The following is a 57,671-nucleotide window of genomic DNA, read 5'->3' as shown; positions in this document are numbered from 1 at the left end:
CGACGTGACCGTAAAACGAAATGATCAATTGACCTTGGACGAGGTACAAGCTTTTGATGAAATTGTGCTCTCTCCAGGCCCTGGAATCCCGGATGAAGCAGGTTTGCTCAAGGATATCATCAAAACCTATGCTCCAACGAAACGGATTTTAGGGGTCTGTTTGGGTCAACAGGCCATTGGGGAAGTCTTTGGGGGCACTTTGGTTAATTTGGATCAGGTATACCATGGAATTGCCACCCAAATTACGGTGACCAATCCAGGTGTTTTGTTCCAAAACATGCCAGAGCAAATCCAAGTGGGACGCTACCATTCTTGGGTGGTGCATCCCGATTTACCCGAAAGCCTGGAAGCCACCTCCGTGGACGAAAATGGGCAAATCATGTCTTTAAGGCATAAAACATACGATGTAACGGCAGTGCAGTTTCACCCAGAATCTGTGTTGACTCCGGAAGGAAAACAAATGCTAAAAAATTGGCTTAACGGCTAGTTTAATGACATTCCCGTGAAAACGGGAATCCGAATTAAATATGAAATAGATTCCGCATCAAGTGCGGAATGACAACAGGAAATAAAATGAAAGCAACTTTAAATCGATTAATAAACCACGAAATCCTTCCGAAGGAAGACGCCAAGCAGATTTTGGTCAACATTGCCAAAGGGGATTACAATACTTCCCAGATTGCGGCCTTTTTAACCGTTTATATGATGCGAAGCATCACCATAGAGGAGTTGGAAGGTTTTAGGGATGCACTCCTGGAATTATGCTTGGCAGTGGATTTGGCGGAATACAATCCCATTGATCTCTGCGGAACGGGAGGTGACGGAAAAGACACTTTCAATATTTCCACCCTTGCCTCTTTTGTAACAGCAGGTGCGGGAGTAAAAGTAACCAAGCATGGCAATTACGGGGTTTCTTCCAAGTGCGGAAGTAGCAACGTAATGGAGTTTTTGGGTATCAAGTTCAGTAATGAGGCTGATTTTCTAAGAAAATCTATTGATGAGGCTGGAATTTGCGTGCTGCATGCTCCCTTGTTTCACCCAGCTATGAAAAATGTGGCGCCCATCCGAAGGGAATTGGCCGTAAAAACCTTTTTCAACATGTTGGGGCCCATGGTGAACCCTGCTTTCCCAAAAAACCAAATGGTAGGTGTGTTTAATCTAGAGTTGGCCCGAATGTATGGGTATCTATATCAGAACACCGATAAGAATTTCACTGTGCTGCATGCACTGGATGGATATGACGAAATCTCCTTGACTGGAGCAACCAAAACCATTTCCAATGACTCGGAAGGCATGTTGGCTCCTGCCGATTTTGGGGTTGACAAAATTTCCCAGGATCAAATTACGGGAGGGGACGATATCGCTGAATCGGCCCAAATTTTTCTGGATGTTCTAAATGGAAAAGGAACCGAAGCCCAAAATAATGTGGTCTGTGCCAATGCTGGGGTAGCCATAGCCACGGTAGAACAGCTTTCTCCAAAAGAGGGGTTTGAAAAAGCCAAGGAGTCGCTCTTAAGCGGAAAAGGATTAGTAGCATTGAAGAAGTTACAAGAACTAAGCAAGAATTAAGAAAGCAAATCAACATAAACTGATTACTGATTACTGATTACTGATTACTGATTACTGATTACTAAATGAATATTCTAGACAAAATAGTAGCCGATAAACGCAAGGAAGTGGATTTGAAAAAATCCTTGATTCCATCCGCGCAGTTGGAACAATCTGTTCTCATGGAACGGAGCACAATTTCGCTGGCCCATGTGCTCAAAAACAGTGCTACTGGCATTATTGCGGAGCACAAAAGGCGTTCCCCTTCAAAATCAGTGATTAACCAAGGTTTAAACGTTCAGGATGTAGCCGTTGGATATGAACAAGCTGGAGTATGTGGTATGTCCGTTTTAACCGATGGCAAATACTTTGGCGGTTCTTTGGATGACTTGTTATTGGCGCGATCATCGACCTCTTTGCCTCTTTTGCGAAAAGAGTTCATCATTGATGAATATCAGTTACTGGAGGCCAGGGCCCATGGTGCAGATGTGATTTTGCTCATTGCTGCCATTCTAACAAGGGATGAAATCAAACAGCTGTCAGAAACGGCCAAAAGTTTAGGCTTGGATGTGCTCTTGGAAGTCCATAATGAAGAAGAGCTGCAAAAATCACTCATGCCAAGTTTGGATATGTTGGGGGTTAACAATCGTAACCTAAAGACTTTTGAGGTGAGTTTGGATACCAGCAAGACTTTGTCCAAACTCATTCCCAATGATTTTGTAAAGGTTTCCGAGAGTGGTATAAGTTCTATAGAAGCCATCAAGGATTTGAAACAATACGGATATGAAGGCTTCTTGATTGGCGAAAACTTTATGAAAACCAACAATCCTGGAGAACATGCCACAGCATTTATAAAAGCCCTTGAATCATGAAATTGAAAGTTTGCGGCATGAATCATAATCCACTGGAAGTGGCCCAATTGCAGCCCGATTATCTGGGTTTTATCTTTTGGGAACCCTCTCCCCGCTATTTTCAAGGCGAAATATCCGAGCTACCAGAAACCATTAAAAAAATTGGAGTGTTTGTGGATGCTGAAATTGAAGACGTTTTGGAAAAAGTTGAAACGTTTTGTTTGGATGGCGTTCAACTCCATGGCAATGAGAGTCCAAAATACTGTCAGGAACTTCGTCATGCTGAACTTCCTGCCCGTCCGGCTGGTGGGGATTCAGGATTTCAATCCAATGGGATTCCCAAACAAGTTCGGAATGACTCGTTGAGTATTATCAAAGTTTTCTCCATCAAAGACTCTTTTGATTTTTCCATTTTGAAACCCTATGAGGAAGTCTGTGATTTCTTTTTATTTGATACCAAAGGAAAACTCCCTGGAGGAAATGGATATGCCTTTGATTGGTCCATTCTTAAAGAATACCCTTCTACAAAACCTTACTTTTTAAGTGGAGGAATAGGATTGGAATCCATGGAAAATCTAAAGGGGTTTTTGGGAAGTCCTGCCTCAAAATATTGCCATGCGATAGATGTTAATAGCAAATTTGAAATAGAACCTGGTCTTAAAAACATTGTACAACTAGAAGAGTTTAAAAAAGATTTGTTATTCCGTACTTGATGCGGAATCCATTGTAAATCAAAGTCAAACTTAAAAAGATTCCTGCTAGGGTAGGAATGACAAAAAAATATGAGTTACCACGTCAACGAAAAAGGATACTATGGGGAATTTGGGGGAGCATACATCCCGGAAATGCTCTATCCCAATACCGAAGAACTGCGTCAGAATTATCTCGAAATCATGGCGGACCCTTCCTTTAAGGAAGAGTTTCACCAATTGCTCAAGGATTATGTGGGCAGACCCACTCCGCTGTATTTGGCCGAGCGCTTATCACATAAGTACAACACCAAGATATACTTAAAGCGAGAAGACCTTAACCATACCGGAGCCCATAAGGTGAACAACACCATTGGTCAGATTTTAATGGCCAAAAAATTGGGCAAAAACAGGATAATTGCCGAAACAGGAGCAGGTCAGCATGGAGTAGCCACTGCAACAGTTTGTGCCCTTATGGGAATTGAATGCGTGGTATATATGGGTGAAGTGGACATAGCACGTCAAGCCCCAAATGTAGCCCGGATGAAGATGCTTGGAGCAGAGGTAAGGCCTGCCTTATCGGGGAGCCGAACGTTGAAGGATGCCACCAATGAGGCCATTAGGGATTGGATCAATAATCCAGTGGATACCCATTACATTATTGGCTCGGTCGTGGGGCCTCATCCCTATCCAGATATGGTTGCCCGATTCCAATCCGTGATTTCTGAGGAAATCAAAACCCAACTCTTGGAAAAAGAGGGTACGGAAAACCCAGATTATGTGGTGGCCTGCGTTGGCGGAGGCAGTAATGCCGCTGGTGCCTACTATCATTTTTTGGATACACCTGAAGTGGGCATCATTGCTGTGGAGGCCGCCGGAAAGGGAATTCATTCTGGAGAAAGCGCCGCAACTTCGGCCTTGGGCAAGGTTGGAATTATCCATGGGAGTAAAACGTTATTGATGCAAACTCCAGATGGACAAATCACGGAGCCCTATTCCATTTCCGCCGGTTTGGATTACCCTGGGGTTGGTCCCTTGCATGCCCATTTGTTCAAATCGGGAAGAGGAGAGTTCATTTCCATTACCGATGATGAGGCCATGACTGCCGGCTTGACGCTTTGCCAATTGGAAGGCATTATCCCAGCCATTGAATCTTCACATGGATTGGCCATTTTGGAGCAACGAAAATTCAAACCGGACGATATTGTGGTCATGAATCTTTCTGGGCGTGGGGACAAAGACCTTCAGAATTACATCGATTATTTTAAATTATGATTTAATGTCATTCCTGCGAACGCAGGAGTCCAAAATATTATAAAGCTTTTAAAAACTGAAATCAACTAATTAATGGATTCCTCATCAAGTGTGGAATGACTATAAGAAGATATGAAAGACAATCGAATACAAACCAAGCTTCAGGAAGATAAAAAACTGCTCTCCATTTATTTTACGGCTGGATATCCAAATATCAATGATACGGTCCAGATTATCCAAGATTTAGAAGAAAATGGGGTGGATATGATTGAAATAGGACTTCCCTTTAGCGATCCTTTGGCGGATGGCCCTACAATTCAAGCTAGCTCAACCCAAGCGCTGAATAATGGAATGACAACAGACTTACTTTTTGAGCAGCTCCAAGATATTCGCAAAACCGTTTCCATTCCATTGATCATTATGGGGTATTTTAATCCGGTTTTTCAATACGGGGTGGAGGCATTCTGTAAAAGGTGTCAAGAGATAGGGATAGATGGGCTTATTTTGCCCGACTTGCCCTTGGATGTCTATCAGGAAGAGTACGAGGCCATTTTTAAAAAATATGGACTGATCAATGTGTATTTGATCACTCCCCAGACCAGTGAAGAACGTATCCGCCAAATAGACGACGCCTCGGATGGGTTTATCTACATGGTAAGTTCCGCGAGCACCACGGGAACCAAGGATGGCTTTGGCAACGAACAACAAGCTTACTTTGACCGAATCGCATCCATGGAACTACAAAATCCCCAAATTGTGGGCTTTGGGATAAGCAACCAAGAAACATTTAAACAGGCTACCCAGCATGCCAAGGGAGCAATTATAGGTTCCGCGTTTATAAAACACTTGGCCAAAAATGGGCCTCAAAAAATAGATGGGTTTGTTAGTGGAATTCGCTAACTTCGATGTTCATTTAACCCTATCTGAAATATGAGAAAACTGGCTTGTTTTTTTACCCTTTTGCTGTCCATTTCATCTTATTCACAAGAAGCAGCTGCGGTAAAGTCGCAAGTGGCACATGCCATTCAGGAGCTAAGGGATTTTATTGCTATTCCCAATGATGCCTTGAACGCTGATGATATTGACGACAACATTATTTGGCTCAAAAGAAAATTTGGTGAGCGTGGTTTCAATACTGCGGTCCTGGACACGGAGAACCTACCCCTCTTCTTTGCAGCAATGCCCATGGAAGATAACAAGCCAACCTTGCTGATCTATATGCATTTTGATGGTCAGTCCGTTGAGCCCAGCAAATGGAACCAGCCCAATCCGTATCAAACCGTGCTTAAAAAACCGGTAGCTGATGGCTTTGAAACAGTTTCGTTTGATGCTTTGAATGATGATATTGATTACGATTGGCGCTTGTTTGGACGTTCCACTTCGGATGACAAAGGACCTATAGTAATGTTCCTGAACGCCATTGATCTCTTGAAAAAGGATGGAAAGGAAATTCCTTTTAACCTAAAGGTTATTTTGGATGGGGAAGAAGAAAAGAGCAGCAAACCCCTACCCCAGGCGGTCAAGCAATACCGCGAGTTACTGGAGGCTGATTTTCTTGTAATTGCGGATGGCCCAATCCATGCTTCGGGGAAACCCACGGTGGTCTATGGTTGCCGAGGCATAACCACAATGACCCTAACGACCTACGGTCCCATTAAGCCCCAACATAGTGGACATTATGGCAATTATGCCCCAAATCCAGGATTTCAACTGGCACAGTTACTAGCTGGAATGAAAGATACCGATGGAAGGGTAACCATTCCTGGATACTATGATGGAATTGTTTTGGACGACAACATTACCGAAGTTCTTAAAAGTGTTCCGGATAGTGATGCGGAAATAGCCGAAAAATTACAGTTTAAGACCTCCGAAAAAGTGGGTGGATATTATCAGGAAGCTTTGCAATACCCTTCGTTGAACATCAGGGGTCTTGGCTCTGGATGGGTGGGTCCCAAAAGAAGGACCATAGTCCCGGAAAGTGCCACAGCCGAACTGGATTTGCGTTTGGTTCCCGAAAGTGATGGCAATCGTCTTAAAAAACTGGTCAGGGATTATATCACCAATCAGGGGTACCATGTTTTGGACCATGTTCCCTCAAAATTGGAGCGCATGCGTTATGATAAAATCGTTACAGTGGAGGAAGGTAATGTAACGGCGGCCTTCCGCACGAATTTGGACAATAAATACGGTTCTTTTTTGGTAGAGACCTTGAAAAATACGTTTAACCAAGAGGTGGTTCGGTTCCGAATTATGGGAGGTACTGTTCCCATTTCACCTTTTGTCAATGAGCTAAAAATTCCCGCCTTTATAGTTCCCTTGGTTAATCCAGATAATAATCAGCACAGTCCTAACGAAAATCTGAAAATTGGGCAATTGGCGTATGGAATTAAAGCTTTATACACTATTTTGAGTTCCCACCAAACTAATTAAGAGGGAATCCCGTTTCTTTTAAAATAAAAGTACCGTTTGCGCTTATTTCCTTTATCTTTCTCCAAGCAAAAATTAACAATAAATCCCTTTCAAACTTAATCATTATTTATGCTAAAGAATTTCCAAATTATCAATCTTGTCTGTATTTCCTGTGCCTTACTGCTAAGCTGCTCAAAAGACGAAAACAACCCTTTTGGAAATGACCCATTTTACAACAATGTATTTAAGGAGGCTGATGAAAACAAACTATATGGAATTTGGGCAATTCATGAGGCAGAATTTGATGGTGCAGTCATTCCAATACCAATAAACCACGAATCTTGTGGCCGGGATTTTTCAATTTATAAGGATGATAATTCCGTTACTGATTACATCATACAAGATAGTGATTGCAATGTTCAACAGTTTAGAGCTTCTTGGAGTTTGGAAGCTGGCATTTTAACCCAAACTACATCTTCGGGTCAGTCGCAGGAATTGGTTATAATAGAACTCACAGACAACTCACTATCCTTCCGGGCCAAGATTGACGTCACCGAAGATGGGGAACCAGATATAGTGGTGATCAATGCTCGTAGACATACCCCTGTAGAAAGTAATTTTTACAACTATTCCTTTTTTGCCGTTGATGCTCTTGAGGAGAATCCAATAGAACTCTCTTGGGGATCTTATAATGGAATATATGAATTTGACAGGTACGAAATTTACCGAAGTGTAACAGATTGCACTAAAGCCAATATGGCTTTAATTCATACTATTGATGACAGTGAGACAACTACTTTTATTGATGAAAATCCTCCAGCCGATGAAGATATATGTTATTTTTTAAAGATTTATAGCGTTAATGGACTTATCGAGGAAACTTTTGTGCAGACGGTGACAACCGAATTCATAAGGCCGGTAAATGTTTACCAAAATCCAATAACGGTAACTGACCACTCGATTGAATTAAGCTGGGAAACCTATGTTGGGCACTATTTTAGCCACTACGAAATAACGGTTTCCAATTATTTTGAATCCAGTGGTTACGGGCTTGAAGAACAAATAGTAGCCACCATACCGGATATGGCAACCACCAGTTGGACGGATGAAAATCCTCCATACTTTAAAAACCCTGCCTATACGATACGAGCAGTGAATATCTTTGGAAATAAAAGTAGGGTTTTCAACAACGTTACCACTAGTTCAAGGGAGGCGGATTTCAAAAGACCAGAAATTATGGAATTGGATTATGTTTATTCGTCAATACCTCATCCCAATGAATCCTCAGTTTATCTGCTTGCAAAAGATGGGGATTATAGCGAACGTAAAATCTACAAATTTGCTTATGATAACAATTCCATAGTTGCCATTGCTAATACCAGTTTAAACACCACGGCTACAGAGGGAATAAAACTTTTCAATGACAATGGCACAATTGAAATTGCGGCACAATCAGGTTCCAGAGAAATAGAAATTTATGATGGAAATTCTTTACAGTCCAAATTTACGGAGACCTTGACCGAGGTTTTTCCCATGAGCGATTTTGCTCAACTGGATTTTGAATTTTATGCATTCTGTGATTCAAAAAATGTTTATGTCTATTCAAGAAACAATACTTCCTTTACCTTGGTAGATCAAGCTCCCCACTTCAGCGATCCAATTATTGGAGCGGAAATAAAACTGCTTACAACGGGAAACAATACGTTTATTGCTGGCTATATTGAAAGTAATAACAGTATTACCTTTCAGATAGATTCCAACGGCTTCATAATAGATTCAAGTATGGTGAATCTTCCATTGCAAATTGATTACCAGCATAATACAGTTTTCAACTCCAGTAGCAATCTAATTGTCAACTTTGAAAACAAAAATGTTTACTCGGCCAATTCTTTATCCATAGTAGACCAGTTCTCAGAGCCCTATTTTCCTCACAACCTAAGCTCAAATGGACAGGAAGTATTTGGTTCAAACAACAATCCCGAATGGTCAATTGATGAAAACTCACCACATGAAAAAAGAGCTATTATTCACAATTTGGAAAACAATTCCAATACGGAAATACAAACTCTAGGTTATCCCCTGTTTGTTTTCGAAAACCACTTAGGGGAAATTTTAAGTATTTCCGCTGGAACAAAAAGAGAATCCTTATTCCGTAGCTCTCCAAAAAAGAATCTTTTCATCGAAAAGTTGGAACGCTAAGGGGGTAAAACAATTCTATGAACGTTTAATGGAACCCACCTCATGAAAACTTTTATCCACTAAATGTGGTCTTTTATCGATAAACAAATACAGCATTATGTGCTAAAATCCAGAGAACCATGATTTTATCCCACTAGAACTGTAGTATATCCTCTATATTTCGAGAATAGTTACATGGGCCTTAATTTTGAATTATTAGAGGCCTATTTATGCAATATACTACCCTTGTCATAGATGATTCTTCCATTCAGCGTTTGGCCACGACCATTTTGGTCAAAAACCATCCGCAACTGAAATTGGTGGGTTCATTCCAAAATCCTTTTTGCGGAATTAGGGCCGTATATGAAAAGAAGGTAGATATTGTTTTCCTCGATGTCCTCATGGATCATGTGGAAGCTTTTGAACTTCTGGACAATATTGAAATCAACGCTTCCATTATCCTAAACTCCACCTGGTCCAATTTTGCAGTCAAGGCCTTTGAATACGGCGTAGATGATTTTTTAATGAAACCTATGCCCAAAAAGAGGTTTGAAAAAGCCGTTCAAAAAGCAATTGCCCAAATTGAACTGGGCAAAAGAACATTACCGCCCACTTACAAGCTTTCGGAAGTAATGTCCACGTTTAAATAAAGAATCCGCCACTTCCCATTTAAGATTCAAAAAAAGGTCGGTATTGCATGACCCTAAAGTCCATGGTATTGAAATCTGGGTTTTGCGACTTCATGTCCTTATACGTTCGCAAGCTCCCCACTGCCCTATTGGCAGCCCCAGAGGGTGCAGTTAGGGAAACGGTTCTAACCAGTTTTGTCTTCTTCTTTGATCCCGATGGGACGGGAAGCATCAATTCATGTATTCTAGGAACTTCATCCGAAACTACTTGCAGTGACAACCCCTGTTCCCTCAGTTGCTTCCTGAAAAAATACTCTGGCCCGTTTTTGCTATTTCCGCCCATAAAAAGTACCGTTTTAAGATTCGGATAGTCCCTTAGATAGCCTACCAAATCCCGAAGTTGTACATTCTGCATCCCTAAATCCGAAGCATCCACCTTTTGTCGCTCTGCACTTGCCACTATATCACATACCCCTATTTGCTGTTCCAAAAGGAATTTTTTGCGCTGTTCTGTGGCTTCAGGAGTGGTTTCAAACTTAAGATTTAAACCAAAAATGCGATCCAAAATGGGCCAAAGCATGCCATTGCGACTCCCATAACAGAAATCAACATCATCCGGTTTCAGTTCTCCTGTGGTAAAACGAGGAGGTGGAAGCGTTCCCACAATAACCTTAGTGGCTTCTGGAAACAAAAAGGGTTCGTAGGGATGGGTGTGCAAAAACATTATTGAAGTGCCTGTAGTTCCTCTCTTATTATTTTAATTAGATGTCGGTTTTGTCTAAAGTTGGGTTTGGACATATTTTCGAATTCCGAGACCATTTCTTTATATAGCTCCTTTGCATCTTCCAGTTTTCCCTGTCGCTGCAAAAAACGGGCAAGCTCCAGTCGTTCCGAAAAATTGGAATAGGGCGCATCAAAAGTCCGCAACACTTCCTCTGCCGCTTGGATTTTTCCCATTTTCTCCAGTGTTAAGGCATAGAGGAATGATGCCTTGGATTTTCGAAACTTGGGATTGTCCAAAATCTTTTCAGCGCAAACTACCACCTCCTCCTGATTGGAGTTGTGATACTGTGCTTCCAACAGTTTTGAAATCACGTAAAAATCTTTGGAAAAAACGTCTTTCAAGGAAGATTCGTAATGCGAAATTGCTTCAGGGTAAAGTCCTTCCTCCAAATAGGCATCTGCCAAGGCCACTCGATTCTCAAAGGTTTCGGAAAATTTCAGTTTCTTTTCCAAATCCGTGATTTTTTTTGAAGGATTAATTGCGGTTACCAAACTTTCCTGGACCTTTTCAATATCCCGTTTTTGAAACACATTGGTGAAGAGGTAGAGAATACATCCTATCACGGGAAGAAAAATGATGGCAAAAATCCAATAGTAATTATTTCTATTGGTATAACAGTGGTAGACACAAAATCCCTGGAGAGCAATTATGGCGTAGTAGTACATTGCCTAAAAATAAAAAGTAATAGGCAAATACCAAGCTTGACCAAGGCATTTTCATCCGCTCAAAAGCACCTCTTTAAAAATCAGTAAGTTGGCGTTTTAAGCCGAGTTTCTACTCGCATTAATGTTTCCGTAAAGGGAACGCGTAACGATTTTCTCGTACAGCTCCTGATATTCGGAATTTTTGGTGATGTGGTACAGGGCATTTTGTTGTATTACCAGTAGTGGCAATACAATTTGTTCCCTAATCTTGACCGATTCACGTGATACTTCCTCATCCTCCATCAGAATCTTTTGACCGGAAATCTGTAACAACATCTTCTTGGACAATAAAAATTCGTCATGTAGGATGTTCCAAAATTCGCCGAACTGCGCATCTTCCGCCATATAGCTGGTCAAATCAAAATTGGTCTTGGCCAAAGACATCATACTGTTGTGCATCAAAGCCCTAAAGAATGGCACGTCTTGATACAATTTTTTGACCTCATCCAATTTTCCTTGGTCCTTCAAATTTTGAATGGCCGTTCCAATCCCAAAATACCCTGGGACATTTTGCTTCAACTGGCTCCAGGAACCTACGAAGGAAATCGCCCTCAAATCCGATAGGGTCAATTGCTTTTTACTTCCCCGTTTTCCGGGACGGCTTCCAATATTGGCCTTGGTGTAAAATTTCAAGGTGCTCCTATGCTCCAAATACGGAATAAACTTTTCATGTTGCTTAAGGGCATTGTACTTATCGAAGCTCATTTCCGAAAGCATCCCAATCAGTTTTCGCTGCTCTGAAGAAATTACATGTTCCTTGCCATAGAGATCATTGCTCAGTCCAGCAGTAAGCAACTGCTCGGAATTGTGCATAAACTGTTCCTTGGTACCATAGGTACTGGTAATGGTCTGCCCTTGGATGGTCATCTGGATTTCATGGTTGGCCACATCGTTGGTCTGGGCAGCATAAAATCGGTGTGTCTTACCACCTCCCCTTGCAGGTGGTCCTCCCCTACCGTCAAAGAAGATAGCTTTTATCTCATTTCTTTTACAGACCTTACTCAAGGTTTCCTTGGTTCTTAAGATGTACCAATTGGCTTTAAGATAGCCTCCATCCTTGGTCCCATCTGAGAAGCCTAACATTATTGTGTGCTTGTTGTTCCTGCGCTCCAAATGGGCCCTATAAATTGGCGTATCAAAAAAGGTTTGCATAACCTCTTCGGAGGCTTCCATACCCTTCATGGTTTCAAAGAGTGGAATAATATCAAATGTAATTTCCTCAGCTTTCCAACCACACCATCTGAAAAGTCCAAATACAAAGAAAACGGAATAAATGTCTTCCGAATTACTGATGATATACCTATTGCAGCCTTCCTCCCCATTGCTTAGCTGAATTTCTTTCAACTGCCCAATATTGGTCAAAGTGTCTCTAACAATATCTTCTTCGTAATCCGAAGGATCTAGTTTTAAATCCTTTTCCAACAACCAATGCACCAATTCTTCCTGGCTCAATTCATCCAAGGATTCTTTGATTGCCCCTTGCTGCTTAAGGATGGTCTCCACCGTTAAATAATGCTTGCTATGATCTTGGCGGATGTCCAAGGTGGCAAAATGGGTTTTGAAAATATGCACTTTGTTGATAAACCTATCCAATTCTTTCAAATACAGCCCATGGTGGTTGGCCTCCAATTTTTCGCGGATGGCGTCCAATCGTTCCATGATCTCAGGATAGCTGATAATGGATTTGGCGTCAAACATGGCCTTGTAAAGTCTTCCGCTCAAGGTGAGTAAATCCTCTTGGATACTTTTAAAGGTCAATTTCTTCCGAAGCGCCTTCAATTCGTTATAGTAGCACTTCATCAAGGTGAGCCTCAGCTCGTCCGCTACCTTTCTGGTAATATCCGCGGTAACAAATGGGTTGCCATCCCGATCGCCTCCTGGCCAAAATCCAAGCTTGATGATATTATAGTTGGCAAAATCCTCGTCCCTAATATTGCTTTTGATGTATTCGAACAACTCGCCAATGGCGTCGTAATACGTATTTCTTAAAATATATATGATGTTCTTGGCTTCATCCAAAGGGGTAGGCTTCTTGGAATTTACCAAAGAGGTCAAGCCCAATTGTTGCAAGGTCAAATCAATATCGTCGATTTTATCCTTATCAATCAACTTTCTGAGTTCTGCTATAATATCCAATACCGCTGGGGTATAGAATTGCGTAGGGTGTGCCGTAAGTACAAATCTTGCACTAAAACTGGAAAGGTTTTTGGCAATTTTGTCCCAGTTTTTGGTCTGGTTCACCAACTCAAAATAATCCTTTACCGAAAGGGAATTGGTATATTCCTGAAGCTTTGGAAATGCTGAATCCTCCACACTATCGTAAAGCACCACTTGGCGTTCCACGTACTGAATGATCTTGAACATAAAATCCAAACGTTCCCGCTCATCCTTTATATCCATGAAATTGGTGAAAAAGGTCTCCAATATTTCCTGGGGTTGTTTCCCTGCCCTTAGACCCAGTTCGCACTGGTCCAATAACAAGGGAATCAACATTCCAACATTTTCTATATCCCTATACGGTAAGCTCAAGAACAAACTATTGTACACGTTGAACTTGTTGGTCACCGATTTTCTAAATTCTTCCAGACGTCTTGAATGCTGCATGGATCAAATGGTATGGTTAATGTTTTGCCGAAGGGCTAAGATCGTGATAAATGCTGAATGAGCACTCAAAATTTATGCACATCACAATTTAATACAGGCGCCCCACAAACTTAACAGCTCAAATTGGCATCTGTGTAAAGTCAAAGTTGCGCCTAGGTTATCCAGCCAATAATTTATCGGATGAAGACGGGTTCGTTTTCCTTTAGCGTATGCTCTGCACTAAAAATGTAGCCATCGTAGTTAAATCCCTTGATGTCCTCCAAAGTTTTGGCATCCTTGTCCAAAATGTACCTCACCATGGAACCTCTGGCTTTTTTGGCAAAAAAGCTTATGACTTTCAGCTTATCATTTTTCCAATCCTTAAAAATTGGGGTAATCACAGGAACTTTGAGTGTTTTGGGGTCAATGGCACCAAAGTACTCATTGCTGGCAAGATTAATAAAGAGTTCCCCATCTTCCAATTCCTCATTAAGGTGTGGTGTAAGCTGTTTTTGCCAGAATTCGTACAAGTTCTTTTTACGTGCCACTTTTAGCTGGGTGCCCATTTCCAACCGATACGGTTGAATTAAATCCAAAGGTTTTAAGATGCCATATAGACCCGAAAGAATACGCAGGGTATCTTGAAGTTGCTCCAATTTGGATTCGGGAATGGTATAGGCATCCAAGCCTTGGTATACATCCCCATTGAAAGAATATACCGCCGGTCTGGCATTTTCAGATGTAAATGGTGTTGAAAAATCTTGGTTTCGCTGCCAATTCAATTCGGCCAGCTTATCCGAAATGGACATCAGTTTGGAAAGTGCCCTTGGTTTTTTCTTTACCAAGACGGCATTCAATTTTTGGGATTGCTCCAAAAACTGTGGTTGACTATATTTTGAGGTCGGTAACGCTGTTTCAAAGTCAAGTGATTTAGCAGGCGAGATGACGATTTTCATAACTTTTGATTTTTGTAAAAATAATGAGGAAATCGGATTTTGGAAACAGCTTTCCAAAGGTCTTTTCAATCCTTGGATTGAATAAGCTTATGATTCACTATGTTTGGCATAGTTCCTCCACTTTTCAATGCAGAGGGTCATATCTTCTGGCAATTCAGAATCAAATCTCATAAACTCACCACTTACTGGATGTTCAAAACCCAAGGTTTTGGCATGCAAGGCCTGTCTTGGAAGAATCTTAAAGGCATTTTCCACAAACTGTTTGTACTTGGTAAAGGTGGTTCCCTTCAGTATTTTATCTCCGCCATAGCGCTCGTCATTAAACAAGGTATGGCCAATATATTTCATATGCACCCGAATCTGATGGGTCCTTCCTGTTTCCAGTTTGCATGAAATCAAGGTCACATAGCCCAATCGCTCTATCACCTTATAATGGGTCACCGCATCCTTCCCTTGATCGCCTTCCTGGAAGACCATCATCTGTAAGCGATTTTTCGGATTTCTGGCGATATGACCTTCCACAATACCCTCATCATCTGTGACATTTCCCCATACCAATGCCAAATACTCCCGCTCGCTGCTCTTATCAAAAAACTGCTTGGCCAAATGTGTCATGGCCTGCTCCGTTTTGGCAATCACCAAAAGACCTGAAGTGTCCTTATCTATTCGATGCACAAGCCCGGGACGTTCAGAACTGTTCTTTGGAAGATGGTCAAAATGATGTACCAGGGCATTGATCAGGGTTCCCGAATAATTTCCATGTCCGGGGTGCACCACCATGCCCGCTGGCTTATTTACCACCAGTAGGGAATCATCCTCATAAACAATATCAAGTGGAATGTCTTCAGGAGTCAACAGAAATTCATAAGGTGGATGTTCAAACATCACCTTCACCTCATCCCCTGCCTTAACCTTGTAGTTCTGTTTTACGATGGCATCGTTGACCCAAATATGCCCTTGCTTGGCGGCTTGTTGAATTTTGTTTCGGGTGGCATTTTCAATGAAGTTCATCAAGAACTTGTCCACACGCAAAGGTTCTTGACCCTTGAAAGCAACAAACTTATGGTGTTCAAAGAGTTCTTCCTGTGATAATTCAGGATTTTCGGGAGTATCCATGCCTATTGCGATTCTGCCTGCACCCTGGCACTACCTGGAATGGTACCATTGCCACAAATCAGTTCTATCTTGGAGGTTTTGGGCAATTTATCCCCGGGTTTAACGTGTTTCCCCTTATGCCTCATTCGATACACCATGTCCCTTCCAAGCTCATCTATATAGGTAACCCGCTGTACCTCCAAGCCTACGGCCTGTAGCATGGTTCTTGCATTGCGTTGGGTAACCTGGATAATATCTGGAACCGATACTTTTTTATAGCCTGAAGGGTTAACGGTAAAGTATATTTTACGATTGGCTTTTACCTTATTTCCTGCTGGGGGATCCTGTTCCAAAATGGAAAATCGGGGAAAATCAGGGTTATAGTTGGAGGAATCCAATACTTGATAACGCAAGCCTGCATCTTCAACGGCATCGCGCATCTCCATAACCGACATTCTTGAGAAATCCGGCACCTCCACAAACTCACCATGATTAGTGGAACTTTTGAGCCACTGCAAGGTGATAAACACCAATAGCACACCCACCACCACAGCAAGGCCCAATTGGATAAAAAATGTTTTACTTTTTAAAAAGCTCAAAAAATGTTTCATCTACTTTTCCTTAACTGAACAAATATAGGAAAGCCAGTCATTTTTCTTTACTTTGGCCTTGCCATATTCGATAAGCCGATGAAAAAAAACATTGCCATCATTATGGGTGGTTACTCCAGCGAGTACGAAATCTCCATTAAAAGCGGCAAGGTGGTCCAAAAGTTTTTGGACAGCTCCAAGTACAATGCATTTCCCATCAAAATTACCCAAGAACGCTGGGTTTATGTGGACGGTAACAACACGGAGATTCCCGTGGATAAATCGGATTTTACCATTTCACCCCATGGGGATAAAATTCATTTTGACTGTGTGTTCAACGCCATACACGGAACTCCTGGAGAAGATGGATTGCTTCAGGCTTATTTTGAATTGCTGGGCCTACCGCACACTTCGTGCAATCACTATCAAGCCGCACTTACCTTTAACAAAAGAGATCTGTTGAGTGCATTAAAACCCTATGGTGTTCCCTGTGCCACCTCCTATTTTTTGAACGAAGGAGATACCATTGATACGGCCCAAATTGTTAAAAAAGTAGGATTGCCCTGTTTTGTAAAGGCCAATAGGGCCGGGAGTAGTTATGGTATCAGCAAGGTGTACAAACAGGAGGAAATAAAATTAGCCATTGACAAAGCTTTCACTGAGGACAGCGAGATTATCATCGAGTCCTTTTTGGAAGGAACAGAAGTTTCAGTAGGTGTGATCACCTATCAAGGTAAGGTTACTGTACTTCCAATTACGGAAATCGTTTCTGAAAACGATTTTTTTGATTACGAGGCCAAATATTTGGGAAAATCCCAAGAAATAACCCCAGCCCGTATTTCCGAAATACAGCAAAACAAGGTAACCCAACTGGCAGAATTCATATACAAAACTTTAAGACTAAAGGGCTATACCCGAAGTGAGTTTATCTTTATTGGGGACGAACCTTATTTGTTGGAAGTGAATACCACCCCTGGATTAACGGAAGAAAGCATACTTCCCCAGCAGGCCAATACCGCAGGGATAAGTTTGGAGCAACTATTTAGCAGTGCCATAGAAGAAGCTTTACGATAGAAATTCAGTATTTTTAACCAAACCAAAAATCATGAGACGCGCTATTTTCCCAGGTTCATTTGACCCACTTACCCTTGGTCACTATGATATTATCCAAAGAGGGATTACGCTGTTTGATGAGTTGTTGATCGCCATAGGGATCAATGCAGATAAAAAGTACATGTTCTCCCTTGAGGAAAGAACCCGATTTATTTCCGAAGCTTTTAAGTACGAGCCCAAAATAAAGGTGGTTACCTATGAAGGTCTCACGGTAGATTTTTGCAAACAGGTAGATGCAGATTTTATCTTACGGGGACTCCGTAATCCGGCCGATTTTGAGTTTGAGAAAGCTATTGCCCATACCAACCGTCAGCTTTCAGAGATTGAAACTGTTTTTTTATTGACCTCTTCCGGCAAATCGTATATCAGCTCTTCCATAGTACGGGATGTAATCAGGAATGGAGGGGATTATACCGGATTGGTGCCCGACACGGTACGGGTTGGTTTGAAATAGTTGCATTTACCAAAGTGCTGGACTTCCCACCGAATCCAGCTTACTTCCCGCCTAGCGCTTGATGCCATTCGTCGAAGAAACCACATTTTTTTGTTGATTCACAACAAATACTACGGGAGCAGCCCCAATACTTATATTTTAGTAAGAAAATTCGTATAAAACTAACCCAAATCTTCCCCCGAAATTTGAAAACCACCGAAACCCTACATCATCAGTATGTATTAAAACAGCTGCCCAAGGCAACCGCTTTGGTCAACAAAAACTCCATTTTAGTCGATGCCTCGGATACTTGGCATGCCATTTTTGATGACTTCCAAGGCCCTGACAAAGAAATCAAGCTCTGGTACCAAAATCATCTGGAAATAGATGCAGTAAGCTTTAAGAAGTGTATTGCTGCTCCTTCAGGAGGGTCGTTTCGACATAAAAAACTAGTGAACGGCCAAGAATATTGGTATGAAAGCACCTGCACCCCATGGTTTGACGAAGATGAAAACCATCTGGGCACCATTATTCAGACTGATGACATTTCACAGCTGGTTGAAAAAGAGCAGGAACTGGAACGAATCACTACCCTATTGAAGACCAAATCTGAAGTGGCCAAAGTAGGGAGTTGGGAATATAATCTGGAAACCGAGGAACTCCATTGGTGCGAGGAAACCCAAAAAATACATGAGGTTCAGGCTGATTATCAACCCACCGTAACGGAAGCCATCGCATTCTATAAACAGGGATATAGCAGAAATCGGATTTCCATGCTTTTTCACAAAGCGTTGGAAAATGGCACCCCATTCCACGAGAAATTGACCATCATTACAAAAAATGGCAGAGAACGCTGGGTAGCCGCAGCAGGCAAAGCCATTCGGAAAAATGGGGAAATCCACAAAATATTCGGAACCTTTCAGGACATTGACGAACAAATGATGGCAGACAAAAAAATCAGGGAAAGTGAACAATTACTCACCACCCTGATAGATAACTTGCCCATTAATGTGTTTGTAAAGGACAAGGACTCCAGAAAAATATTGGTCAACAAAGCGGAATGTGACTATTTGGGCACCACTCCCGATACCCTTTTGGGCAAAACTGATTTTGACCTTTATGATGAGGCCGTGGCCCAAATTTCAAGGGATGAGGACTTGGAAGTCATGCGGACCCAAGAACCTATGATTGGCAGGGAGACCATCAACGTTAGAAAAGATGGCACCACTACCAATTTCCTGACCTCCAAAATCCCCTTGTTGGATTTAAAAGGGAAGGCCTATGGGCTTATAGGTATGAGCATGGATATTACACATATCAAACAGAAGGAAGACCAACTCCATAACTTGATCAATGTTACGGCAATTCAAAACAAAAAGCTCATCAATTTTGCCCACATTGTCTCCCATAATCTAAGGTCCCATACGGCCAACTTCTCCATGCTGTTGGATTTCCTTATTCGGGAATCGGATGAAAAAGAAAAACAACGGATCATGAAAATGTTGTTCCACGCCTCTGACAATCTCTTGGACACCTTGGAAAACCTTAATGAGGTTGTGGATATCAGCACCAATGTCAATTTGGACAAAAAATCCTTGAACCTTAGTGAGCACATTACCAAAATGCAGCAAAATCTTTCCGCCTTTTTGGAAGAAAACCAGGTGGAATTTGAAAACCATGTTCCAGATGACCTGATGGTGTCCAGCGTACCTGCATATTTGGAAAGCATTTTACTTAATCTTGTCACCAATGCAGTTAAGTATCACCATCCTGAGAGGCGCCCAGTTGTTGAATTAAGAGCCCTAAAACAAGATAAAAATGTAATGTTCAGCGTTACCGACAATGGACTGGGTATAGACCTAAACAGATACGGAGACAAGATTTTTGGGATGTACAAGACCTTTCACAACAACAAGGATGCCAGGGGATTGGGACTGTACATCATAAAAAATCAAATCGAGGCTATGGACGGTAGCATTTCCGTTACTAGTGAAGTGGATAAGGGTTCTACATTCAACGTGTATTTCAATGAAGAAACTGAATAGCATCTATATCATTGATGATGACCCCATCACTGTTTTTGGTTTAAGAAAAATGTTGAAGACCATAACTATATGCAAGGACATCACGGATTTTGAAAATGGAAGATTGGCCCTGGAAGCCTTAAAAAAGCGAATTGAGCTCAAAATACCCTGCCCAGAGGTTATCTTTTTGGACATAAACATGCCCATTATGGATGGTTGGGAATTTTTGGAAGAACTGGTATCCTTGAACATTCCAGAGAAAATAATCATCAATGTAATTACCTCATCCATAGACCCCATTGATTATAAACGGTGGAACGATTTTAGATTGAACTGCTGGCATTATCTCAATTTTAAGAATAAACCGCTCTATAAATTGGAAGCCACAGACTTGAGTAGGGTGCATTTGGCCTCATGAGCATAATATTCCTTATTTTTAAGGCTCTGTAATGGGGAATTCCATGCAAGCTTTATACAAAACCAAATCCAACTATAAGCTCTTTGCTTTCATATCAGCTTTGATGCTTTTTATTTCTTGTGAGACAATTACACAGGATACAACTGCCTCGTATGAAACTCATTATGAGGTATCTGATGGTACGGAAACGGCCACCTACCAGCAAACCATCGATTTTTATATCAGATTGGCCAAGGACTTTCCGGAAATCAATATACAGACCATTGGCGAAACCGATAGCGGTTATCCGCTTCACTTGGTTACTTTCAATCCTGATGGCGACTTCAATTTTGAACATATTAGGGCGGATAAGGCCATAATCCTGATCAACAACGGTATTCACCCAGGCGAAAGCGATGGAATTGATGCCACGATGATGCTTTTTAGGGATTTGGCCACCAACCAATTGAAACACCCAAAAAATGTCATATTGGCCACCATCCCCATCTATAATATTGGCGGGGCACTCTATAGAAATTCCAATACCCGGGCCAACCAAAATGGTCCAGAAGCATACGGTTTTAGGGGGAATGCCAAGAACTACGACCTCAACAGGGATTTTGTTAAAATGGATACCAAAAATGCCAAAACCTTTACTCAAATTTTCCATTTGGTAAAACCTGATGTATTTATTGACAACCATGTGAGCAATGGAGCGGACTATCAATATGTCCTAACACACTTGTTTACCCAACACAACAAATTAGGGGGCAAACTGGGTGAATATCTCCATCAGGAACTGCAACCAAAACTCGAAAAATCCCTACACGAAAAGGAATGGGATATAACTCCCTATGTGAACGTATTCAATCGCCCTCCTGAATTGGGATTTTCCCAATTTATGGATCACCCTCGATATTCCACAGGTTATACCACCTTGTGGAATACGTTGGGAATGATGGTGGAAACCCACATGCTAAAACCGTACAAGCAACGGGTGGAAGGCACCTACGCCCTAATGGAAAGTATGGTTGACATTGCGGAGAAGGATTATAAGACCATCAAAAAATTGCGAAAACAGACCGAAGAACAAAATATGGCCCTTGAAGCCTACCATTTGAACTGGCAGGTGGACGGCTCCCAAAACTCGACCCTCCAATTCATGGGTTTTGAAGCGGAGCAAATAGATAGTGAGGTCACTGGATTGCTAAGATTAAGATATAATAGGGAAAAGCCATTTACGAAGGAAACTGTCTATCACAATTACTTTGTACCCATGGATACCATAACTGTACCTGCTGGCTATGTGATTCCCCAAAGTTGGAAGAACGTGCTGGAGCGATTGGATGCCAATCAGATACAGTACACGGAAGTTACTGAAGACATGGAATTGCTTTTGGAAACTTATACAATTTCCGACTATGACACCAGGAACAATCCTTACGAAGGGCATTATCTACATTATAATACCCGAGTTGAAAAACGTTTGGATAATATAGCGCTTAGGGAAGGTGATCTTATTGTACCCACCCATCAAATGGGGGCAAGATATTTATTGGAAACGCTGGAGCCACAGGCAGCCGATTCCTTTTTCAACTGGAATTTCTTTGATACGGTACTTCAACAAAAAGAAGGGTTTTCCCCATACGTTTTTGAGGATGTGGCTTTGGATATGCTCAAGAAAGATTCTGTGCTTCGCAAGAACTTCTTGACCAAAAAGGAATTGGATGAAGAATTCGCCCAGAATTGGTACGCTCAGTTGGATTGGGTGTATCAACGTTCCAAATATCGAGAGAAGCCCTATCTAAGGTATCCCATTTTTAGAATAGCCAAGGGTAGTAAAGCGGCAACACTTATTCCGAAGGAATAAACCAATCCTTGAATAGGATTTTGATATTGTGATAAGAGTTTTCCAATGCTTTCTTCGTTTTTTTGGCCCCTTTCCATTTTACCTTTAAAATGCCTTCAGCCTCCTGGCCCACCAACTTCCCAGTATAGGTGGTGCTCATTCTAAACCAGTGCACCTGCTTTAAACGGTATTCCCCATTTCTTTTGAAGACATGGTAAGTGGTTCTCAAAAACTTCTCGATAACCAAATCCTTTACTCCTGTTTCCTCCTCTACTTCCCGGATTGCGGCCTTTTCTATGGATTCTCCTTTGTCCACCTTTCCTTTGGGTAAATCCCACTTGCCATTTCTAAAAATAAAAAGCACCTTGTCCTTTGCATTCGTAACAAAACCACCCCCAGCTACTACCACGGGTATTTTATGCATAAAAACATCCAGGATTTTTTCTTCGTCTGGGTGGTAAATGTAAGCTTCCTTGAGTCTGCCTTTGGACAAGGAATCTATGGCCATTAATATAGAATCGCCATCGAGCGAAAAGAGATTTCCATTGGTGTTGTCCTGGCGCTCATTTGTTAAAATCAGTGGGGACTCATTAACAAAAACTTTATACATTTGCGCAATGGTTTTAAACAAGGATACTGCTAAAAAAACAGCCGAGCTTCTGCTGCAAATTAATGCAATTAAGTTGGAACCAGAAAATCCATTCACATGGGCTTCTGGTTGGAAATCCCCCATCTACTGTGACAATAGAGTAATGCTTTCCTATCCTGAAATCAGGGATTTTGTTCGTAAGGAAATGGCCAAACAGGTTGAGGAATTGTATGGTAAACCCGATGTCATTGCCGGGGTTGCCACCGGAGCCATTGGGATTGGGATTTTGGTTGCGGATGCCCTTGGACTTCCTTTTGTGTATGTACGTCCAGAACCCAAATCGCATGGAAGACAAAACCAGGTAGAGGGTCATCTAGAGGCAGGTCAATCTGTGGTGGTCATAGAAGATTTGATCAGTACCGGAAAAAGTAGCCTTAATGCCGTACGGGCCTTGCGTTCCCAACAAGTTGATGTTAAAGGAATGATTGCTGTTTTTACCTATGGATTTTCCTTGGCGGATGCCAATTTTGCCGAAGAGAAGCTAAACTTGCACACCTTGTCGGATTATGCCCATTTAATTGAGCAAGCTTCCGAAACCAATTATATTGAAGAATCACAAATGCAAACCTTATTGCAGTGGAAGTCCAATCCACAGCAATGGAAATAACCTCATATTATGCACGTTGAAGTAGCTAAAAAGAAAGTGGGCAAAAGTGCCCAGGAAGTTTTCGAGTTTTTGACCGATGTTAAAAACTTTGAAACCTTGATGCCTGACAATATTGACAAATTTGAGGTACTGGATGAAAAAACCTTCCGATTTGCCTTGAAAGGAATGCCCGAAATTGTGATGCGCCTAAAAGAGCAACAACCCCATGACAAAGTAGTCTTAGGTGCGGCAAGTGACAAATTGCCCTTTACCCTCACTGGAAACATTGAATCCTTAGGTGATTCGGAAAGTGAAGTGGGTCTTAGTTTTGAAGGGGAATTCAATGCCATGATGGCAATGATGATCAAGGCCCCTATCACCAATTTCATGGAAACGCTTTCTGCCAATATGGATAGAATATAGGTCAGGAGAGCAGGGCAACTTCTTTTAGGCCGTATTCCCTAAAGATGTGGTCCTCCAATTCCAGCACTAATTTCCCCTGATGGGAAACACCTCGGATAAAGCCCATAAAGACCTCCCCTTGTTCATCTTTAAAGGTGGATGGTTTGTCTTTTCGAAAGAGCTTTTTTGCATACTGCGGGAGCAGTTCCGTGATGGTCTTGTTTTCAATATCGTGTAATTGAAACTTAAGTCGGGCGAGCAACTTGTGAAGTAATTCTTCCAACTCCAAGCTATGACCCAAAATAGATTTTAAGGAGGCTACCTTTCCTAGGTTGTCAAACTCCGTTTGATTCACGTTGAGACCTATTCCTATAATTGAATTTTGAATGACCTGCCCTTTTAGGACATTTTCTATCAAAATCCCGCAAATTTTGTCCGAACCTGACATAATGTCGTTGGGCCATTTTACCTTTAAATTAGGAATGTTCAGCTTGTCCAACGTGTCATAAATGGCAAGGGAAACCCCAATATTGATCTTGAACTGCTGCCCTGCCGGCAATGCCTCAAACTTCTTCAACACACTAAACGTAAGGTTTTTACCAGGTTTAGACTGCCAGCTGGTTCCCATTTGACCCCTTCCCTTCTCTTGGGCACGGGTAACTACACAGGTGTAATCTTCCAGGTTTTTGGCACGGGCCATGGATCTTAAATACAAATTTGTGGAGTCCGTGGCATCAAGTTTGATTATTTGTGAGTGTTCTCCCAATGTGGTGCGTCCAAGGTTATGTTAAAATCTAGGGCTAAGAAAACAAAAAAAATATAACTTTGTAGAAACTAAAATTTTTGAATGCAGAAAACGAAAGCTAGCGCAGATGAACTGATTGCCTTAATTTTACATGGAATTGAAGAAGTGAAGGGAGTAGATATAAATCTCCTCGATTTAAGGGAAATTGAAAATACAGTTTGTGACTACTTTATAATCTGCAATGGTACTTCCAACACGCATGTAAATGCAATTGTTTCCTCTATCCAAAAAACTGTCAGCAAAGCCATCCAAGATAAACCTTGGCATGTTGAGGGTTCGGAAAATGCAGAGTGGGTCCTAATGGACTATGTAAACGTTGTGGTACATGTATTTCAGAAACATATTAGGGAATTCTACGACATAGAAGGACTTTGGGGAGATGCCAAGGTCACCATGGTGGAGAGCAGCTATAATTCTTAAAAAAATGGCAAAAGAAAACAATTCGAATACCCCTAAGAAACCTCGTTTTAGTTCCTGGTGGATTTATGGTGTGGTCATTGCATTGATCATTGGATTTCAGTTTTTTGGCGGAAACAGTTTCTCCAGTACTGAAAAAACCACAACCTCCGAACTTCAGGAATACCTAAGAAACGGGGATATTTCAGAAATTCTGATCATCACCAATGCCAGGCAGGCCAAGGTGTTCCTTACGGAAGAAGCCCTTCAAAAGGATGTACATCGTAATGTAGCCGACAGGCCCTTTAATTTTTCCACAGGAAAAATTCCACAGTATATCTTGGATTATGGTGATCTGCAAAACTTTGAGGACGAGATAAAGAGCATCAAAAAAGAAAACAACCTCGATACCATTGTCGATTTCGATACCGAATCCAATGTGTTGGGTGAACTGTTGCTTTCCTTGCTTCCGTTTGCGCTTATTATAGGAATATGGATTTACCTCATGCGAAGGATGTCCGGTGGTGCTGGTGGAGGTGCTGGAGGACAGATTTTCAACATTGGAAAATCCAAGGCAAAACTGTTTGACGAAAAAACAGATACGCGTACTTCTTTTAAAGATGTGGCTGGACTTGAAGGAGCCAAGGAAGAGGTTCAGGAGATTGTGGAATTCCTTAAAAACCCTGACAAATACACCTCTTTGGGAGGTAAGATTCCAAAGGGAGCGCTCTTGGTAGGCCCTCCTGGAACAGGTAAGACGCTCTTGGCCAAGGCCGTAGCTGGTGAAGCCAAAGTTCCGTTCTTTTCCCTATCTGGTTCTGATTTTGTGGAGATGTTCGTAGGTGTGGGAGCTTCCCGTGTTCGTGACCTCTTTAAACAAGCCAAGGATAAATCCCCCGCCATCATTTTTATTGATGAAATTGACGCCATCGGACGTGCTAGGGGTAAAAATAACTTCACTGGTTCCAACGATGAAAGGGAAAACACCCTAAACCAGCTTTTGACCGAAATGGATGGTTTTGGCACCAATACCAATGTTATTGTGTTGGCGGCCACCAACAGGGCTGATGTTTTGGACAAGGCCTTGATGCGTGCCGGACGTTTTGACCGTCAGATTTATGTAGACCTTCCCGATTTAAGAGAGCGCAAGGAGATTTTTGAAGTCCATTTGCGTCCCATTAAGACAGCAGAAACCCTGGATTTGGACTTTTTGGCCAAGCAGACCCCAGGATTTTCTGGAGCTGATATCGCCAATGTCTGTAACGAAGCAGCCTTGATTGCTGCCCGTAAAGAGAAAAAAGCGGTGAACAAACAGGATTTCTTGGATGCGGTTGACCGTATTGTGGGTGGACTGGAGAAGAAGAACAAAATTATAACCCCGGAAGAGAAAAAGACCATCGCGTTCCACGAAGCTGGACACGCTACTGTAAGCTGGATGCTGGAACATGCCGCTCCGCTAGTGAAAGTTACCATTGTACCCAGGGGTCAATCCTTGGGAGCAGCTTGGTACTTGCCCGAAGAGCGACTGATTGTTCGTCCAGAGCAAATGTTGGATGAAATGTGTGCCACCATGGGTGGTAGGGCCGCTGAAAAAGTGGTGTTCAACAAGATTTCCACTGGAGCCCTCAGTGATTTGGAGAAAGTGACCAAACAAGCCAGGGCCATGGTTACCATTTATGGACTTAACGATCAACTGGGTAATATCACCTATTACGATTCCTCAGGACAGAACGAATACGGATTCACCAAGCCCTATAGCGAGGAAACCGCACAAAAAATTGACGAAGAGATTTCAAAAATCATAGAAGAGCAGTACAACAGGGCCATTAATTTGTTGAATGAAAATAAGGACAAATTAACGGAGCTTGCAGAAAGGCTCTTGGAAAAAGAGGTTATCTTTAAGGACGACTTGGAAAAGATTTTTGGAAAGAGACCTTTTGAAAAGGAAGAAGAGGAGCTGGAAACTGCTGAGTAAATTTTAGGGCACAGGGATAATTATTTCCCAAGTACTTGTATTTTTGAAACCGTAAATGGGAGTTTTTGATAAACTTTTTGGTGGTGGAAAAAAGGTTTCCAAGGAAACCCTGGAAACTCGTGGGGAGCACATGCCCGACCTTAAAATTCCCGTTGACGAAAAATTTACCATCTACTTCAAGAAAAATGGCGGAAAATTCATCTATTGCGAGGATGATATGGAAATTTCCCAAGCCCTTCAAAATATCATCTCTGAAAACAACTGGCAGCAACATTTTTTCTATACCCTGGATCCTCGACTGGAAAGTAGGTTTGCCTCGGAAAAAATCGGATTTACCCAAAACAGAAAGGAAAGTGATATTTTCTTTACCACTTGCGAACATTTAGTGGCGCACAATGGTTCCATTTTGGTATGCTCCAATCAAATCAGGGAAAAAAAATTGGATGAACTCCCGTCCAACCTCATTGTCTTTGCAACTACCAGTCAATTGGTGGATTCCATAAGCGAAGCTTTGAAAGTCATCAAGGAAAAATATAAAAAGAACATTCCAAACAATATCACCACCCTAAAACACTTCCAACCCACTCCAGAGAACAAAAATGATTTTCTTTCCTACGGAAGTGCCTCAAAAAATGTATATCTTTTGCTGCTAGAAGACTACTGATTACATGAAAGAAATTCTTAGGCGTGGCATAACAGGGGTTATTTATGTGGTACTCCTCATGGGAACCGTTTTTTTAAGCTCCGATGCCTTTGATTTCCTTTTTATGGTCTTTGGATTGGCCTGTCTGTACGAATTTAAAAGAATCGTACATCTAAAAAACTACTACGTATATGTGGCCTATCTAGCGCTTTGGTGGGCCTTTATTTACTTTGTCACGGACAAATTGATCATCACAGGCTTGATGCTACTGACCATTACTGTGAACCTGGCCCTTCTGGTCTTTCTCTTTTCCAAAAAGTCCAAAACCTTTAACACCGCCCAAAAATTTATCATTGCGGTACTCTATCTTGGGGGTGGTTGCATTTTTCTAACCATGATTCCCTATAAACAAAATAGTTTCTCCCAATTTCTGATTGTAGGCATTTTTATTTTGATATGGGTAAACGATACTTTTGCTTATTTGGTGGGTAGAAGTATTGGCAGAACCAAACTTTATCCGTCAGTTTCTCCAAAAAAAACTGTGGAAGGTTCCATAGGAGGTTTTATTTTTGCATTGTTAGCAGCATACTTCCTGGCAAAATATGAGCCTAGTTTGACGCTCATGCAGTGGATGGTTTTAGCCACTGTGATTGTAATAGCTGGAAGTTTGGGGGATTTATTGGAATCCAAATTTAAACGAATTGCCCAAGTTAAGGACAGTGGGGCCATATTGCCCGGCCACGGTGGTATTTGGGATCGTTTGGATAGCTTGGTATTTGCCGCACCCTTCGCGTATTTGACACTTAATATATTTTCATATGTTTCATAGAGAAGGCCAAAAAATAATTACTATCACCTTTTTTCTGGTTGTTGCCATAATCCTTGCAGCCCAGTTTTACGTGTCATTGGAATGGCTACGATTTGGAATCCAGATAGGTGGGCTTGTGCTATTGATTTTGGTCTTGCAATTCTTTAGAAACCCAAAAAGACCCGTAACACCCAATTTTGACGAGATTTTGGCCCCTGTGGATGGTAAAGTGGTTGTTATTGAAGAAGTGGACGAACCCGAATATTTTAAGGGAAAACGCAAGCAAGTTTCCATATTTATGTCGCCCGTGAACGTGCATGTAACTCGATATGCTGCCAGTGGCACCGTAACCTATTCCCAATATCACCCTGGAAAATACTTGGTGGCATGGCACCCTAAATCCAGCACCGAAAACGAACGTACCACCGTGGTTTTGCATACTCCAAAGTTTGGAGAGATTGGGTATCGCCAAATAGCTGGGGCCTTGGCACGTCGTATTGTGAATTATGCGGAAGAAGGAGAACAAGTGACCCAAGGGCAAGATGCTGGATTTATCAAGTTTGGCTCTAGAGTGGATTTATTGCTACCCTTGGATTGTGATATCACCGTTAAGCTGAACCAAAAAGTTGTAGGCGCCAAAACATGCATTGCATCGCTAAGAAAGCAGGATGACTGATGAGGAATTACATAAGCAATTTGAAGAGGCTGTGGCTTTTGTAAACAGCTATACCGAACCCATGCCTGCCGATTTGCTCCTAAAGCTGTACGCCTATTATAAAATAGCCAATAAGAATTTCAGCAATCCTGGAAGTAAAACCCCTTTGATCAATGCTTTTAAGGCCAATGCCCTGATCCAAGCACAAAATATTGGTGCGGATGAAGCCATGCGCAACTACATCGAGCTTGTGAACAATGAGCTAAGGGAAAACTAGTCATGCATCTCCACTACCCTGGTTTTTGAAATAGTGTCATGCCATCCTATGGCATCTTTTCCCAAAAAAGAAAATGCTTCAAAAGGAATAATGCGGCAGAAACTACGTATCAAGATGTCATTAAAAGTAGGTTTTTCACCATTTTCCAAAACCACTTTGGTCTTGGTAAAGAACTTCCCAATAGATCTGCCTGTAAATCCCTCAAAAAAGGTGTAGTACACTAAAAGCAGGACAGCGCCAAGGGCATAGTCCACCAACTTGTTGTCCTGATCCAGGAGATATAGCTTCTCAGGAGCCACATAATTCAGTACAAGTCCAATAACCCCACCCACAAGTGCGCCGAGGCCAACAATAAAAAGGTAATCTATAAGATAATTGATGAACCGCTTGCCAGCACTGGCTGTTGGCAAATGAACCTCATCCGAATACATGCTTCCAAAACTTCTGGGTGAAAGATTTTCGTCTTTTTCAAAAGAGGGACATTCGCTTTCGAAATCGGCAAGTTCATTGGTTATCCCACAAAGGATACCGCGTTCAAAATCATTTTTCCGGTGTGTGCAAATCTTGCAAAAAGCCAGCTGTTGTTGTCGGGTCATGGTTGGTTGGAGTTATCAAGCTTAAACGCTTGAAAGTTCCTTTTCATTGTACACCCTTTAAACTAAACGGCCAATTGTTCTTTATCCAAAGATGTGTTTTCAAAATAGGCGAAATAGACTGCACCTGCTATCGTGCTCAGAAAATAAATCCCTACCAAATAACTGCCCAAGAACAGATAGGTATTTAGTCCAAACCAATCCCCCGTAAAGTAAATGAAGAGTAGTCCTGCCAAAGCTCTAAAAAGTTCAATCCAAATGGCATAAGATGCCTTGTCCATCAGCGACGTATAGCCATAAATTCCAATGAACACAAAGGCTCCGAACAACAATAGCCCATCAAATCCAATTTCAGCGTAGTTGTAAAACATAAAGAGCATCAAACCCGTATTGGCAAGCAATTGATAAATGGAATATCCCTTTAATGCAGGAGACGCCTGTGGCATATACTTCTCAAAATTGTATACATCATCAATAATCTGGATAGGGTATTTCTGTTTAACATCCGCCGGACGCCAACCTGTTGGCATAAACCATATTCGAAGTTTGTCCCAATAACTTTGGGTTCTCCATGCATCTTTGATCAGTCTCCAAAGGTGTTGGAAATTGATCAAGATAGGATTCCAGGTATTCGCAGGCTTTAAAACGCCATACTGGGGAGGCACTTTTTCCATTTCTTCTTGAAAAGTACCGAACATCCTATCCCAAAAACTAAAAATCTGTCCCAAATTTTTATCTATGTATTCAGGATTAATGGCATGGTGCACCCTGTGTTGCGACGGGGTAATTATGATGTATTCCAACCAGCCCATTTTTCCAATGTGTTGGGTATGGTACCAGAATTGGGCAAAGAGATGTAGCGGGCCCAAAATGGCCACCACTTTGTGCGGTACTCCCAACAATGCAGCAGGAATCATCAAAAGTGGAAAATAAACCAGCAAATTGGAGATGGACTGACGCAAGGCACAGGCCAGATTAAATTCTTCGCTGCTATGGTGGATCACATGTTGGTTCCAAAAGAAATTGATGCGATGGCTTAGTCTATGGTTCCAGTACCCAGCAAAGTCCAGGGCCAAGAATCCCAGCACCCAAACTACCCAGGTGGTCTGGATTTCCATTAAGGCCAAATGTTCCAACAGATACGGATAAGTGACCAAGACCACACCCAGCCCAAGAGAGTCTTTTACCACATTGGTCAGACCAGAGCTCAGACTGCTCACCGTGTCCATGACATTGTGTTTCTGGTTCTTGACAAAATACCCGTAAATGACTTCAAAAAGCACCAAACCTACAAAAAAGGGAATGGCGTACAATAAGGCAGTAGCGTAGGTTTCCATAGCTCTAAAGATATAAAACCAGAAAGAAATAAGCTATACCGCTTCTACCCTTACCACTACAGATTTACTTACTGGCGTCTGGCTTTTATCAGCATATAGATCAATGGGAACCAAGACATTGGTTTCTGGAAAGTAGGCACAGAGGTTTTGGGATGGAATGTCATAGGGTATGACCTTAAAATTTTGGGCTCTTCTTTCTATCCCATTGTAATTGCTCACCAAATCCACTACCTGTTGGGGTTTCAGTCCTTTTTGATCCATATCCTTTTGGTTCATAAAAACTACCCTGCGCTCACCATAGATTCCTCTATATCTATCATCCATGCCATAAATGGTGGTGTTGAACTGATCATGGCTGCGAACCGTCATTAACAGAAACTCATCCGCTTTTAATTCAATATCCGGGAGTTTGCAAATGGAGAATTGTGCTTTCCCTCCTGGTAATTTGGAAAAATCCGCTTCTCTGGCATTGTTGGGCAAATAAAATCCAGAACCTGATGATCTATTGGAATAGTTGTGATAACCGTTCAAAACTTTTTCAATTTTATCACGAATCAAATCATAGTTTGACCCTAATTCGTTCCAATCAATGGCTGACTTTCCACCAAAATAGGTATCCGCGATTCGGGCCACAATTTCGGGTTCGCTCCTTAGATGCTTACTCGCCGGTTTTAATCTCCCCTTGCTTTGATGTACTTTTCCCATGCTATTCTCCACAGTCACAAACCTACCTTGATCTTGCTCCGTTCTTCCCAAAGTAGGCAGTATTAATGAAGTTTGTCCTGCAGTAAGATGTGTTCTATTCAATTTGGTACTTACCGAAACTGTTAGCGTGCAGCGTTGTAATGCTTCTGCTGTATAGGCCGTATCCGAAGCAGCGGACACAAAGTTTCCACCCAAGGCCACAAAAACTTTAGCCCTGCCCTCATACATAGCTTGGATGGAATTGACGGTATCCAATCCTTCCTCTGATGGTGGTTCAAAGTCAAATTCGTCCTTTAGTGCATTATTAAGAGATTCGGAAACATGGTGCATAATACCCACGCTACGGTCCCCCTGTACGTTACTATGACCTCTAACGGGACATGTACCCGCTCCTTTTTTGCCGATACTGCCCTTAAGGAGCAATAGATTAACACATTCCTTGATGTTGTCCACCCCATTTTTGTGCTGGGTTAGCCCCATGGCCCAACAAATGATAATTTTTGAGTTTTTGGCCAGAACCTCAACTGCCTGATCCACTTTATCGGAATCCACCCCACAGCGATTGAGTAAATCCAACTCATCTTGCTGTTCCAAATCCGCTAAAAGTTCTTGATATCCTTGGGTCTTGGTCGAAATAAAATCCAAGTCGAAAATCTTGTGGTCGGATTTCTGCTTTTCCGCCAATCGTTTCATGATAAGTTTTAGCAGTGGTACATCTTGGTTGACTTTAACCTGCAGAAAAATATCAGTCAAGGCGGTACCCTTTCCCAAAATGCCGCTGACCTTTTGTGGGTTTTTAAATCGATTCAACCCACTTTCGGAAAGCGGATTTACCGTTATGATTTTTCCGCCATTTTGCTTGCACTTTTGAAGTGCAGACAACATCCTTGGGTGGTTGGTTCCCGGATTTTGGCCGATGACCATCACCACTTCAGCCTCATCAAAATCCTCTAAAATCACAGATCCCTTACCGATTCCTAAGGTTTCAGACAGGGCCACCCCACTGGATTCGTGGCACATATTGGAGCAATCTGGCATATTGTTGGTCCCAAAGGCACGGGCAAAAAGCCCATAGAGAAAAGCGGCCTCGTTGCTGGATCGTCCGGAAGTGTAGAACACAGCTTCATCGGGACTGTCCAGCGCTTTCAAGTGTTTCGCAATGGTAACATAGGCATCGTCCCATGAAATGGGCTCATAATGAATAGATCCAGGTCTGAGAATAAACGGTTCAGTAATCCTTCCGCTTTTGCCAATTTGGTAGTCAGTCCATGTGGACAATTCTTCTACCGAATATTTTTGAAAGAAATCACGATTTACGCGCTCAAATGTGGTTTCCTCGGCAATGGCCTTGACCCCATTTTCACAATATTCACCCAGTTTGGAAGGTTTATCCGGGTCGGGCCACGCGCATCCAGGGCAATCAAATCCCTCCTTTTGGTTCATTTTGGATAAGGTCTTGATAGAGCGAAATAGGCCTGATTCCTTGTTCACATGCTCCAGTGCCACCTTTATGGCAGGCATTCCTGCAGCAAAGGCCATAGGCTCTGACACCTTTAAATTTGCAAAAGAGATGTCTCCTGTAACCGAAATATTGCGATTTTCCTTTTTACTCATAATCCTTCAAAGCTTAAGGCTAAAGATAGGAATTACTTAACTTTTTAAACAAACAAAATAAAGTACCTTTGAACAAGGGAAAATCAATCTAAATCACCCCTTTAAAGGTTGAAGGTTTCCTTGATACTCTCGGTAGAAAGCAATCGCCTAATGGAAGCCAGTTTATCAGGACTTTGTAAAAAGGGATGCTCTTGATATAGTTTTTGATACTCGGACAGCACTTCGTTGGAATAGGTATCTACCTTGCTTCCTACCACATCATTGATTTTGGCAAGTACATCTTTTTGAAAGTGGAGCGCCTTCGGATCCACATAACCCATTTTAATAAAACCCGCTGTTTTACGGTGACACCTACAGGGATTGGACTTATTGATCAAGCCGCATTTATGGTCCATAAAATTGTACAATTGCTTTTTGGCCCTATGAAGTTTAACCCTGAAGTTTTGTTTACTCATTTCCATAATTTCACTCCCCACGGAATCTGGAAACTCGAACAATTCCCCTATGATGTATATTAGCCGTTGTTCCCTATCCAAACACAACAGCATGCCCTTCATACAACTGATCTTGGCCTCATTGACCAACAATTTCTCCTCAACCTCATAGGTATAATTGGAAAGTGATTCGTCGGGCAATTGATCCAACCCTTCACCAAATTGTTCAAAACTTGGTGGATTTACCTCATGCCTTCCCCGTTTCATATTCAGAAAATGGTTCTTTAAAATACGGTACATCCATGTTCTAAAGCTGCTACGCTGTTCAAAGGTGTCCAATTTGGTTATCACTTTGATCAACACTTCTTGGGTAAGGTCGGCCGCCTCATCCGCATCACCAACAAAGGTCAAGGCTACATTGTAAATCCAATCTTGATTTCTGGTAATCAACAATTCCAGGGAGGCCTTATCCCCAGATAAGGCCTTTGATATCAGTTTTTCTTCTGAAATGTCTTCTTTGCAATCCTTTTTCATGGTTTCTTGGACATTAGATAACTTCCATGTGGGTTATCAAAGATAAGTAACCATTTGCCATTGGATTGTTTCTGAAGATGGGCCACGGAAAGTCCACTTTGGGTGACCGCTGTCCCATCTGGAGCGGTACCCTTCATAATCCAGGGTGCAATGTGTGTGGCCGAATTTCCATTCACAAAGACCTCATGGCCGTTGGGGTATTCAAATTGTGGCTTAATGGCAAAGGCTGCCAAAAACATTTCCCGAAGCTGTTTTTTATCGGTAACCCGCATTTCTGGTTCAAAAATTACCAATGCCCCTTCTTGGTAACTGGACATGACTCCTTCAATATCTGCATTATTGAACGATTTTGTCATGGAGGCCACTGCGCCCAATACGGCTTGTTCCTCTTTTGAAATTGTTGTTTGCATAACTTTTTGTTTTTGGGATTTCATACTTGTGGTCATTCCAAAGCCAATGACCAAGATTACGTACATGTGTCTTTTAATTATCATATTAATTGCTTTATGATTTGGACACATCCCAAATGCCAACTGTTACAGTTGTACCCTAAAAATTATGCGATCAACTACATTTTGAAATTCAGTAAAAGCTTCAAGTATAAAACCTGCAAAGCTATTCCACGATAGTCAAAGGAGCAGTACTTTTCCAACTACCTCGGGTAAAATCCGGAAAAGGTTGCGGAGCCCCGCCACTGGCCACAGAACGTTCGCTCAAGGGAGCTACAGCACTCCAGAAGCATCCCTCGTAAACATTTTGATCCAATGGCAATCCCTTTTGCAAACATTCCACAATGCGATACATCATGATACCATCCATACCGCCATGTCCACTGCCTTTGGTGCTTTCATTTAATCTTTTGTACAAGGGGTGATCATATTTTTCATACACTGCTGCCAATTGGTCGCCCTGTGCCCAAGAATGATGATCTTTGGTAATTCCTTCCACACCACCTTCCAAAGCCACACGGGTTGGAAAACCAGCCAAGGTACCCTTGGTTCCCTGAATGAGGTTTAATCTGCTATACGGTCTGGGGCTGGTTTCATCCCATTGTACCATTACGGTTCTCCCCAAAGTGGTTTTAATGATTGAGGTATTTAAATCTCCCCCTTTATAGTCCAATTGGTTCCATTTGTGATCCGCTGGGTAGTTTTTTTTGGCATAAGCGCTTCTTCCTATAGCGGGTGTGGAAAAGGAGACCAAACTTCCAAAGTTGTCATCTGTTCTTCCCAAATTCATGTATTGCGCCACTGGCCCCAAACCATGGGTTGGGTATAGGTTTCCATTTCTATGGGCATAGTGATAGGTTCTCCAGGAGCCTGTTCCTCTTTTTTGCTCCTCCATCTGCCCTCGAAGTTCATGGATATAGGCAGCTTCGGCATGCAAAATTTCACCTAGAGCTCCCTGTCTGCACATATTTAGAAACATGAGTTCATCACGGCCATAGTTCACGTTTTCCATCATCATGCAATGTCTCTGGGTTCGTTCCGAAGCATCAACAATATCCCACATCTCGTCCAAACCTACGGCAATGGGAACCTCTACAAAGGCATGGGCACCCTGATTCATGGCTTCGATGGCCATGGGAGCATGACTTAACCAGTTCGTTGCGATGAAAACCACGTCGGGTTTGGTTTCTGCCAACATTTTTTTCCAAAGGTTTTCGTCTCCCGAGTATTTGGCAATATTCTTATGTCTTTTTTTACCGGCAACTTCCCTTACCCATCCTATCTTTTGATCGACCAAGTCTTCATACAAATCGCAAATGGCAACCACTTCGGTAGCTTCCAATGCGGCAAAGGATTTTAAATGGGTCCCGCCCCTTGCACCTACCCCTATGAAAGCTGCCCTAATCAAATCCAATTTGGGGGCCGCAAAATCTCCCATATACGTAGCTTGGGAAGGTCTTTCCATCTCAGCATTTAAGTAGCTGGGCATTACTGAAATGGCTGCTGCCGACAGCGAGGTCTTTTTAAGAAAATTACGGCGATCAAAGTTTTTCATGGTGCTTTTAGTTTAAAATGTTAACGTTAACACTTTTTCATATCGAATGTATGAAAAAATGACATTTGTTCCATATTATTGGTCAAAATACTTTACTGTACGGCTAGATTATAAGTTATTTCAGAGGCAGAATTGAATCTGTAAAGCCCACCAAAGTTGGGTTATTGGCCTTATTTAAGAATTACTTTTAAAAAATGCTCCTTGTACGCCCTACCAATTGGAATGGTATGCCCACCTTCCAAATAAATCTGATTGCCCATGATCTTGTCGATTTTATCCGTGTTGATAATGTGCGACTTGTGCGTTCTGATGAAATTTGCTCCTGGCAACGCTTCCAACCAAAACCGCAATGGCTCACTGGAGAGATATTTTCGTTCGAGGGTTATAACCTCGGTATAATCCGAATCGGAGTCGATATGCAAAATATCGTCCAAATGAATCTTGATATGTTCATACCCGGACTTAATGTAGATATGGCTTTTTGGCATAGATGCCGTTTCCGTATCCCCCGTCAACACATGGGTTGCCTTAACAACGGGGACTTTGGCCACTGCTTTTAAAAAGCGTTGAAAGGAAAAGGGTTTCAGTAAATAGTCCACCACATTGAGATCGTAACTTTCCAGAGCGTACTCTGAAAAGGCCGTGGTGAGTATAACATGCGGGGGATTGGGTAGGGATTTTAAAAAATCCAATCCTGATATCTTAGGTAAATGGATGTCCAAAAACAAGAGGTTGATAGGTTCCGAATTGAGAAATTCCATAGCTTGTAAGGCATCTGAAAAAACACCTTTCAATTCCAATGCATCCACATCCTCAATGAATTTTTTCAGAATCCTTTGGGCAGGTGGCTGATCTTCAATAATGATACACTTCATCTCATTCCGATTTTTCCAACTCCATGGTCAACAATACCGAAAATTGGTTGCTCTCTTTCCTGATCTCAAGTTCATGCCGGTTGGGATACAACAACTGCAAACGTTTTTTTACATTGCTGAGTCCAATACCATTGGCCAAAGTATCCAGTTCTTTTGCCTCCTCAAAATTATTGCTGCAGGAAAATTGCAACTGATTTCCTTTTTGGCTCACATTGATGTCAATGGAAATATTGGACGATTGACCCGCTTGGCTATGTTTGAAGGCATTTTCGATAAAAACAATCAAAATTAAAGGGGCTACCTTATATCCAGATTTAATCCGATGTGTTTCAAAGCGAACCTTTCCCCTATCCTCGATTTGTAGTTTATATAATTTGATAAAGTTGTCCAATTGTTCAATTTCCTTTTTGAGAGGGACAAATTTCTCCTTGCATTCATAAAGCATATACCGCAATACCCCACTCATTTCCAAAATTATCTCAGGGGTCTTAGGGGAGTTTTCAAGTGCGTAAGAGTACAGATTGTTTAAGTTGTTGAACAAGAAATGCGGGTTGATCTGCGATCGGAGAAATTGAAGCTCGCTCTCTTTAACAGTACTTTTTAACTCATCTATCTGTTTCTGCTTTTGCAGGGCGTCCCATGCAAACTTAAATCCACAAAGGATGGCTATAACTGGTACTACCTCAAATAAAGCATAATACACCCCAGGAAAAGCCCTAGCCCGTCTGGTTCCCGGGAAAAATATCTGTTCCAATACCAGCTCCTCCAGTAGTATTAATCCTATGATGACCAATAGCACACTGCCAAAAAACTTCCAGTGCTTCTTTTGGTACAGGAACTTGGGCATCAAATAATAGTTAATCAGTATCCCAGCCACCACATAGGTCAAGAAAAAGGTCACTTCATAAATGTCAATTTCTGGATGGCGCCGGTCATATGAGTAGAACACAAAGACCAGTATATGGAGGATGACTTGAAAAATAAGCTCTCTACGTGGAATCAAGTTTGAAATTTTAAATTCACCAAAACTATCCATCATAAGGTAACAAAAGAAAAATAATCCTGTCAACAACCCAACTAGGTCTGCAATCGGCATCTTAGCCCATTATTTGAAAAGTCTGTCGATTACGGTATCAACTAGGTTGTTCGCAGAATTTAAGGGTCGACCATGGAGATTACATAGCATCTTTGGAATATTATTTCAAATTATATTGAATTTACTATGCAATCCAGATTGATATTCCTTTCCATTCTCTTTATGACTTTCGGCATTTTATCTTGTCCGGCACAGCAAAAGACAACCGTTTTTAGCGGTAAGGTAGTGGACAGATCCAGTGGTCAACCCGTGGCATACGCCACTGTTATGGTTGCGGACAATGCTACCAAACAAGGAATATCAGGAACCACTACCTTGGAAGATGGTTCGTTTGTTCTGGAAACCAATGCTACGGACTTTTATCTGGAAATCAGTTTTATTGGATATCAGAAGAAAATTGTGGAGCCAAAGGCAACTGGTGGTAGAATCGATTTGGGAACCATCCAAATCAGCGAGGACGCCCAACAATTGGAAGAGGTTGTGGTAGAGGGTGAAGTCTCAAAAACCGTGTTCAAACTGGACAAAAGGGTGTTTAATGTGGGCAAGGACCTTAGCAGTACTGGGGCAAGTGCGTTGGAGGTTCTTAATAATGTTCCCAGCGTCAACGTAAATATTGAGGGGGAAATAAGTTTAAGGGGAAGCCAAGGGGTTCAGATACTTATCAATGGAAAACCCTCAATAATTGCAAGTGATGGTACCAATGCATTGGGGACCATCACCGCTGATATGATCGATCGGGTGGAAGTTATCACCAACCCTTCTGCAAAATACGATGCCGAAGGTACTTCGGGAATCATCAATATTGTCATTAAAAAGGAGGAGCGTAAGGGATTAAACGGCTCAGTTTCCGTAAACACCGGGGCTCCGGATAGCCACAGTGTAGGTATCAGCTTAAATCGAAGGACGGAAAAATTCAATCTTTTTACCCAATTGGGAGCTGGCTATAGGGAACTCCCCAACGATATTGAAAGTCGCAATACGGATTTGGTCAATAATACCACTATTAGGACCATTGGGGAAGAGTTTCGAAACGAAGCTTACTATAACTTCGTTCTAGGTACTGACTACTACTTTGACCCTACCAGTGTGTTGACCCTCTCCGGGAACTTTGCCCTTGAAATCGAAGATCAACCTTCCACCACCAACTTTGCCTCCCTAGGCATCAACGACCAGATTGACTCCCAATGGGAACGAAACGAAGTTACAGAGGCCACTAACCCTAAATTTCAGTACGAGCTGCAATACAAAAAAGACTTCAAGGGTGATGAGGACCATGTCTTGCTTTTTAGTGCCTTGGGCAACTTCTTTGGAAAAGATCAGTCCTCAGAATTTACCGACACCACTATTTCAGGGACAAATAATGACGACATGCAATTGACACGTACAGATTTTAAGGAATCCGTGTTTACCTATAAACTGGACTACACTCGCCCGTTCTCTGAAGAATTCACTGTGGAGACAGGAGCACAATATGTTCTTAACGATGTAAGCAACGACTATGAAGTCCAGAACAACGTAAATGGTTCTTTTGTTATAGACCCAGGGCTGACCAATATATTTGAGTTCGATCAGAAAGTGCTTGGAATATACGGCACTGGAGCTTATGAAAGTAAAAAATGGGGATTAAAGGCAGGGGTACGTCTAGAACAAACCAATTTGAACACACTATTGGCAAATACAGGTCAGGACAATTCCCAAGATTACACCAACTTGTTTCCAAGTGTGCACAGTTCCTATAAATTTTCGGAAAAAGTTTCTTTACAAGCAGGATATTCCAAACGGATATACAGGCCACGTTTGTGGGATTTGAACCCTTTTTTCAATATCAGGAACAATTTTAGCATCCGTCAAGGAAATCCAGAGCTTATGCCCGAGTTCACTGATTCCTATGAGATTACAACTATCTTTTTTATCGGCAAAACTGCCCTTAACTTTGGAGTTTACCACCGTTATACCACGGATGTTATTGAACGGGTCTCCACCTTTGAAAATAATGTGACCACCACAAAACCCGAAAACATTGGAACCAATAATACAACAGGGGTTGAGTTCAATACAAAATACAGCCCATTCCGATGGCTTACCCTGAATGCCGACTTTAACTATAACCAATTCTCCAGGGAAGGTGTTTTTGAATCAACGGTTTTTGATTTCAATGCGGATAGATGGTCCTCTAAACTTATGACAAAGATCAAGTTCCCAGCTGGTATCGATGTTGAAGCTACCGGTAACTATCGCTCCAAATATCAAACGGTACAAGGAGAAACCAACAGTAATGCCTTTATGGATTTAGGCGTTCGTAAAAAGCTTATGAAAGGTAAGGCCATTCTTAACCTGAGTGTTAGAGATGTATTTGCCTCCCGTATCTATGAAAACCAAATTGCACAGGCAGACTTTGAAGTCTACAACCGCAGACTACGTGGACGTTTTATAGCTTTTGGCTTTAGCTATGGGTTTGGCAAGGGTGAAGCCATGCAGTATTCAGGCGGAAGAAGGAGATAATTTTAGACTATAGACTATAGACTTTAGACTTTAGACTTTAGAAACCTAGCTCCAAGCAAATAAAATCAAAAGAGATTCAGGTAACTATCCCAAACTGGCCAAACTCTTTTCCAAGGTTTCAATCTTGGCCTCTGCATCCGCGGCTTTCTTTTTTTCTATGGCCACAACTTTTTCCAAAACGTTGTTTATAAAGCGTTCATGGCTTTTTCATTAGTCCATAACCCAAATATCATTCAATCTTGGTCCTGCTTCAAAACGGCCACCAATTACCCATAGCTGAGAGTTGAATATCGTCGTAGCATGGAAAGCTCTTTGGGAAAAATGTTCACCAACAATAACTGCTTCATCCCAATCTATCCCATTGGAACTTACCCAAACGTCATTGTAATATTCTTCCCCTGCCCCTGCAATTAGCCAAAGTTGACCATCCAAAATCTCGACTTGATGCAGCGATCTGGCCGAAAACTTTGGTGTTGCGGTCTCCTCCAAAGTCCAATTGATTCCATCAGGACTTGACCAAATTTCATTGGTTACCCCGGCTCCTATCCGATTACCTCCAATAACATAGATTTTATTGTTAAAGCTAACTGCCCTGTGCTCCCTTAAACCTGAAAAACTTGTACCGCTAATTGATTCATGAACCCATGTAACACCATCTAGACTAGAGTATACACCAGAATCATGTCCACCTTGACCACCAATAACCCAAAGTTTGTTGTTAAAGACCAGTACTTCATTGGCTGTCAATCCTTCAAAATACTCTCCATCCGGTATCGTTTCTTCCCATGAAATTCCATCAGAACTTGACCAAATTTCAGAAGGTGTAGCAGCACCTGCGCCTGCCGTAATAATCCAAAGTTTACCCTCAAAAACCACTAGCCGTAGATTGAATCCACTTGTTCTCCCCTGTTGCGTAACTTTACCAAAAGACCCAATGTTTTGCCAATTTACGCCATCATCACTTGACCATACATCCGTTTTATCAACTCCATCCCAGCCTCCTATAACAAACAATTTGTTTTGAAATTCAACACAACCCATACTGGTTCTTCCCGAAAAGTGAGCTCCATTAACATCAATCTCGGTAAATGAAATACTTGTTTCCAACACGTCGGTCAAATTGATCGTGATATCGGAACTATCTGTGACTCCATCAACTTCAGCAGTCACAACCGCAGTTATGACCGGATTTTGTTCATAATCAAAAACTGAACTATCACCCACCTTAATTTCTCCAGAGGACGAATCAATAATCAACGAATTTTCATGAGATAACTGGCTAAGCGAAAACAATACGGAACTTGCATTAGTGATTAGCTCTACAGTTCCCAAAGTTTGGTTCTGTTCTGGATTCTCAGCGATTTCGACTTCGAAATCTTGAAGTTGAATTGTAATCGGTTCAATGATTTCGATTAAATCGATGGTAATTGTAACTTCCTTTTTCTCAGTACCATTTTTAACTTCCACTATCGCGGTTATACCTTGGGTAGTATCAAACTCAAAAAAATCTGAATTTGCCACCGAAATGTCACCATTTGAAGAATTTATACTTATTGCACCAGCAGGACTAACCGAGATTAAAGAATAGGTCAGGCTTCCTTGATTTGTTGATCCATTAATGCTTCCTAAAACTTGTCCATTTTCTTGGTTTTCCTCCACCTGAATATTGACATCTGATACATTGATAACAATATTTTCCTGAGGTGTCTCATCTGAAGAGCTACAAGAATTAAATAATAAAAATGACCACAGCACAAAGTGTAAACGACAAAGTTTCATTAAATATGTAAGATTTAGGTTTGTATTGACTTGCTGATACTAAAAGTTTTTCAAGGTCTAACTACTCCAAACTGGCCAAACTCTTTTCCAAGGTTTCAATCTTGGCCTGGGCATCCGCCGCTTTCTTTTTTTCTATGGCCACAACTTTTTCAGGAGCGTTGTTTACAAATCGCTCATTACCCAGCTTTTTCTGGACGGATTGCAAAAATCCGCGGGTGTAGTTAAGCTCCTCGGTAATTTTTTTGATTTCGGCTTCAATGTCTATGGCACCACCCATGGGAATAAAGTACTCGTTGCTCTTTACCCTAAAGCTTAAAGCTCCATCCAAGCCAGCACCCACTGTGTCCAATTGGGAAATATTTCCCAGTTTGGTAATGATACTGTCCATTTGACTCCCCACTTTTTCACTATTGACCATAGAAAGTTCCAAAGACTCTTTTTGAGGGATGTTCTTTTCCTTTCTAATGGTACGAATACCGGAAATCACCTCAGCAGCAAAGTCAAAATTGGAAATTAAGGTAGCGTCCGTATTCTCCACTTTAGGCCAGCTGGAAATAATCAGGGCTTCCTCTGGAGTTCGTTCTGTGATATGCTGCCAGACTTCCTCGGTTAAAAATGGCATAAACGGATGCAAAATCTTTAGATTCTGCTCAAACAAATCAATGACGGCATTATACGTAGTTCGATCAATGGGTTTCTGGTAGGCGGGTTTAACAATTTCCAATAACCAAGAACAAAAATCATCCCATACCAGTTTGTAAATGGCCATAAGGGCATCTGAAATACGGTATTTGGAGAAATGATCCTCTATTTCAGCCAAAACTTGGTTGAATCTGGCCGTATACCAATCAATTCCCGTTTTTGCAGATTCGGGCTGTTCCAAATCGGCAATTTCCCATCCTTTGATCAATCGGAAGGCATTCCAAATTTTGTTGGCAAAGTTTTTTCCTTGTTGACAAAGGGCTTCATCAAACATCAAGTCGTTTCCTGCGGCAGAACTCAATAAAAGTCCCACCCTAACCCCATCGGCTCCAAAGTCTTCGATTAACTTTAATGCATCTGGTGAATTTCCAAGTTGTTTGGACATTTTTCTACGCTGCTTGTCCCTTACCAAGCCCGTTAGATATACATTTTCAAAGGGACGTTTGCCTTGGTACTCGTAGCCTGAGATAATCATACGGGCTACCCAGAAAAACAGAATATCTGGTCCCGTGACCAAATCGCTTGTGGGATAGTAATAAGTGATATCCTTGTTATCTGGTTCCAAAATACCACCAAACACGCTTATGGGCCATAGCCAGGAAGAGAACCAAGTATCCAATACATCAGCGTCTTGCCGCAGATCAGATTCTTGGATTTTTGGATTCTGGGATTGGGCCTTTTTGAGGGCTTCCTCCTTGGTTTCGGCCACTACAAAGTCATCTTTCCCGTCCCCAAAATAGTAAGCGGGAATCTGCTGACCCCACCACAGTTGACGGGAAATGTTCCAGTCCCGAATGTTTTCCATCCAATGGCGATAAGTATTTTCAAACTTTTTGGGGTACAGTTTGATATCATTTGTCTTCAACACCCCTTCAAGGGCGGGTTTTGCCAATCCTTCCATTTTTAGGAACCATTGATCAGAAAGTCGAGGTTCAATGACGGCCTTGGTACGCTCCGAAGTACCTACCTTGTTCGTATGCTGTTCTGTTTTGACCAAAAACCCCTTTTCCTCCAGTTCTTTGGAGATTTCCTTTCGAACCACAAATCGATCCTTTCCTTGATAGTGAAGTCCATAGGAATTTAAAGAAGCATCCTCATTGAAGATGTCCACTACCTCCAAATTGTGCTTATCCCCCAAATTCTTATCGTTTTCGTCGTGCGCGGGGGTAACTTTTAAGCATCCCGTACCAAATTCCATGTCCACATATTCATCCTCAATAATGGGAATAACCCGGTTACAGATAGGAACAATGGCCTTTTTACCCTTTAAATGCCTATATCTTTCATCGTTCGGGTTGATACAGATTGCGGTATCTCCCAAAATAGTCTCAGGTCTGGTGGTTGCGATGGTCACTTTCTCATCAGAGTCTTCAATAGGATACTCCAGATAGTACAGGGAACCTTGACGTTCCTCATAGATTACTTCCTCGTCCGAAAGCGTTGTTTTTGCCTGGGGATCCCAATTCACCATTCGGTAGCCCCTGTAAATCAAGCCTTTTTCATATAAATCCACAAAAACCTTGATTACGGAGGCTGACATATCGTCATCCATCGTGAATTTTGTTCGCTCCCAATCACAGGAGCAGCCCAATTTTTTTAGCTGTTGAAGGATAACGCCACCATATTCGTTGGTCCAATCCCAAGCATGTTTTAGGAACTCATCTCGGGATAAATCGGCTTTTTCAATTCCTTCTTCCTTCAATTTGGACACCACTTTGGCCTCTGTCGCAATGGAAGCATGGTCCATACCGGGCACCCAGCACGCATTTTTGCCCAGTAAACGCGCCCTACGGATCAATACGTCTTGAAGGGTATTGTTGAGCATATGCCCCATGTGCAGCACCCCTGTTACGTTGGGTGGGGGGATTACTATAGTATAAGGTTCTCTATCATCAGGTTTTGAGCTAAAAAAATCATGCTTCATCCAGTACGAATACCAGTTCTCCTCTACCCTTTTGGGCTCATATTTTGATGGAATTTCCATTTTTCGGTATAGTTTTTGTCTTTTTAGGAATCGGATTGGATTTGTGCAGGAGAGTAGCCATGTTAAATTAACGCTATTCTTCGGCTGAGGGCCAATCTCGAAATACGAAACAAAAATAAGTAACGTTATTACATAACAAAAGAATTTTGGATGCAGGTGTGAAAACATCTAAATTTGAAATTCACCCAAAACTAGAAATGATGAAAAAAACTGTACTCATGTTGTTTGTAGGGCTACTTTCCCTAGGAATTTATGCCCAGGATGCTACAGCTAAGATTGAATTTAAGAGCGAGACCATTGACTATGGTGAAATTGCCAAAGGAAGTGACGGTGTTCGGGTTTTTGAATTTACCAACACAGGGACCGCGCCATTGGTAATCAGCAATGTAAAATCCAGCTGTGGGTGTACCATCCCTAAAAAGCCGGAAGCACCAATCTTACCTGGCAAGACAGGACAAATTGAAGTAAAGTACGATACCAAAAGGGTTGGACCCATTAGAAAGGCCATTACGGTTACTTCCAATGCGGATACCCCAACCAAGGTGCTGAAAATAAAAGGAACCGTGAAAGCGGAAGGCGCCAAATAAAGCGTAAAAGTTATAGAAGAAAAGCCTCGAGAAATCGGGGCTTTTTTATTTTATTCAAATACATTTTTAAGGACAAAGGAAAACAGTAAATCCCTGTTGTAGCGCTCTATCAATACCCGCACGCGTTTACCCTCCCGTTCGTTGAGCATTTTTAGCACCTCCTGGAGTTTATACCGGTGGATACTTTTTCCATTAATGGCCAAAATCACGTCTCCTTCCAGTAATCCGGCTTCTGCCGCAGGGCTTCCGGCCCTAATCCCCGAAACGATGATTTCTGGAACCAAACTAAGCCTGGTTTTATTTTCCAACAAAATCTGAACGTTTCCAAAGTTCGCATCATCATTTCTTACCACTCCATTGAAATCGGCGATACTCTCCGCTATATAACGCAACCCATTATGCTGCAGGGCAATCCCAGCAAGGTTATACTGAAACGGCGTCCTAAAATTGGCATTTTTCTTAAGTGTGACCGTTCCACCCCTATAGTTAAAAATAATATTGAATCGCTTTAATATTTCGCCGCCAACACTACCATTTCTGTCACCCAAGTTCTTAATATATCCGAAGGATTCCCGATAAGGAAAGGCAGCTTTGGCATCCTTAAGTTCAAAATCCCCAATTTTTACACCCCTTATCTTGGTTCGCTTACCAAATATGTCACCGCTGAGTCCACGTCCCAGGTAATCCTCATAGTGCTTTTCAGGAATCTCCAATCCCTTTTCGGGCTGGTGGAACAGCCATAATGCATCACTACTCCCTGTATCCACTAAAAGTTTTACGGGCACATTGTCTTCATCCTTCATCAGCACCGTTCCTTCCACATAGGCTTTCTTCCGTTCAATGGAAATGGGTATAGTCTGTGCCTTTTTGCTGTTTTTGGGAGGTTTATAAAGTCTGGGATTATGTAATTTCAGATTTCCCGTACCATAATTAACCTCAACCACAAAATCGCGGAAAAGGTCAAATCCAAGAATACCATGTACGGGAATGCCCAGGGAGGTGGAAAAATTTATCCCTTTATCCAAAACAACATATAAATCCTGATTGTGGTTCGTGGCATTGCCAAGTTTGAAAGTATTTCCCATGGAACTCAATGCCTTCATGGGTTCGCCATCACCAAGGCCTCTTATGGTCACTTCCGATACATTGTTGATTTGGATGGAATCCTGATCTGAAAGATTGAACAAAATGGGTTTGCTAACCCCTGAATCCAAAACAAAAGTCAATTCTGCCCCATTGATCTCCACAGGAACTATGATCAGGTTGTTCACCATCTCAAAACCGACCCTTTGAAACTTCTGATTCTTGGGCAACTTAAAACCCTGTGCCGAAACCAAGAATGGCATCAGCATTAGAAGAAGTGTAAAAAATTTCAGGTTTCTTTTCAAATTCCTAGCTAATAACAGGTTATGCTTACTAAATATACAAATTAATGCAGATATTTATTCTAATTTAACATTCCCCTAACCCCTTAAATATTACATGAATGTGTTGTTTGCGAGTGTTGGTTTTCTCATTTTTGCCTAAAATTTAATGCATGCCAACTATTTCTGAAAAAGGGAGGCAAATGCCAGCTTCTCCCATCCGTAAATTGGTTCCATATGCCGAAGCAGCCAAAAAAAGGGGAACCCATGTCATCCATTTGAATATTGGGCAACCCGATATCAAGACGCCCCAAGTAGCTTTGGATGCCGTACGGAACCATACCATTGAGGTATTGGCCTATAGCATGACGGAAGGCTCTGAAATCTACCGCGAGAAAATTGCAGATTACTATTCCAAAAACGACATATCGGTTAATGCGAGTGACATTATTGTAACCACTGGCGGATCTGAAGCGCTATCCTTTGTAATGGGCACCATTATGGATGGAGATGACGAAATCATCATTCCAGAACCTTTTTACGCCAACTATAATGGTTTTGCCACAGCAGCAGGTGTAAAGGTTGTTCCCATTGTGTCCAGCATCGACAACAATTTTGCCTTACCCCCAATAGCTGAGTTTGAACAATTGATCGGGCCCAAAACCAAGGCCATCCTTATTTGCAATCCAGGAAATCCAACAGGATATCTCTATAGCAAGGAAGAAATCCAGCAATTGGCAAAGCTGGTAAAAAAACACAATCTGTTTCTCATTGCAGATGAGGTATACCGGGAATTTGCCTATGATGGCAGGGAACATTATTCCATTCTTCAGGAGCCAGGATTAGAGAACCACGCTGTAATGGTAGATTCGGTTTCCAAGCGCTATAGCATGTGCGGTGCACGTATTGGATGCTTGGTCTCCAGAAACAAGGAGGTGATCCAAACCGCATTAAAATTTGCCCAAGCGCGCCTATCCCCTCCTACTTTTGCACAAATTGCCAGTGAAGCCGCATTGGACACCCCAAAATCCTATTTTGATGCCGTAATCAGCGAATATGCGGAACGTAGGAATATTTTGGTGTCCGAACTTCAAAAAATTGAAGGGGTCAAAGTGGCTGTTCCCCAAGGCGCATTCTATTGTGTTACAGAACTGCCTATTTCCAATTCCGATGATTTTGCGCAATGGTTGTTGGAAAAGTTTGAAATGGACGGAGCCACGGTTATGGTTGCTCCCGCGGCAGGATTCTATGCTTCGGAAGGATTAGGAAAAAACCAAATTAGAATAGCTTACGTGCTTGAAAAAGAAGAATTGATCAAAGCTGTGCGTATTTTAGGCGCGGCCTTGAAAGAGTATACCAATTAATGAACATTGCGGAGAACATATCCCTTAAAAGTTACAATACCTTTGGTATTGATGTTGCCGCACGCTCTTTTGTGGAAATCAATGGCCTGGCCCAATTGCAACGCGTGTTGGAGCTAAAGGCATATCCCAACAAGTTTATTCTAAGTGGCGGAAGCAACGTTTTGCTTACCGCGGATATTGAGGCTTTGGTCATGCACATCAACCTCAAGGGTATTTCTGTTGTGGAGGAGACCGATGAAGAAGTACAGATCAAGGTAATGGCTGGGGAAAACTGGCATGAACTCGTTCTCTGGACTCTTGAGCAAGGTTATGGGGGCTTGGAAAATCTTTCACTGATTCCAGGAAATGTAGGAACGGCCCCCATCCAAAATATTGGCGCCTATGGGGTGGAACTCAAGGATGTTTTTGTGAGTTGTGCGGCCATGGAAATTGATACTATGGAATTGGTAGCATTTGACCAAGAAGCTTGCAATTTTGGCTATCGGGATTCTTTTTTCAAGAATGAAGGCAAAGGAAAGTACATTATTACCTCGGTAACCTTAAAGCTGACCAAAAAAAATCACCAGTTGAACACAGGATATGGTGCCATCGAAGAGGAATTAAAGAAAAATGGGGTAATCTACCCCACCATTCAAGATATTTCTAATGCTGTTATTGCCATTCGGCAAAGTAAACTTCCAGACCCCGAGGATATTGGAAATAGTGGAAGCTTCTTTAAGAACCCCGTTATTTCGAAGAAAACCTTTGAGAAATTCAAGAAAAAAAATCCGGATGCTCCTTCTTATGAGGTGGATAATGGTCAATTCAAAATTCCCGCTGGATGGTTGATTGAACAATGTGGGTTTAAGGGCAAGCGATTTGGCGATGCCGGTGTGCATCAAAAACAAGCCCTGGTATTGGTGAACCATGGAAACGCCTCGGGCAAGGAAATTTTGGATTTAGCTGAAAAAATCCAGGAAGAAGTTGAAAAAAAATTCAAGATTAAAATCACCCCAGAGGTAAACATCATAAAATAACCCCTGCATTGCATCAATAACAGGGGTTATACCAAACCAAACTAACCAAAATTTAAATACTTCTACAAGTATGTTCTTTAAGCAATAATTTAACGCCGTGGAATAATCGATTTTCTAACTTAGCGTTACCTTATATACGAGATAAAGCTTATTTTAGATTTTTGCCCCCAAAATTTAGCCAACAGCCCCTAGATGAGTACACTAATTGAAAGACATATTGTTTCCTTACTTGCTGAAAAGGATGATAAGGCGATTTCGCTATTGTATGATAATTATGGGGATACCCTGTTTGGGGTGGCTTACAAAGTGGTTAAGGATGAGGATTTAGCCCAGGATGTGCTGCAGGAGAGTTTTGTCAAAATCTGGAAAAAAGCGGATTCTTATGACGCTTCCAAAGCCAAACTGTTTACCTGGCTGTTCCGAATTACGCGAAATACGGCCATTGACAAACTAAGGAGTATCAATAATAAAGCGGACAAGGAAGTCCAAATAGACGTTTCTGACGTATATAATCTAGGAGTAAGTGGCATTAGGCCCGAATTTATGGATGTCCAAGAGAACTTGGACAAGATAGAAGACAAGTATCGTATAGTGCTGGAAGCCCTATTTTTTCAAGGGATGACACAGCAAGAGGCCAGTGACGAACTGGAAATTCCTCTGGGAACGATCAAGTCCAGGCTCAAAATTGGATTGCGGGAGCTTGGTAAGATTTACGGCACCTCGATGGCCCTTCTCCTACTAATAAATTTATTGTCATGAAAGAAAAAGTACAACGATTTCTGGATTCCGATATATTGGAAAAATATCTTTTGGGTGAAACTTCCAAGGATGAAACGCTTCAAGCCGAGCGTTATATAACCATGTATCCGGAGGTTAGGGACACTTATAACCAACTTCAGGACAACTTGGAGACATTTGCCAAAATGTATGCCCGAAAAACCCCTGAAGGTCTTAAGGAAATCATTTTGCATAGCGCCAAAAAGGAAAAAGCGGTCAGCCGCAAATTCTTTAGTTACGGTATAGCCGCCAGTGTAGCCATTCTTATATTGGCAGGAGCTTCCTATTTCTTCTGGAACCAAAACCAAAACCTGCAAATGGAAAATACTTTGGTGACCAACCAAATCAAGTATCTGGAGGAGAATATGAAAAACCAATTGGAGGATGTTCGTAACCAATTTATTGTCCTGAACAATCCCGCCACCAAAAGATACAGGCTTAACGGTAAAAAAGAGGGCAAGGAGCTTAAAGCAGTGGCCTACATCAATCCTGTTAAAAAGCTTTCCTACATCAATGTGAGCAATGTTCCCGAATTACCGGAAAACAAATGTTTCCAGATGTGGGCAGAAGTCAATGGTGAACTGGTAAACCTAGGTGTAATCAAGCAATTTGAGGATAAGGACAAGCTTTTGGCCCTTCCCTATGCAGACAATGCCATTGGGTACATTACCATTGAGCCAGAAGGTGGGAATACTTCCCCTACCGTCAAGAATATTGTAGCCAATATCAACTACTAAGTATTTGTTTAAAATACGTTAACCGTAACCGCTTTAGCTGGGTATTTTGTACCTTTGCGCAAAAGCTGGAATATGAAGTTAGCATTATTGACCATTGGTCTCCTAGCACTTGCCTTTGCTGGAATTGCAATAAAGATTTGGTCCAAAAAAGATGGCAAATTTGCAGGCACCTGTGCAAGTCAAAACCCGTATCTAAACAAAGAAGGCGAGGCCTGTGGGTATTGTGGCAAACTTCCCAGTGAACAGGAATGCAAGAAGGATTCCATTCCTGAGCTGCAATAGCTCGCAACCTACTTGGTAAATCTCAATTTTTTGAACAAAACGGAGCAATCCATCAAGGAAAACATTCACAAGGCCAAAAATGGTAATCAAATGGCCTTTAGCCTATTATTGGATTCCTTTTGGAACGAGGTATATGCCTTTCAATTGGCGCGGACCAAAAATGAGAACGATGCCGAGGATATCACCATCCGTACCTTCTCCAAAGCCTTTGATAAGATTGACTCCTATGACGAATCCTATGAGTTCAAGACTTGGTTGATCACCATTTCCAAAAATCTTCATGTGGATCTTATTCGAAAACGCAAGCGAAGCTTGTTGGATGAAATGGACAGTCATGGTGATGAAGTAAAGAAGGTACTGGACGAGTCCCCTTCGGTTGAAGACCAATTGATCATAGAGCAAAACTTGGCCAATTTGCTACGGGATATCAAAAAATTGAAGCCCCATTACCAGAAAGTGATCAACCTGCGGTATTTCAATGAATTGAGTTATGCCGAAATCGCCAAGGAACTCAACGAACCGGTCAACAACATTAAGGTAAAATTGCTTCGCGCCAAGAAACTTTTGGCCGAGATTATCCAAAAGCACTAGCGCGTTCAAAGCGCTTGGTTTCCTGCCCAGTTTCGTATCTTTGCACTTCAAATTTCTTTTATGAGCACAGTCACTCAAGAAAACGTTCTCCCCCCCAAAGGAAAACCGAAATGGCTAAGGGTTAAACTTCCCACAGGAAAAAAATACACCCAGCTACGAGGCTTGGTGGATAAGTACGATTTGCACACCATCTGTACCTCTGGTAGCTGCCCCAATATGGGAGAGTGCTGGGGTGAAGGTACAGCCACTTTTATGATTCTGGGAAATATTTGCACCCGTTCCTGCGGTTTCTGTGGTGTTAAAACGGGCAGACCCGAAAGTGTGGACTGGGCCGAGCCGGAAAAAGTGGCGCGTTCCATCAAGATCATGAACATTAAGCATGCTGTGGTTACTTCCGTGGATCGGGATGACCTAAAGGATATGGGATCCATTATCTGGGCTGAAACCGTGAAAGCCATCCGAAGAATGAACCCGGAAACCACCTTGGAAACACTTATTCCCGATTTTCAGGGTATCGAAACGCATTTGGATCGTATTCTAGCGGTTGCCCCCGAGGTAATTTCGCATAACATGGAAACGGTTAAAAGGCTTACGCGCGAGGTGCGCATCCAAGCCAAATATGAAAGAAGTTTGGAAGTGCTCAATTACCTGAAAAAAAATGGAGCCAATAGAACCAAATCCGGAATTATGTTAGGCCTTGGGGAACAGGAAGAAGAGGTAATCCAGACCATGGAGGATCTACGGAAAGCAGACGTGGATGTGGTCACTATTGGACAATACCTCCAACCCTCAAAAAAACATTTACCGGTCAAAGAGTTCATCTTGCCCGAACAGTTTAAAAAGTATGAGGAAATTGGTCTGGAAATGGGCTTCAGACATGTAGAAAGCGGTGCTTTGGTACGTTCCTCCTATAAAGCCCACAAGCATATCCACTAGGATTAATCCAGCGCATTTCTCCTCTTATGAAGCAAATCAACATTGGCATTAATGGCTTTGGACGTATCGGCAGAACACTTTTTAGGCTACTGCAACAACACCCTAATATCAATGTGGTAGCGGTCAATGACCTTACGGATGCCAAAACCTTGGCCCATCTGCTCAAGTATGATAGCATCCATGGGATGCTTCCAACGGACATAACCGCAGAAGGGAATGATATCATAGCTGAAAAACAACGTGTAGCCGTTTTAAACCACGACTATCCAAGCCAGATTGATTGGGATACCCATAAAGTGGATATTGTGGTGGAAGCCTCAGGAAAGTTCAAAACGAAAGAAGATTTGGAGTTTCACCTAAAAAATGGGGCAAAAAAGGTGATTTTATCCGTTCCCCCAGTGGAAGACAACATCAAAATGGTAGTGCTTGGGGTCAATGAGGATATTATAAATGCGGAGGACGATATTGTATCCAATGCTTCCTGCACGACCAACAATGCGGCCCCCATGATCAAGGTGGTCAACGAGCTGTGTGGCATTGAACAAGCTTATATAACCACAATACATTCGTATACATCCGACCAAAGTCTGCACGACAGGCCCCATCGGGATTTAAGAAGGTCCAGGGCAGCAGGCCAGTCCATCATTCCTACTACCACTGGTGCTGCCAAAGCGTTGACGCGGATTTTCCCGGATTTATCTGATGTGATAGGAGGTTGCGGCATTAGAGTTCCCGTTCCCAATGGCTCTTTGACGGATATTACCTTCAATGTGAAAAAAGATACCTCAATTGCCGAAATAAACAGTACTTTTAAGTATTACGCCAATAACGAACTTAAAAACGTATTGCATTTTACCGAAGACCCCATTGTTTCCATCGATATAAACAATAGTTGCTATTCTTGTACGTTTGATTCTTTGATGACCTCCGTTATTGGGAAAATGGTGAAAATTATCGGATGGTACGACAATGAAACTGGATATTGTTCCAGAATTATTGATTTAATAGCTTTGTTTATTAAGAAAAATTACGTTTGACCTCGAATCTGATATATAAACATCTTGGCGTTTTAAGATGCTTTATGCTGTGCATTTTCCTTTGCACCCAGCTTTCGTTTGGTCAAAATGATATAAGTTCCACTGAAAAGGTACAAGCTATTTTCGATGAATTCATGGTTCATCGGCATCAGAACAAGATTGAAAAAGCCTTGGAAACCTTGGATCAGGCAGCGGAAATTGCCGAGAACAATGAGGATGCCAAGCTTTTGTTGGACACCTACCATCAATATGCCCGTTTATTCCTTGAAGAAGGGGATCGGGAAACCACCATTTTTTATTGGGATCGAGCCAGTATTCTACTAAAAGGCCTTTCCTATTCGTATGGACAAGCATTTCACAACTATTTGGATGCTGCGCTGCGATATGATGAAGGAAACAATTTTCAATCGCTCAAGCTTTTGGAGGAAAGCAGAAAACTCAGCAACAACCGTAATTTGGGGAACAATATCTTGCTATTGGAGGCCTACATCTTCACCAATATTGAAAAGTATGAGGATGCCATTAAAAATCTCCATGCATTAATTGTCAATTCCGATGATAAGGAACGTCCCTATTTGGCTACCAAGGCCAATCTTCAGTTGGCCAAAATAAGCTTGGAACTCAACGATTTGGAAGAAGGGGTAATCCACTCCCAAGCCGCATTGGAACTGGCGGAAAAGCACAGTTTTTTTAAGGAAGTAAAAGCGGCCAACCAGAGTCTGTCCTCCATCTATGAAAAAACGGGAGACTTTAGCCAGGCCTTAAACTACACCAAGGTACTTGAGAAAATTAGAGACTCCATTTTCAATATTGAAAAGGTTCAATTGGAGGCCAAAACTGCTGATAAAATACGGTTTGAGCACCAAATGAACGAAATCAACAAGCTTACAGCCAAAAACGAGGAATTAAGCGAATCCAAGAACCGTTCTGAGATAACTGCCATATTAACATCAGCGTTTTTGACGATAATTTCGCTTTTGGCCGTTTCCTTATTCCGAAATAATCAGATAAAGCTGAAAACCAACGACTTGTTGTACACCAAGAACAAGGAATTGGAGCTGGCCCGTGACTCTGCGGTTTCTGCCATGGAGGCCAAGACCAACTTCTTGTCCACAGTGACTCACGAATTACGAACTCCTCTATATGCGGTAACGGGGCTTACACACCTACTCTTGGAGGAAAATCCGGCGGATCACCAAAAGGAACATTTAAAATCCCTTAAATTCTCTGGGGACTACCTACTGAATTTCATCAATGACATTCTTCAAATCAATAAAATTGATGCAGACAAGCTGGAACCGTTGAATATTGAGTTCAAACTGCATAAAGTATTGGCGGATGTGGTGGATTCGTTACAGCAAAACGCGGGTGAAAACAACACAAGTCTGGTGCTGGATTACGACCCAAACATTCCACAGCAGCTCTTGGGTGACCCTATCAAGATTTCCCAGATTTTCATGAATTTGGTAGGAAATGCCCTGAAATTCACCAAAGATGGCAAGGTTGAGGTCATTGCCAAAATGTTGCGCAAGGAGGAAGATGAGGTCAAACTTTACTTTGAGGTCAAGGACAATGGTATTGGAATTTCGGAAGATCAACAAAAGAACATCTTTGACAGTTTTGAGCAGGGATCTATTCAGATCAATCGCGAATATGGTGGCACCGGCCTTGGATTGACCATTGTGAAAAGTCTTCTAGGCTTATTTGGCAGCAAGGTTCATCTGGAAAGTGAACTGGGCCATGGTAGCTCCTTCTTCTTTGAGCTTGACTTGAAATGTGATAATAGCGCGATAGATGAGGTGGCCTTTGAGCTCAATCCCGAAGAATTCAATTTTAAAGGTCTGCACCTCCTGGTTGTGGAGGACAACAAGATCAATCAGGTGATTACCAAAAAAATGCTGACCAAAAAGGAAATTACCTGCGATATTGCCAACAATGGTAATGAAGCCATTGATTTGGCGAAAGCCAACACCTACAACGCCATTTTGATGGACATTCATATGCCGGGTATCAGTGGGGAGGAAGCTACAAGACAGATCAGAAAGTTTGATGATGAAATCCCCATTATTGCACTAACAGCCATTTCTTTGGATGATAGTTTGGATAGTTTCTATGAGGCGGGATGCAACGATGTGGTAACCAAACCCTTCAAACCAGAAGTTTTCTATCAGAAAATTGGGGAGAACATCTTCAAGAAAAAAATGGAAGGTCTGGTTTAAAGCTGACTTTCAACTACTTCTTTCAACCGACTTCCATCTTCTAGATTAAATTCATGGGCTATTTCCAAGTAATATAGAGGTTCCACCTTTCCAGAAAGCCTAACAAAATCTTTTTCCGTAGTGAGTACGGAATCGTATTGCTTAAACTTTTCAATTTCATCTGATGAAAAGTTGTGATGATCCCCAAAGGCTAAATGCTGGAAATCGATTCCTAGTTCCTTTAAATGCTGAACCAAAGGTTCAGGCGAGGCAATTCCAGTTACCAAAGCAATATTCTGATCCCCTAATTCTGAAGGAGCAAGCTCGTTACCTTTGCCATCCTTAAGCTTTTCCGCATAAGAAAGATGGGAGAAAAGAACCCGTTGGTGGGGTTTTGGCCGTAAAAGACTTGTAATTGCATCCTTTGCTGTTTTGGGTAAGTTTTCAGGGCATTTGGTAACCACAATAATGTCTGCCCTCCGCGCTTCTCGCTTGGCATCCCTTAAGTTACCTGTTGGCAAATACCAGTCCTTGGGATATAACTGGCCGTGGGCGGTCAACAATATGGAAAATTTAGGCTTCACTTTTCGATGTTGAAACGCATCATCCAAAAGAATCACATCCGGTTGCATCACTTTTTCCAGTTGCATAATCCCATTTCTCCGATCTGCGTCAACAGCAACAAAAACATTCGGGAATTTCTGATGGATTTGAAAAGGTTCATCCCCCAACTCCGCAACCGTTGAAGCAGGAGTTGCCAGCAAAAATCCCTTGGATTTTCGCTTATATCCCCTACTCAAAACAGCAATTTTACGGTTGGACAAAGTGCGTATGAGATATTCGATCATAGGCGTTTTTCCGGTCCCTCCCACACTCAGATTACCTACGCAAACGGTTGGTGTTTTATAGGAAATCGACTTAAAAACACCCCAATCAAACAAATAATTGCGGATATGGACGATCAAGGCATAGATCAAGGAAAACGGAAACGCTATTTTCCGGAGGAATTGAAGCATAGGGCGAAAATATAATATTTTATCTTTAGCCCATTAACAAGAACTCTATGACCGTACAGGAAATCGCAAATATTCTGGAGGAACTGGCCCCACTCTCATATGCCGAGGATTTTGACAATGTGGGACTATTGGTAGGTGACCACAATCAAGAAGTTACGGGTATATTAGTAACCTTGGACACCTTGGAGGTAGTGGTGGACGAAGCCATCTCCAAGAATTGCAATCTCATCGTGAGCTTTCATCCCATTATATTTAAAGGACTAAAAAAAATCACAGGGAGTACTTATGTAGAGCGGGTGGTTCTCAAGGCCATTGCCAATAACAT

The 57,671-nt window shown here is 41.9% G+C and carries 54 protein-coding genes (2 of these 54 running past the window's edge); 34 read left to right on the top strand and 20 right to left on the bottom strand.

The features are described from left to right. The 9 genes from ACOOE0_RS10980 to ACOOE0_RS10940 all read left to right on the top strand — a co-directional run. Nucleotides 1–487, top strand: partial view of an anthranilate synthase component II gene (locus ACOOE0_RS10980; RefSeq protein ID WP_420398971.1) — the 3' portion only. 80 nt of this gene lie to the left of the window's left edge; 487 of the gene's 567 nt are visible here — the last part of the coding sequence; its start codon lies beyond the left edge, outside the window; its stop codon occupies nt 485–487. 86 nt (nt 488–573) lie between these two features. Then, entirely contained in the window at nt 574–1,569 is a 996-nt protein-coding gene (gene trpD, locus ACOOE0_RS10975; protein WP_420398970.1) for an anthranilate phosphoribosyltransferase, read from the top strand. Nucleotides 1,570–1,634: 65 nt separating this feature from the next. After that, entirely contained in the window at nt 1,635–2,420 is a 786-nt protein-coding gene (gene trpC, locus ACOOE0_RS10970) for an indole-3-glycerol phosphate synthase TrpC (RefSeq protein ID WP_420398969.1), read from the top strand. Continuing rightward, a complete protein-coding gene (locus tag ACOOE0_RS10965) occupies nt 2,417–3,112 on the top strand; it encodes a phosphoribosylanthranilate isomerase (RefSeq protein WP_420398968.1) in 696 nt (231 codons plus the stop codon). The genes trpC and ACOOE0_RS10965 overlap by 4 nt, the downstream gene beginning before the upstream one ends. Before the next feature lie 69 nt (nt 3,113–3,181). Continuing rightward, a complete protein-coding gene (trpB, locus tag ACOOE0_RS10960; protein WP_420398967.1) occupies nt 3,182–4,363 on the top strand; it encodes a tryptophan synthase subunit beta in 1,182 nt (393 codons plus the stop codon). A 111-nt stretch (nt 4,364–4,474) separates the two neighbouring features. Continuing rightward, the gene (gene trpA / locus ACOOE0_RS10955; RefSeq protein WP_420398966.1) at nt 4,475–5,242 is read left to right on the top strand and encodes a tryptophan synthase subunit alpha; all 768 of its coding nucleotides are present in this window, start codon (nt 4,475–4,477) and stop codon (nt 5,240–5,242) included. Nucleotides 5,243–5,272: 30 nt separating this feature from the next. Further along, entirely contained in the window at nt 5,273–6,772 is a 1,500-nt protein-coding gene (locus tag ACOOE0_RS10950; RefSeq protein ID WP_420398965.1) for a M20/M25/M40 family metallo-hydrolase, read from the top strand. 108 nt (nt 6,773–6,880) lie between these two features. Next, a complete protein-coding gene (locus ACOOE0_RS10945; protein WP_420398964.1) occupies nt 6,881–8,950 on the top strand; it encodes a lipocalin family protein in 2,070 nt (689 codons plus the stop codon). A 209-nt stretch (nt 8,951–9,159) separates the two neighbouring features. Next, nucleotides 9,160–9,579, top strand: coding sequence for a LytR/AlgR family response regulator transcription factor (locus ACOOE0_RS10940; RefSeq protein WP_420398963.1), 420 nt, complete (start codon nt 9,160–9,162; stop codon nt 9,577–9,579). A gap of 19 nt (nt 9,580–9,598) precedes the next feature. Here the strand turns inward: ACOOE0_RS10940 and ACOOE0_RS10935 are convergent, their stop codons facing one another. From ACOOE0_RS10935 to ACOOE0_RS10910, 6 genes are all read right to left on the bottom strand, one after another. Beyond that, entirely contained in the window at nt 9,599–10,282 is a 684-nt protein-coding gene (locus tag ACOOE0_RS10935) for a uracil-DNA glycosylase family protein (protein WP_420398962.1), read from the bottom strand. Continuing rightward, a complete protein-coding gene (locus tag ACOOE0_RS10930) occupies nt 10,282–11,007 on the bottom strand; it encodes a PLDc N-terminal domain-containing protein (RefSeq protein ID WP_420398961.1) in 726 nt (241 codons plus the stop codon). Before ACOOE0_RS10930 ends, ACOOE0_RS10935 begins: the two co-directional genes overlap by 1 nt. A gap of 96 nt (nt 11,008–11,103) precedes the next feature. Then, nucleotides 11,104–13,650 carry a phosphoenolpyruvate carboxylase gene (locus tag ACOOE0_RS10925; protein ID WP_420398960.1) on the bottom strand — a complete coding sequence of 849 codons (2,547 nt, stop codon included), beginning with the start codon at nt 13,648–13,650 and terminating at the stop codon, nt 11,104–11,106. A 173-nt stretch (nt 13,651–13,823) separates the two neighbouring features. After that, nucleotides 13,824–14,585, bottom strand: coding sequence for a peroxide stress protein YaaA (gene yaaA, locus ACOOE0_RS10920; RefSeq protein WP_420398959.1), 762 nt, complete (start codon nt 14,583–14,585; stop codon nt 13,824–13,826). Nucleotides 14,586–14,672: 87 nt separating this feature from the next. Then, the gene (locus ACOOE0_RS10915) at nt 14,673–15,701 is read right to left on the bottom strand and encodes an RluA family pseudouridine synthase (protein ID WP_420398958.1); all 1,029 of its coding nucleotides are present in this window, start codon (nt 15,699–15,701) and stop codon (nt 14,673–14,675) included. Nucleotides 15,702–15,703: 2 nt separating this feature from the next. Continuing rightward, on the bottom strand, nt 15,704–16,291 hold the full coding sequence (locus tag ACOOE0_RS10910) for a PASTA domain-containing protein (RefSeq protein WP_420398957.1): 588 nt from the start codon (nt 16,289–16,291) through the stop codon (nt 15,704–15,706). 78 nt (nt 16,292–16,369) lie between these two features. Here ACOOE0_RS10910 and ACOOE0_RS10905 point away from each other — a divergent pair, with 78 nt between their 5' ends. From ACOOE0_RS10905 to ACOOE0_RS10885, 5 genes are all read left to right on the top strand, one after another. After that, nucleotides 16,370–17,344, top strand: coding sequence for a D-alanine--D-alanine ligase (locus ACOOE0_RS10905; RefSeq protein ID WP_420398956.1), 975 nt, complete (start codon nt 16,370–16,372; stop codon nt 17,342–17,344). A gap of 31 nt (nt 17,345–17,375) precedes the next feature. Then, entirely contained in the window at nt 17,376–17,837 is a 462-nt protein-coding gene (coaD, locus tag ACOOE0_RS10900; RefSeq protein WP_420398955.1) for a pantetheine-phosphate adenylyltransferase, read from the top strand. Nucleotides 17,838–18,022: 185 nt separating this feature from the next. Next, nucleotides 18,023–19,861, top strand: a complete 1,839-nt coding sequence (locus ACOOE0_RS10895; protein WP_420398954.1) for a PAS domain S-box protein — start codon at nt 18,023–18,025, stop codon at nt 19,859–19,861. Then, on the top strand, nt 19,845–20,258 hold the full coding sequence (locus ACOOE0_RS10890; protein ID WP_420398953.1) for a response regulator: 414 nt from the start codon (nt 19,845–19,847) through the stop codon (nt 20,256–20,258). Before ACOOE0_RS10895 ends, ACOOE0_RS10890 begins: the two co-directional genes overlap by 17 nt. Nucleotides 20,259–20,301: 43 nt before the next feature. Continuing rightward, nucleotides 20,302–22,107 (top strand): M14 family metallopeptidase, encoded by a 1,806-nt coding sequence (locus ACOOE0_RS10885; protein WP_420398952.1) that lies wholly within the window; start codon nt 20,302–20,304, stop codon nt 22,105–22,107. Here the strand turns inward: ACOOE0_RS10885 and ACOOE0_RS10880 are convergent. Next, on the bottom strand, nt 22,091–22,696 hold the full coding sequence (locus ACOOE0_RS10880) for an NUDIX hydrolase (protein ID WP_420398951.1): 606 nt from the start codon (nt 22,694–22,696) through the stop codon (nt 22,091–22,093). The genes ACOOE0_RS10885 and ACOOE0_RS10880 overlap by 17 nt on opposite strands. 7 nt (nt 22,697–22,703) lie before the next feature. On the opposite strand from ACOOE0_RS10880, the gene pyrE reads away from it, so the two are divergent. Then, nucleotides 22,704–23,342, top strand: coding sequence for an orotate phosphoribosyltransferase (pyrE, locus tag ACOOE0_RS10875; protein ID WP_420398950.1), 639 nt, complete (start codon nt 22,704–22,706; stop codon nt 23,340–23,342). A 9-nt stretch (nt 23,343–23,351) separates the two neighbouring features. Then, nucleotides 23,352–23,744 (top strand): SRPBCC family protein, encoded by a 393-nt coding sequence (locus tag ACOOE0_RS10870; protein WP_420398949.1) that lies wholly within the window; start codon nt 23,352–23,354, stop codon nt 23,742–23,744. 1 nt (nt 23,745) lies between these two features. Here ACOOE0_RS10870 and ACOOE0_RS10865 read toward each other — a convergent pair whose 3' ends face one another. After that, entirely contained in the window at nt 23,746–24,423 is a 678-nt protein-coding gene (locus ACOOE0_RS10865) for a biotin--[acetyl-CoA-carboxylase] ligase (protein ID WP_420398948.1), read from the bottom strand. 147 nt (nt 24,424–24,570) lie between these two features. On the opposite strand from ACOOE0_RS10865, the gene rsfS reads away from it, so the two are divergent. From rsfS to ACOOE0_RS10835, 6 genes are read left to right on the top strand one after another with little or no spacing between them, the layout of a single operon-like run. Then, the gene (gene rsfS / locus ACOOE0_RS10860; RefSeq protein WP_136466322.1) at nt 24,571–24,948 is read left to right on the top strand and encodes a ribosome silencing factor; all 378 of its coding nucleotides are present in this window, start codon (nt 24,571–24,573) and stop codon (nt 24,946–24,948) included. A 4-nt stretch (nt 24,949–24,952) separates the two neighbouring features. Continuing rightward, nucleotides 24,953–26,899, top strand: a complete 1,947-nt coding sequence (gene ftsH, locus ACOOE0_RS10855) for an ATP-dependent zinc metalloprotease FtsH (RefSeq protein ID WP_420398947.1) — start codon at nt 24,953–24,955, stop codon at nt 26,897–26,899. Between the two features lie 55 nt (nt 26,900–26,954). Beyond that, nucleotides 26,955–27,563, top strand: coding sequence for an LUD domain-containing protein (locus ACOOE0_RS10850; RefSeq protein WP_420398946.1), 609 nt, complete (start codon nt 26,955–26,957; stop codon nt 27,561–27,563). A 4-nt stretch (nt 27,564–27,567) separates the two neighbouring features. After that, nucleotides 27,568–28,371 (top strand): phosphatidate cytidylyltransferase, encoded by an 804-nt coding sequence (locus tag ACOOE0_RS10845; RefSeq protein WP_420398945.1) that lies wholly within the window; start codon nt 27,568–27,570, stop codon nt 28,369–28,371. Next, complete coding sequence (locus tag ACOOE0_RS10840) at nt 28,361–29,026, top strand: phosphatidylserine decarboxylase family protein (protein WP_420398944.1); 666 nt, start codon at nt 28,361–28,363, stop codon at nt 29,024–29,026. The genes ACOOE0_RS10845 and ACOOE0_RS10840 overlap by 11 nt, the downstream gene beginning before the upstream one ends. Continuing rightward, on the top strand, nt 29,019–29,282 hold the full coding sequence (locus tag ACOOE0_RS10835) for an acyl-CoA-binding protein (protein WP_420398943.1): 264 nt from the start codon (nt 29,019–29,021) through the stop codon (nt 29,280–29,282). Before ACOOE0_RS10840 ends, ACOOE0_RS10835 begins: the two co-directional genes overlap by 8 nt. On the opposite strand, the gene ACOOE0_RS10830 is transcribed toward ACOOE0_RS10835, so the two are convergent. The 8 genes from ACOOE0_RS10830 to ACOOE0_RS10795 form a co-directional block, all read right to left on the bottom strand. Beyond that, on the bottom strand, nt 29,279–29,878 hold the full coding sequence (locus tag ACOOE0_RS10830; RefSeq protein WP_420398942.1) for an RDD family protein: 600 nt from the start codon (nt 29,876–29,878) through the stop codon (nt 29,279–29,281). The two genes, ACOOE0_RS10835 and ACOOE0_RS10830, sit on opposite strands and share 4 nt — an antisense overlap. A gap of 62 nt (nt 29,879–29,940) precedes the next feature. Next, nucleotides 29,941–31,212: a sterol desaturase family protein gene (locus ACOOE0_RS10825; RefSeq protein ID WP_420398941.1), complete on the bottom strand. Its 1,272-nt coding sequence runs from the start codon at nt 31,210–31,212 to the stop codon at nt 29,941–29,943. A 33-nt stretch (nt 31,213–31,245) separates the two neighbouring features. Further along, entirely contained in the window at nt 31,246–33,531 is a 2,286-nt protein-coding gene (locus tag ACOOE0_RS10820; RefSeq protein ID WP_420398940.1) for an FdhF/YdeP family oxidoreductase, read from the bottom strand. Nucleotides 33,532–33,632: 101 nt separating this feature from the next. Continuing rightward, on the bottom strand, nt 33,633–34,499 hold the full coding sequence (locus ACOOE0_RS10815) for an RNA polymerase sigma factor (protein WP_420398939.1): 867 nt from the start codon (nt 34,497–34,499) through the stop codon (nt 33,633–33,635). Next, on the bottom strand, nt 34,496–34,993 hold the full coding sequence (locus ACOOE0_RS10810) for a YybH family protein (RefSeq protein ID WP_420398938.1): 498 nt from the start codon (nt 34,991–34,993) through the stop codon (nt 34,496–34,498). The genes ACOOE0_RS10815 and ACOOE0_RS10810 overlap by 4 nt, the downstream gene beginning before the upstream one ends. A gap of 121 nt (nt 34,994–35,114) precedes the next feature. After that, on the bottom strand, nt 35,115–36,503 hold the full coding sequence (locus ACOOE0_RS10805; RefSeq protein ID WP_420398937.1) for a Gfo/Idh/MocA family protein: 1,389 nt from the start codon (nt 36,501–36,503) through the stop codon (nt 35,115–35,117). 170 nt (nt 36,504–36,673) lie between these two features. Further along, entirely contained in the window at nt 36,674–37,378 is a 705-nt protein-coding gene (locus tag ACOOE0_RS10800) for a LytR/AlgR family response regulator transcription factor (protein ID WP_420398936.1), read from the bottom strand. A 1-nt stretch (nt 37,379) separates the two neighbouring features. Continuing rightward, nucleotides 37,380–38,381: a sensor histidine kinase gene (locus ACOOE0_RS10795; protein WP_420398935.1), complete on the bottom strand. Its 1,002-nt coding sequence runs from the start codon at nt 38,379–38,381 to the stop codon at nt 37,380–37,382. Nucleotides 38,382–38,600: 219 nt separating this feature from the next. On the opposite strand from ACOOE0_RS10795, the gene ACOOE0_RS10790 reads away from it, so the two are divergent. Then, nucleotides 38,601–40,976, top strand: a complete 2,376-nt coding sequence (locus tag ACOOE0_RS10790; RefSeq protein ID WP_420398934.1) for a TonB-dependent receptor domain-containing protein — start codon at nt 38,601–38,603, stop codon at nt 40,974–40,976. A 210-nt stretch (nt 40,977–41,186) separates the two neighbouring features. Here the strand turns inward: ACOOE0_RS10790 and ACOOE0_RS10785 are convergent, their stop codons facing one another. Together ACOOE0_RS10785 and ACOOE0_RS10780 are read right to left on the bottom strand one after the other, a co-directional pair. Then, nucleotides 41,187–42,755, bottom strand: a complete 1,569-nt coding sequence (locus ACOOE0_RS10785) for a Kelch repeat-containing protein (protein ID WP_420398933.1) — start codon at nt 42,753–42,755, stop codon at nt 41,187–41,189. 61 nt (nt 42,756–42,816) lie between these two features. After that, nucleotides 42,817–45,441 carry a valine--tRNA ligase gene (locus ACOOE0_RS10780; protein WP_420398932.1) on the bottom strand — a complete coding sequence of 875 codons (2,625 nt, stop codon included), beginning with the start codon at nt 45,439–45,441 and terminating at the stop codon, nt 42,817–42,819. A 197-nt stretch (nt 45,442–45,638) separates the two neighbouring features. On the opposite strand from ACOOE0_RS10780, the gene ACOOE0_RS10775 reads away from it, so the two are divergent. Further along, nucleotides 45,639–46,028, top strand: coding sequence for a DUF1573 domain-containing protein (locus tag ACOOE0_RS10775; RefSeq protein ID WP_138839447.1), 390 nt, complete (start codon nt 45,639–45,641; stop codon nt 46,026–46,028). Nucleotides 46,029–46,078: 50 nt separating this feature from the next. Here the strand turns inward: ACOOE0_RS10775 and ACOOE0_RS10770 are convergent, their stop codons facing one another. Then, entirely contained in the window at nt 46,079–47,380 is a 1,302-nt protein-coding gene (locus ACOOE0_RS10770) for an aspartyl protease family protein (protein ID WP_420398931.1), read from the bottom strand. 185 nt (nt 47,381–47,565) lie between these two features. Here ACOOE0_RS10770 and ACOOE0_RS10765 point away from each other — a divergent pair, with 185 nt between their 5' ends. The 9 genes from ACOOE0_RS10765 (at nt 47,566) to ACOOE0_RS10725 (ending at nt 56,351) form a co-directional block, all read left to right on the top strand. Next, the gene (locus ACOOE0_RS10765; RefSeq protein WP_420398930.1) at nt 47,566–48,756 is read left to right on the top strand and encodes a pyridoxal phosphate-dependent aminotransferase; all 1,191 of its coding nucleotides are present in this window, start codon (nt 47,566–47,568) and stop codon (nt 48,754–48,756) included. Beyond that, nucleotides 48,756–49,772 carry a UDP-N-acetylmuramate dehydrogenase gene (gene murB / locus ACOOE0_RS10760; protein ID WP_420398929.1) on the top strand — a complete coding sequence of 339 codons (1,017 nt, stop codon included), beginning with the start codon at nt 48,756–48,758 and terminating at the stop codon, nt 49,770–49,772. Before ACOOE0_RS10765 ends, murB begins: the two co-directional genes overlap by 1 nt. Nucleotides 49,773–49,964: 192 nt before the next feature. Then, nucleotides 49,965–50,531, top strand: a complete 567-nt coding sequence (locus tag ACOOE0_RS10755; protein WP_138839451.1) for an RNA polymerase sigma factor — start codon at nt 49,965–49,967, stop codon at nt 50,529–50,531. Next, nucleotides 50,528–51,286 (top strand): anti-sigma factor domain-containing protein, encoded by a 759-nt coding sequence (locus tag ACOOE0_RS10750; RefSeq protein ID WP_420398928.1) that lies wholly within the window; start codon nt 50,528–50,530, stop codon nt 51,284–51,286. The genes ACOOE0_RS10755 and ACOOE0_RS10750 overlap by 4 nt, the downstream gene beginning before the upstream one ends. A 72-nt stretch (nt 51,287–51,358) precedes the next feature. After that, nucleotides 51,359–51,568 (top strand): membrane or secreted protein, encoded by a 210-nt coding sequence (locus ACOOE0_RS10745; protein WP_420398927.1) that lies wholly within the window; start codon nt 51,359–51,361, stop codon nt 51,566–51,568. A gap of 90 nt (nt 51,569–51,658) precedes the next feature. Further along, the gene (locus tag ACOOE0_RS10740; RefSeq protein WP_420402214.1) at nt 51,659–52,159 is read left to right on the top strand and encodes an RNA polymerase sigma factor; all 501 of its coding nucleotides are present in this window, start codon (nt 51,659–51,661) and stop codon (nt 52,157–52,159) included. A gap of 60 nt (nt 52,160–52,219) precedes the next feature. Continuing rightward, nucleotides 52,220–53,095, top strand: coding sequence for a lipoyl synthase (lipA, locus tag ACOOE0_RS10735; protein ID WP_420398926.1), 876 nt, complete (start codon nt 52,220–52,222; stop codon nt 53,093–53,095). A gap of 26 nt (nt 53,096–53,121) precedes the next feature. After that, entirely contained in the window at nt 53,122–54,132 is a 1,011-nt protein-coding gene (gene gap / locus ACOOE0_RS10730) for a type I glyceraldehyde-3-phosphate dehydrogenase (protein WP_420398925.1), read from the top strand. 44 nt (nt 54,133–54,176) lie between these two features. Beyond that, nucleotides 54,177–56,351 carry an ATP-binding protein gene (locus ACOOE0_RS10725; protein WP_420398924.1) on the top strand — a complete coding sequence of 725 codons (2,175 nt, stop codon included), beginning with the start codon at nt 54,177–54,179 and terminating at the stop codon, nt 56,349–56,351. On the opposite strand, the gene lpxK is transcribed toward ACOOE0_RS10725, so the two are convergent. After that, nucleotides 56,348–57,346 (bottom strand): tetraacyldisaccharide 4'-kinase, encoded by a 999-nt coding sequence (gene lpxK / locus ACOOE0_RS10720; RefSeq protein ID WP_420398923.1) that lies wholly within the window; start codon nt 57,344–57,346, stop codon nt 56,348–56,350. The two genes, ACOOE0_RS10725 and lpxK, sit on opposite strands and share 4 nt — an antisense overlap. A gap of 47 nt (nt 57,347–57,393) precedes the next feature. Here lpxK and ACOOE0_RS10715 point away from each other — a divergent pair, with 47 nt between their 5' ends. Next, nucleotides 57,394–57,671, top strand: the 5' portion of a protein-coding gene (locus ACOOE0_RS10715) for a Nif3-like dinuclear metal center hexameric protein (RefSeq protein WP_420398922.1). It continues 817 nt past the right edge of the window; the window shows 278 of its 1,095 coding nt (coding positions 1–278); the start codon lies at nt 57,394–57,396; its stop codon lies beyond the right edge, outside the window.

It is taken from the genome of Flagellimonas sp. (assembly GCF_965215805.1).
Classification (GTDB): Bacteria; Bacteroidota; Bacteroidia; order Flavobacteriales; family Flavobacteriaceae; genus Flagellimonas.
This window is presented reverse-complemented; position numbering and strand designations above follow the sequence as displayed.

Excerpts from the sequence above, each read along its gene's own strand:
- ACOOE0_RS10865 (WP_420398948.1), bottom strand. The coding sequence starts at position 24,423 with ATGGCCCGTGCCAAAAACCTGGAAGATTACACCTGTGTAGTTACCCGT.
- ACOOE0_RS10945 (WP_420398964.1), top strand. The coding sequence starts at position 6,881 with ATGCTAAAGAATTTCCAAATTATCAATCTTGTCTGTATTTCCTGTGCC.
- ACOOE0_RS10965 (WP_420398968.1), top strand. The coding sequence starts at position 2,417 with ATGAAATTGAAAGTTTGCGGCATGAATCATAATCCACTGGAAGTGGCC.
- ACOOE0_RS10750 (WP_420398928.1), top strand. The coding sequence starts at position 50,528 with ATGAAAGAAAAAGTACAACGATTTCTGGATTCCGATATATTGGAAAAA.
- ACOOE0_RS10845 (WP_420398945.1), top strand. The coding sequence starts at position 27,568 with ATGAAAGAAATTCTTAGGCGTGGCATAACAGGGGTTATTTATGTGGTA.
- ACOOE0_RS10885 (WP_420398952.1), top strand. The coding sequence starts at position 20,302 with ATGCAAGCTTTATACAAAACCAAATCCAACTATAAGCTCTTTGCTTTC.
- ACOOE0_RS10785 (WP_420398933.1), bottom strand. The coding sequence starts at position 42,755 with ATGAAACTTTGTCGTTTACACTTTGTGCTGTGGTCATTTTTATTATTT.
- ACOOE0_RS10840 (WP_420398944.1), top strand. The coding sequence starts at position 28,361 with ATGTTTCATAGAGAAGGCCAAAAAATAATTACTATCACCTTTTTTCTG.
- yaaA (WP_420398959.1), bottom strand. The coding sequence starts at position 14,585 with ATGAAAATCGTCATCTCGCCTGCTAAATCACTTGACTTTGAAACAGCG.
- ACOOE0_RS10915 (WP_420398958.1), bottom strand. The coding sequence starts at position 15,701 with ATGGATACTCCCGAAAATCCTGAATTATCACAGGAAGAACTCTTTGAA.
- trpA (WP_420398966.1), top strand. The coding sequence starts at position 4,475 with ATGAAAGACAATCGAATACAAACCAAGCTTCAGGAAGATAAAAAACTG.
- ACOOE0_RS10745 (WP_420398927.1), top strand. The coding sequence starts at position 51,359 with ATGAAGTTAGCATTATTGACCATTGGTCTCCTAGCACTTGCCTTTGCT.
- ACOOE0_RS10765 (WP_420398930.1), top strand. The coding sequence starts at position 47,566 with ATGCCAACTATTTCTGAAAAAGGGAGGCAAATGCCAGCTTCTCCCATC.
- ACOOE0_RS10850 (WP_420398946.1), top strand. The coding sequence starts at position 26,955 with ATGGGAGTTTTTGATAAACTTTTTGGTGGTGGAAAAAAGGTTTCCAAG.
- ACOOE0_RS10800 (WP_420398936.1), bottom strand. The coding sequence starts at position 37,378 with ATGAAGTGTATCATTATTGAAGATCAGCCACCTGCCCAAAGGATTCTG.
- ACOOE0_RS10925 (WP_420398960.1), bottom strand. The coding sequence starts at position 13,650 with ATGCAGCATTCAAGACGTCTGGAAGAATTTAGAAAATCGGTGACCAAC.
- ACOOE0_RS10740 (WP_420402214.1), top strand. The coding sequence starts at position 51,659 with ATGGCCTTTAGCCTATTATTGGATTCCTTTTGGAACGAGGTATATGCC.
- ACOOE0_RS10935 (WP_420398962.1), bottom strand. The coding sequence starts at position 10,282 with ATGTTTTTGCACACCCATCCCTACGAACCCTTTTTGTTTCCAGAAGCC.
- ACOOE0_RS10825 (WP_420398941.1), bottom strand. The coding sequence starts at position 31,212 with ATGGAAACCTACGCTACTGCCTTATTGTACGCCATTCCCTTTTTTGTA.
- ACOOE0_RS10870 (WP_420398949.1), top strand. The coding sequence starts at position 23,352 with ATGCACGTTGAAGTAGCTAAAAAGAAAGTGGGCAAAAGTGCCCAGGAA.
- ACOOE0_RS10805 (WP_420398937.1), bottom strand. The coding sequence starts at position 36,503 with ATGAAAAACTTTGATCGCCGTAATTTTCTTAAAAAGACCTCGCTGTCG.
- coaD (WP_420398955.1), top strand. The coding sequence starts at position 17,376 with ATGAGACGCGCTATTTTCCCAGGTTCATTTGACCCACTTACCCTTGGT.
- ACOOE0_RS10910 (WP_420398957.1), bottom strand. The coding sequence starts at position 16,291 with ATGAAACATTTTTTGAGCTTTTTAAAAAGTAAAACATTTTTTATCCAA.
- ACOOE0_RS10775 (WP_138839447.1), top strand. The coding sequence starts at position 45,639 with ATGATGAAAAAAACTGTACTCATGTTGTTTGTAGGGCTACTTTCCCTA.
- ACOOE0_RS10820 (WP_420398940.1), bottom strand. The coding sequence starts at position 33,531 with ATGAGTAAAAAGGAAAATCGCAATATTTCGGTTACAGGAGACATCTCT.
- ACOOE0_RS10725 (WP_420398924.1), top strand. The coding sequence starts at position 54,177 with ATGCTGTGCATTTTCCTTTGCACCCAGCTTTCGTTTGGTCAAAATGAT.
- ftsH (WP_420398947.1), top strand. The coding sequence starts at position 24,953 with ATGGCAAAAGAAAACAATTCGAATACCCCTAAGAAACCTCGTTTTAGT.
- ACOOE0_RS10950 (WP_420398965.1), top strand. The coding sequence starts at position 5,273 with ATGAGAAAACTGGCTTGTTTTTTTACCCTTTTGCTGTCCATTTCATCT.
- ACOOE0_RS10810 (WP_420398938.1), bottom strand. The coding sequence starts at position 34,993 with ATGATAATTAAAAGACACATGTACGTAATCTTGGTCATTGGCTTTGGA.
- ACOOE0_RS10770 (WP_420398931.1), bottom strand. The coding sequence starts at position 47,380 with ATGCTGATGCCATTCTTGGTTTCGGCACAGGGTTTTAAGTTGCCCAAG.
- lipA (WP_420398926.1), top strand. The coding sequence starts at position 52,220 with ATGAGCACAGTCACTCAAGAAAACGTTCTCCCCCCCAAAGGAAAACCG.
- ACOOE0_RS10790 (WP_420398934.1), top strand. The coding sequence starts at position 38,601 with ATGCAATCCAGATTGATATTCCTTTCCATTCTCTTTATGACTTTCGGC.
- trpB (WP_420398967.1), top strand. The coding sequence starts at position 3,182 with ATGAGTTACCACGTCAACGAAAAAGGATACTATGGGGAATTTGGGGGA.
- ACOOE0_RS10905 (WP_420398956.1), top strand. The coding sequence starts at position 16,370 with ATGAAAAAAAACATTGCCATCATTATGGGTGGTTACTCCAGCGAGTAC.
- lpxK (WP_420398923.1), bottom strand. The coding sequence starts at position 57,346 with ATGCTTCAATTCCTCCGGAAAATAGCGTTTCCGTTTTCCTTGATCTAT.
- ACOOE0_RS10780 (WP_420398932.1), bottom strand. The coding sequence starts at position 45,441 with ATGGAAATTCCATCAAAATATGAGCCCAAAAGGGTAGAGGAGAACTGG.
- gap (WP_420398925.1), top strand. The coding sequence starts at position 53,122 with ATGAAGCAAATCAACATTGGCATTAATGGCTTTGGACGTATCGGCAGA.
- murB (WP_420398929.1), top strand. The coding sequence starts at position 48,756 with ATGAACATTGCGGAGAACATATCCCTTAAAAGTTACAATACCTTTGGT.
- ACOOE0_RS10835 (WP_420398943.1), top strand. The coding sequence starts at position 29,019 with ATGACTGATGAGGAATTACATAAGCAATTTGAAGAGGCTGTGGCTTTT.
- ACOOE0_RS10890 (WP_420398953.1), top strand. The coding sequence starts at position 19,845 with ATGAAGAAACTGAATAGCATCTATATCATTGATGATGACCCCATCACT.
- ACOOE0_RS10815 (WP_420398939.1), bottom strand. The coding sequence starts at position 34,499 with ATGAAAAAGGATTGCAAAGAAGACATTTCAGAAGAAAAACTGATATCA.
- trpC (WP_420398969.1), top strand. The coding sequence starts at position 1,635 with ATGAATATTCTAGACAAAATAGTAGCCGATAAACGCAAGGAAGTGGAT.
- ACOOE0_RS10755 (WP_138839451.1), top strand. The coding sequence starts at position 49,965 with ATGAGTACACTAATTGAAAGACATATTGTTTCCTTACTTGCTGAAAAG.
- rsfS (WP_136466322.1), top strand. The coding sequence starts at position 24,571 with ATGCAGAAAACGAAAGCTAGCGCAGATGAACTGATTGCCTTAATTTTA.
- ACOOE0_RS10880 (WP_420398951.1), bottom strand. The coding sequence starts at position 22,696 with ATGTATAAAGTTTTTGTTAATGAGTCCCCACTGATTTTAACAAATGAG.
- ACOOE0_RS10830 (WP_420398942.1), bottom strand. The coding sequence starts at position 29,878 with ATGACCCGACAACAACAGCTGGCTTTTTGCAAGATTTGCACACACCGG.
- trpD (WP_420398970.1), top strand. The coding sequence starts at position 574 with ATGAAAGCAACTTTAAATCGATTAATAAACCACGAAATCCTTCCGAAG.
- ACOOE0_RS10940 (WP_420398963.1), top strand. The coding sequence starts at position 9,160 with ATGCAATATACTACCCTTGTCATAGATGATTCTTCCATTCAGCGTTTG.
- pyrE (WP_420398950.1), top strand. The coding sequence starts at position 22,704 with ATGGTTTTAAACAAGGATACTGCTAAAAAAACAGCCGAGCTTCTGCTG.
- ACOOE0_RS10930 (WP_420398961.1), bottom strand. The coding sequence starts at position 11,007 with ATGTACTACTACGCCATAATTGCTCTCCAGGGATTTTGTGTCTACCAC.